Genomic DNA, 57,671 nt, shown 5'->3' on the forward strand with positions numbered 1-57,671 from the left:
CGCCGAGCGCGATAATAATACGCACCGATGATTGGGTAAGAATATTACTTAAGTTCAACAGACTTAAGAATGTTGGGTCCTGGAAAATAATAATAGCCAGCAAAACTAAAAGAACGACGTAAATACCACCTTCTTTCAGGTAAGTAAGAAAACTTTTCTTATTTAACGCACTCATGGGAAGCCCCTAATCTTAAAGGTGCAAAGACGCAAGACGCAGAATTTCGTTTTGCGTTGTTGTTTTTGTATCGACAATGCCGGAAACGAGACCATTGCTCATTACCAGAATACGGTCCGTTATCCCTAACAACTCTGGCATTTCAGAGGAGATAATAATTATCCCCTTGCCTTTTTTCGCCAGCTCGGCAATTAATTGATAAATTTCAAACTTCGCGCCAACATCAATGCCACGCGTCGGTTCGTCGAGCATTAATATTTCCGGTTGCGTTAGCAGCCAGCGCCCAATAATGACTTTTTGCTGATTACCGCCGGAGAGTGAACCAATTTGCGTACGATGACCCGGCGTTTTTACCCTCATCGAATCAATGACCCACTGGGTGTCGCTTTTCATCCGCGAATTATCCAGCAGCCCCACTTTGTTTTTGTAGTTGCGAATATTAGAAATTAACGAGTTAAAGCCAATATCCAGGTAAGCATAAATCCCCGTTGAGCGGCGCTCTTCGGTGACCAGCGCGAACCCATGGTTAATGGCTTCGTTGGCATTATGGTTATTAATCTTTTTGCCGTGCAGTGTAATGGTGCCGGAAGATTTCTCACGGATCCCAAACAAGGTTTCGACAATATCGGTACGTTTCGCACCTACCAGCCCGGCAATACCGAGGATCTCCCCTTTATGCAGATCAAACGAGACATCGCGAATTGACGGCTGACGCAGTGACGTCAGGTTACGCACTTCAAGGATCACTTCGCCAGGTTTGTTTTGCTTATCCGGGAAACGCTGATTAAGAGAACGGCCAACCATCATGGCGATGATCTTGTCCATCGTCAGCCCCGCCAGCGGCTCGGTAGCGATCCACTGTCCGTCGCGCAGTACGGTGACTTCATCACATAACTGGAATATCTCTTCCATTTTATGCGAGATATAGACAATACCGCAGCCGCGTTCTTTTAATTTACGAATAATGGTAAACAGATGATTGACTTCTTTTTCAGTTAATGAAGAAGTTGGTTCATCCATAATGACTATTTTCGCGTTATAGGAAAATGCTTTGGCGATTTCAATCATCTGCATTTGTGAAACGGACAACGTACCAACGCGCGCACGCGGATCGATATCAATATCCAGTTCGTCAAATATCGCTTTGGTTTCGCGGTACATTTTATCCTGGTCGACAAACATCCCTTTGGTGGGATATCGCCCCAACCACATGTTGTCCATGACCGAACGCTGTAATACCAGGTTTAACTCCTGGTGTACCATCGAAATACCATTTTCCAGGGCTTCTTTGGCTGAGTGAAAATCGATTTCCTTACCCTGGAATAAAATAGTGCCGGAGTCTTTTTGATAGATACCAAACAGGCATTTTAATAATGTCGATTTTCCTGCGCCATTCTCCCCCATTAACGCATGAATGGAGTGTGGTCGCACTTTTAAATTAACGTTATCAAGTGCCTTAACGCCTGGAAAAGACTTGTTGATACCGCTCATTTCCAACAAGTATTCTCCTGATGACGGAGTCGTTGAGCTGACCATATAATTTTACCTTGTTGGCCATACAATAAGGGCGCAGTGAATGACTGCGCCCAATCAGTCTTATTTCTTGCTGAATTCAGCCAGATTGTCTTTATCTACGCCAACATAAGGAACGCGGACAACTTTATTGTCGATTTTCCAGTTGGTGCCGTCAGCGGCTCCCTTGCCATCAGCCAGATTTTTCGCCAGATCAAAGGTCGCTTTCGCCTGGTTGTTAGCATCGTTCAGCACGGTGCCAGCCAGTGCACCAGATTTCACCAGTGCCAGAGCTTCTGGCAGCGCATCGACGCCAAACACCGGAATGCTGGACTTGTTGTGTGCTTTCAGAGCTTCAACCGCGCCCATTGCCATCGCATCGTTGTTTGCGATAACCACTTCGATTTTGTTGGCGTTCGGGCCAGACAGCCAGGCGTCCATCTTATCTTTCGCCTGAGCGGTATCCCACATTGCGGTATCTAACTGTAACTGTTCAGTTTTAATGCCTTTGTCGTTTAGCTCTTTGATGACATACGTAGTGCGCGCTTCTGCATCCGGATGACCCGGTTCGCCTTTCAGCAGTACGAACTGAATCTGACCGTCTTTGTTGAGATCCCAACCCTGATTCGCCGCCCAGTGTTTAGCAATCAAATCGCCCTGAATAATCCCGGATTCTTTCGAATCGGTGCCAACGTAGTAGGCTTTGTCGTAACTATCCAGCGCCTTACGGGAAGGTTCTTTATTGAAGAAAACGATTGGCACGTTTTGTCCGCGCGCTTTCTCAATCACCGTACCCGCAGCAGCCGGGTCAACCAGGTTGATTGCCAGCGCCTTCACCCCTTTCGCCAACAGCACGTCAATCTGATCGTTCTGCTTGGACTGATCATTCTGTGAATCATTCATCAGCAACTGGACGTCTGGCGCGGCTTTCGCATCTTGTTCGATAGCCTTACGCACTACAGACATAAAGTTATCGTCATATTTATAAATCGTCACACCAATACGGGTATCAGCAGCGTGTGCAGCGGCACCGAATAACATGCTGGCCATCACAGCAGACAGGGTTAACACCTTCTTATTCATGGTATCTCCGGTTTTTCTTATGCAGGGTAGTGCTTGAGATAAATGCTCGGCGGGGCAGTATGGTTAATGAAGTGTTACTGAACGCCGAAGCTCACGTTTTAAAATTCGTTCTTCCATGTCCGGTAACGCTCCAGAAAACAGCTTTAATTGTTGTTATGACGCTATACCTCGATAAAAGTGAATTTCCACTGTTACACATAGGTTACAACGTTAAAACGGTGCAATCATAACTACTGCATTGTTAACATACTGTGAAATCACTCACAGATTGAAAGCGGTTACATCGCGTGATTTGTTGAGTTAGTGATCGCCGCCGCATTCTGGCGTATAGCAACAGAATGACGACGCACTAACGTCGGCATAAAACAGTGACTGGCACGCAGATCAATGTTGCCTGCGGCCCCCTGTAATGCCAGTTCGGTGGCCATTTTCGCCATTGAAGCAATGGGATAACGTACGGTTGTTAACTGCGGGTCGGTGTAACGGGCGATGGGGATATCATCAAAACCGATGATCGAGAGATGTAACGGAATAGCAATACCATTGTCTTTTAACGCTGTCAGTGCGCCAGCGGCCATATTGTCGTTATAGGCGAACACCGCGGTGAGTTGCAGATTACGCCCCAGCAGTTCAACCATCGCAGCTTCGCCGCCGGGCATATCTGGCGTACCGGTGCCGATCCAACTCTCTGGCGGAACAATATCCTGCTCTTTCAGCGCGCTCATCCAACCGGCTTTGCGCATCGCGTCATCTTCAATACCGTGGCTGGAAGAAAGATAACCGATACGCTGATGACCGTTATTCAGTAACATGCGCGTCGCCATTCGGGCACCGCTGATATTATCCAGGCAAACGCAGCGATGGGCGTAACCCGGCACAACGCGATTGATTAACACCATGCCAGGAATGTTGTCCATAAACTGCACCAGTTCGTCGTCACTTAACGCTTTTGAGTGAACGATCAACGCATTACAACGCTGGCGGATTAACACCTCAATGGCGTGCCGCTCTTTTTCCGCTTCATGATAGCTATTGCCGATTAGCACATATTTCTGGTGTTGCTGGGCGACAAGATCAACGGCTTTCACCAGCGCACCGAAAAAGGCGTCGGAGACATCCATCACTACCACGCCAATAGTCTCGCTCACCTGAGTTGCCAGCGCCTGGGCATTGGCGTTTGGTCGGTAGTCCAACTCGCTCACTGCTTTCATAACCGCTTCACGCGTGTCCGCACTTACCAGAGCGCTGTTATTTAGCACCCGGGAAACCGTTGCCACAGAGACGCCAGCCTGACGCGCTACATCACGAATGGTGATCATATTCACTACCTGTTGTGAGATTGCAGTAAGTTACTGCTTGCTGGCGGCTATTTTGTCAGCACTGAATACAGGACTTCGTGAATCGAGTCACAGCAATGGAAACGGTTACAACCATTTTGTTAATGAATGTGATCCAGATCGTTATCTGGATGTTTTGGATAATGCAGATCCGGCAGCGCGCAAGGTTAACTGACGCCATAACCATTCTACCGGCCCCTGGCGGAAGTAACGCAACCAGATAACAGAGAAGAGAATATTCGCCAGCCATACTGGAATAACAAACACCAGCAGTTCCAGACGGTCAAACTGCATAAACAAACCGAGGTGGTAAAACAGTGTGGTACAAATCAGCGTTTGCAGCAGGTAGTTGGTCAGCGCCATCCGCCCAACGCAAGCAATCGCCAGCACCAGCTTAAAGCGGCTTAATTGCGGCCAAAAGCCGAACAGTAACGAGGCATAGCCAATCGCCTGAAATGGCGCACTCAGTTCTCGTGGCATCTGGAGTAAGAAGGCGCACCAGCGATATGCCCAGTCCAGCCGCCATTGTAGTGCGATAGCAGGAAGGTTAATCATCACCCCAATTGCCACCAGCACAAAACCGGTACGGCGATAGTGGCGCAGGCTGTACTGCCCTTTCAGCCAACCACTACGCATCAATGCCGCGCCAATCAACATCATCCCCGCCAGTTGCCAGCCATACTGCGCTCCCAGGGCCAGCAAACTGTTCCCTACCCCGTCGGCGCGGTTACTGATGGCTTCAACGCCGCCGTGAAGTTTCCAGTATTTTTCATACAAAATGGCGGATGCATCCGGTGTCCAGGCACGGCTGGTCTGGCTATCGGAAATCACCCCCAACAACAGCAAAACACCAAGCCCTATCAGATAAAGCATGACGCCGGTGTTAAACAGGCTTTTTACCGATGGCGCATCGCGCACCAGTCGCCAACTGATTAAGCCCACCAACCCGTAAGCCAGCAGGATATCGCCGTCCCAGAATAATAAACCGTGAATAAAGCCCAGCAAGACCAGCAGTGTTAGACGCGACTGGATCCAACGTCTGCCACGCGGCAGCAACATTTGCAGACCGGCACCAAACAGCAACGCAAAAAGCGTGAGGAATTTCACCTGGCCGATAAGATCGAGAAAAGCCCAGCTCCAGGCATCCTGCGGTGTAATGGTGCCGTACCAGGCGGGATTGAGATAAGCCGCCTTTGGGAGTCCAAAGGCGCTGATGTTGAGAAGCAGGATCCCCAGAATGGCGACGCCGCGAACAAAATCGAGCGTGACGTTGCGCTCCATGGTTCCTGCCTTTTAATCAGTTGTGATGACGCACAGCGCGCAAAAATTCGTGGCGCGTATTCTGACTGGATTTGAACAAACCACCGAGGGAAGTCGTTGTCGTGGCGCTGGTCGCGTCGCGAATACCACGCGCTTTTACGCAGTAATGCACCGCGTCGATAGAGACCGCCACGTTATTGGTGCCCAGCAGCGTTTGTAGCGCAATGAGAATTTGCTGGGTCAGACGTTCCTGTACCTGCGGACGCTGGGCAAAGAACTGCACAATGCGGTTAATTTTAGACAGGCCGATGACCGAATCTTTCGGGATGTAGGCCACCGTCGCTTTGCCATCAATAGTGACAAAATGGTGTTCACAAGTGCTGGTCAGGGTGATATCGCGCACGGTGACCATTTCATCGACCTTCATTTTATTTTCAATGAGGGTGATTTTCGGGAAGTTGACGTAATCCAGACCGGAGAAAATTTCATCGACATACATTTTGGCGATGCGATGCGGCGTTTCCATCAAACTGTCATCATCCAGGTCGAGATTCAATAACTGCATGATTTCGGTCATATGACCGGCAATAAGGCTTTTGCGCGTTTCGTTATCCATTTCATGCACGGGCGGGCGTAGCGGTGTTTCAAGTCCTCGCGCAACCAACGCTTCATGAACCAGGGCCGCTTCTTTACTGAGTGATGGCATTTATGATTTCTCCTGCAGGTGTGACGCCTCCGCCCTGCGTGGGGGCAAAGTTATTAAGCTGATTCGCAGCCTGATTATTGTGCGTGAGGTGGCGCACATAATCCAGTATTCACAGCGATAATTATTGTAATTGCCGCTGCCTTTCAGCCGTAGATGTTAAAACATCGTTATGCATATGCGGAAGTGAAAGTTACTCACAACACACTGAATAAACGGTATGATGAAAAAATTGCAAACAACATAACAAGGAGCCACGCATGGAAATGCTCGAAGAGCATCGCTGTTTTGAAGGCTGGCAGCAACGCTGGCGACATGACTCCAGTACCTTAAACTGCCCGATGACGTTCAGTATCTTTCTCCCACCGCCCCGCGATAACGCCCCGCCGCCGGTGCTGTACTGGCTTTCAGGCTTAACCTGTAATGATGAAAACTTCGCCACCAAAGCAGGTGCCCAGCGCATGGCGGCAGAACTGGGGATTGTACTGGTAATGCCAGACACCAGCCCGCGTGGCGAACATGTTGCCAATGACGACGGCTATGATTTAGGCCAGGGTGCCGGGTTTTATCTTAACGCCACGCAACCGCCGTGGGCGGCACATTACCGGATGTATGATTATCTGCGTGATGAATTACCAGCACTGATTCAGTCGCAATTTAACGTCAGCAATCGCTGCGCCATCAGCGGCCATTCGATGGGAGGTCATGGTGCTCTGATTATGGCGCTGAAAAATCCGGGCAAATATACCAGCGTTTCCGCCTTTGCGCCGATTGTGAATCCGTGCAGCGTTCCGTGGGGAATCAAAGCATTTAGCACCTATCTGGGTGAGGATAAAAATGACTGGGTGGCATGGGACAGTTGTGCGCTGATGTACGCCAGCAATGCGCAGGATGCGATCCCGACGCTGATTGATCAGGGTGATAACGATCAGTTTCTTGCCGACCAGTTACAACCCGCCGTGTTGGCAGAAGCCGCGCGCCAGAAAGCGTGGCCGATGACGCTGCGTATTCAGCCGGGTTATGATCACAGCTATTACTTCATTGCTTCTTTTATAGAGGATCATCTGCGCTTCCATGCGCAGTATTTACTGAAGTGACAGTCCGCCCGGTTCGCCGGGCATCTTCTCATCAGAAGCGATAATCCATCGCCATAAAGTAACGACGTCCGTCTTCGTTATAGCTGTAGTCATCACGGCTGAGATCTTTATCTGTCAGGTTCAGCACGCCCGCGCGCAGTTTGACGTCTTTGGTCACCTGCCATGCCGCACCGGTATTCCAGATCGTATAGCCACCCGGCGTTTTAGCCGTATCGCTATCGGCACGTTTCTGCCCGGTATAATGAGCAGAAACATAGAATGACCAGTCTTCCAGCACCAGTGGTTTCCAGTCCAGCGTACCGTTGGCGGTATGGAACGGCAGATCGGAAAGCGGTTTGTTTTCACCATTGCTGACATCACGACCATCGTTATAGGTGTAGTTGAGTGACAGTTTCCATTCGTCACTGAACGGGATTTTCAACTCGGTTTCCACGCCCTGAATGCGCGCTTTGTTAACGTTGTAGTAGCTGAATACCGGTACACGTCGACCATTAGCCCCGGTTTCAAAACCTACAAAGTTCTGGTAGCCCGGTGCAGCGTTGACGTCGGACGTGCGGCTGATACTGATGCGATCTTTCACATCGTTACGGAAAACAGTCACGCTGGATTCAACGCCTTCCAGCCAGCCTTCTTCCCCCATGTAGTAAAGCCCCAGCTCCCAACTTTCGCTGGTTTCTGGCTTCAGATCCGGGCTACCAACAATCTTACATGCGCCACGGCAGGAATTAGTCGTCCAGTCAGGGCTAAGTTGCAGTAAAGAAGGTGCTTTAAAAGCCGTCGCCCAGCCGCCTTTCACCGTTACGGTATCGGTGGCGTTATAGACCAGATAGGCACGCGGGCTCCAGTGATCGCCGTAGGTTTCGTGATCGTCCATACGCACGCCGGTCGTCAGCGCCAGCGGCTCGAAGATCCGCCATTCGTCTTCCACAAACAGTGCATACTGGCTGGCAGATGTTTTGGTGCTGGTGCCGCCGGTCAGGTTTACCGCATCGCTAAGTTTGTCGTGACGCCATTCACCGCCGACCGTGACAAACTGATTAATCGCCGTCAGCGGTAACGTGTATTTGCCATCAACAGTATTACTTTCTGAGGTAATCGGGCTGCTGTTACCAGGGTTTTTGTTTTCGACTTTCTCGCCATAGTATTTCAGCTCACTGGTGCCATAATCCCAGCGACCATTATGGCTGACAGAGTAGTTCTGGCGTTCCAGGCGGTTTTTGTCCAGCGAGTCGGAATCACGATCCTGACGGTCGAAACCGTAACCAGCGGTAAAATCGTGATTTTGATTCGGCGTCCAGGCAAATTCGACATTGCCATCGCGGCTGGAGAATCCTTCAATGCGCGGCGTTTCTCCGCTATCGGTGGTGGTTGAGTTCTGCGGGTCATCCTTTTCACGTTTCGCCAGGCTGCCGTAGGCTTTCATTCCCAGCACGCCGTCAATTAGTGGCCCACTGGTAAAAAACTGACCGTTGTAGGTGTCGCCGCGATCGCGATGCTCCTGAATGGTGGTATCGACCGTAACGGTTCCTGACCATTTCTGGCCAATTTTTTTGGTGATAATGTTGACCACCCCGCCGAGCGCATCAGAACCATATAACGAGGACATCGGGCCACGTACCACTTCAATACGTTCGATGGAATCAACCGGGATCCAATTCAGATCGAAGTCATTATGACGGAAGACAGCATTGCGGGAGTTCACGCGTTTACCATCGACAAGAATCAGGGTATAGCTGCTGTCCAGACCACGAATGCTGACGCCCTTGCGATTGTCCCCTTCGTTAGTCAGTTGTACGCCTGGCACTTCTTTGAGGACATCTTTCAGGTTCTGTACCGGTTTACGCTGCAAGTCTTCCTGGGTAATGACGCTGATACTGGCAGGTGCGTCTTTGAGGTTTTGTTCAACGGAAGAGGCGGTGACAACCATCGTTTCGCCATCATCATCAACCGCTAACACAGGCCATGCACAAGAAATCGCGGACAAACACAGCCCGACCCGTACGAAGGGGTTCAACCTAAACATTCCATATCTCCATGAGGTAACTACGAAAATAAAATGGGTTATCGCTCACATCTTCTTCACGTCCTCTTGCGCACGGCAGCATCGCAGTGGACTTTTTTTGTATGCAGGTGATCATCCCAGAGCGCCTGAACAGCCTCTGATTTGTCAGCCTTTTTCATTTCGCGTAACAATAATGCAAACGATAACAATTATCAATTCAATTGTTAAATTTTATATACTTATGATTTATATGGGAAATAGAATTGAAAAAGCCCTCTCAGGTGAGAGGGCTTAATAAGGAAGAGATAACGCTTATTTATTGTCGTTCTGTGGGAACTTCATTTCGCTGTAACGCACGAAGTGAGTTCCTTTAATCAACTTGTAACCAAACCAGATGGCCAGGAACAGCGGGATACCGATATACGTTGCCGCTACGCCGCCCCAGTCGATGGTATCTTTCAGGAACGCTTCGTAGTTCTGGCCCAGAGTGATAATCAGGCACAGCACAAAGGCGAAGATCGGTCCCAGCGGGAAGAAGCCCGAACGATACGGCAGGTCGTTAATATCGTGTCCCTGCAATACATAGCCGCGACGGAAACGATAGTGACTGATAGCAATCCCCAGCCAGGCGATAAAGCCGGTCATCCCGGAGGTATTCAGCAGCCACAGATACACCGTCTGGTTACCAAACATGGAGGTCAGGAAGCACAGACCGGCAATCACCGTCGTGGCATATAGCGCATTACGTGGTACACCGCCGCGCGACAGTTTAGAGAAAATACGCGGCGCTTTGCCATCGCACGCCAGGGTGTACAGCATACGGGTAGACGCGTACATACCGGAGTTACCCGCTGACAGTACTGCTGTCAGAATAACCGCGTTCATCACCGCCGCCGCAGAAAGCAGTCCTGCGTGCTGGAACACCAGCGTGAACGGGCTGACGCTGATGTCTTTCACATCATTGCGTAACAGACTTGGATCGGTGTACGGAATGATCAAGCTGATGATCAGGATCGCGAATACATAGAACAGCAGAATTCGCCAGAACACCTGACGTACCGCACGCGGAATATTTTTCCCCGGCTCTTCAGATTCACCCGCCGCAATACCAATCAGTTCGGTTCCCTGGAAGGAGAAGCCGACAATCATCGCCACACCGATCATCGCCGCAAAACCACCGGCAAACGGTGCCTCGCCTATCGTCCAGTTACTCCAGCCAGCAGGCTGTGCACCTTTGAAGATACCGAAAATCATCATCACGCCAACGGCGATAAAGATAATCACGGTCGTAACTTTGATCAGTGAGAACCAGTACTCCGCTTCACCAAAGCCTCTGACCGAAATGTAATTCAGCAGGAAGATAACGCCGAGGAACAGCGCACTCCAGATCCAACCAGGGACATCCGGGAACCACCAGCTCATTACCAACTGCGCGGCCACCAGATCAACAGCGATAGTTACCGCCCAGTTGTACCAGTAGTTCCAGCCCAGCGCGAAGCCAAAGCCCTCTTCTACATAGTTCTGACCGTAAGTCGCAAACGAACCAGAAACTGGCATATACGCCGCCAGTTCGCCAAGACTGGTCATCAGGAAGTAGACCATCAGGCCAATCAAAATATACGAGAGCAGCGCCCCGCCCGGACCTGCCTGAGAAATCGTTGCACCAGAGGCAACAAAAAGACCCGTACCGATGGAGCCACCAATGGCAATCATCGTCAGGTGACGCGCCTTTAATTCACGGCGTAAGCCCGGCGCTTCTGTGGTTTTAGTTTCGGAAACCATACGAAAATGCTATCCATCATTAAAAATGAGGCGCGATTGTAGCAGACGATTTGCAATCCTTCCGATAGAAATGCGCTTTTATAAGAGACCTTCATGATCGCCCAGGAATTATAAGTAAAGCAGCCAATCTCTTTTCTGGCGAATACCTGACGCTGGCGCTACGTCACGAAATCGACACAGCGCCAGCATATTCCTGTACAGCAACTTAACGCGGTAAATTGGCAGGATTGCAGTAGTCCAGAAAGCGCATTAACGCGTTGGAAAGGTGTTTTTGCCGATGATGAATACGCCACAGCGTGCGCATCAGGCGCGGCAGCGGGACAGCAACTTCACGTAAAGAGCCAGCCTGTAATTGCTCTTCAATCACCCGTCGCGACAGGCAGCTAATCCCCAGTCCGTGACGCACAGCATGTTTGATGGCCTCGGAGTTTCCCAACTCCATCGCCATCTCAAACTTCGGCAGATGCGACAGTAACAGATAGTCGACAATCTCCCGCGTACCAGAACCGCGTTCACGCAGGATCCACGGTGCGGCAGCAAGCTGTTCTAAGGTGACCGGACCATGAGCAAGCGGCGAGGTTGGCGAGGCGAAAACCACCAGTTCGTCTTCCAGCCAAGGTTCAGAAATGATTTCAGTGCTGTGGCACGGCCCTTCAATAAAGCCAATATCAACGCGGAAATCCAGCACCGCCTGCATCACGTCCTGGCTGTTACCAACGCTAAGTTCAATCGGCAACTGCGGGTAATCATGGCGATAACGGGCGATAACAGCGGGTAAAATGTAATTGCCGATGGTGCTACTGGCATAGACACGAATCGCGCCGTTGTCTTCGCGAAACAGTTGTTCAATTTCAACAGCCTGTTCCAGCAGCGCCAGCGCGCGCGGATAAAGCAGCCGTCCGTGTTCATTAACAACCAGTCTTTTCCCCACGCGATCAAACAGTTGCACGCCAAGCTGCCCTTCCAGGTCGGTCAAGGCTGCGCTCACTGCTGATTGCGACAACGCCAGCATCACCGACGCCTGGGTGGTGGATCCACTTTTCAATACTTCTGCAAAAACTTCCAACTGTCGGAGGGTGATGTGCATAGTCGCTTACCACTTATAAAGATTAATTATAAATATATAATCAATTTTATTTTTAAACCAGTTAGACGTAACCTTATGCCCGGTTAAAGGAGAGGGTTATGACGAATATCACCTTACAGAAACAACATCGTACACTGTGGCATTTTATTCCGGGGTTAGCCCTGAGTGCAGTTATCACCGGGGTCGCCCTGTGGGGTGGTTCCATTCCCGCCGTTGCGGGTGCCGGGTTTAGTGCCCTCACCCTCGCAATCTTGTTGGGGATGGTTTTAGGCAACACCATCTATCCGCACATCTGGAAAAGCTGTGACGGTGGCGTGCTGTTTGCCAAGCAATATTTATTACGTCTGGGTATCATTCTTTATGGCTTCCGTCTGACGTTCTCGCAAATTGCCGATGTCGGTATCAGTGGGATCATCATTGACGTGCTGACGCTGTCCAGTACCTTCCTGCTGGCTTGCTTCCTGGGGCAGAAAGTGTTTGGCCTGGATAAGCACACCAGTTGGTTGATTGGTGCCGGTAGCAGTATTTGTGGTGCCGCTGCGGTACTGGCAACTGAGCCGGTAGTGAAAGCGGAAGCCAGTAAAGTAACCGTGGCTGTTGCAACCGTTGTTATCTTCGGGACCGTCGCGATTTTCCTCTACCCGGCGATATATCCGCTGATGTCTCAATGGTTTAGCCCGGAAACTTTCGGTATCTACATTGGTTCTACTGTGCACGAAGTGGCGCAGGTGGTGGCGGCAGGTCATGCCATCAGCCCGGATGCAGAAAACGCAGCAGTTATTTCCAAAATGCTGCGCGTGATGATGCTGGCTCCGTTCCTTATTCTGCTGGCTGCACGTGTTAAACAGCTATCTGGGGCGAACAGCGGCGAGAAAAGCAAAATCACCATTCCGTGGTTTGCCATCTTGTTCATCGTAGTTGCCATCTTTAACTCGTTCCACCTGTTACCGCAGAGCGTGGTGAACATGCTGGTAACGCTGGATACCTTCCTGCTGGCAATGGCGATGGCGGCGCTGGGTCTGACCACTCACGTCAGCGCGCTGAAAAAAGCCGGGGCGAAACCTCTGCTGATGGCACTGGTACTGTTTGCCTGGCTGATTGTTGGTGGTGGTGCAATTAACTATGTGATTCAAAGCGTCATCGCATAAACCACTACATCTTGCTCCTGTTAACCCGCTATGATTACCGTTTTCCTCCAGCGGGTTTAACAGGAGTCCTCGCATGAAATACATTGGAGCGCACGTTAGTGCTGCTGGCGGTCTGGCAAATGCCGCAATTCGCGCCGCCGAAATCGACGCAACCGCGTTTGCCTTGTTCACCAAAAATCAACGTCAGTGGCGTGCTGCACCGCTCACGACGCAAACCATCGATGAATTCAAAGCCGCCTGCGAAAAGTATCACTACACGTCGGCGCAAATTCTTCCCCACGACAGTTATCTGATTAACCTTGGCCATCCGGTCGCAGAAGCCCTGGAAAAGTCGCGCGATGCGTTTATAGATGAAATGCAGCGTTGCGAACAACTGGGTCTCTCTTTGCTCAACTTCCACCCCGGTAGTCACCTGATGCAAATTTCAGAAGAGGATTGCCTGGCGCGCATTGCCGAATCTATCAACATTGCGCTGGATAAAACACAAGGTGTGACGGCGGTGATAGAAAATACCGCCGGTCAGGGCAGCAACTTAGGATTTAAGTTCGAACATCTCGCGGCGATTATCGACGGCGTGGAAGATAAATCCCGCGTCGGCGTTTGCATTGATACCTGCCATGCTTTTGCTGCCGGATATGATTTGCGTACCCCTGCCGAATGCGAGAAAACGTTCGCAGATTTTGCCCGTATTGTCGGCTTTAAGTATCTGCGCGGGATGCACCTCAACGATGCGAAAAGCACCTTTGGTAGCCGCGTCGACCGCCATCACAGTCTTGGTGAAGGCAATATTGGCCATGATGCTTTCCGCTGGATCATGCAGGATGATCGCTTCGACGGTATTCCGCTGATCCTCGAAACCATTAACCCGGATATCTGGGCGGAAGAAATCGCCTGGCTGAAAGCGCAACAAACTGAAAAAGCGGTAGCCTGAAAATGAATAACCGGGAGAAGGAGATCCTTGCAATTTTGCGGCGTAACCCGCTGATCCAGCAGAATGAAATTGCTGATATGCTGCAAATCAGCCGTTCGCGCGTAGCGGCGCATATTATGGATTTAATGCGCAAAGGCCTGATTAAAGGCAAAGGTTACATTCTCACCGAGCAGGAATACTGTGTGGTGGTGGGGACAATCAATATGGATATTCGCGGGATGGCGGATATCCGTTATCCGCAAGCGGCCTCTAATCCCGGTACAATTCATTGCTCGGCTGGCGGCGTCGGGCGCAATATCGCCCACAATCTGGCACTACTGGGCCGTGACGTGCATTTACTCTCGGTGATTGGCGATGACTTTTATGGCGAAATGCTCTTAGAAGAGACGCGCCGTGCCGGAGTGAATGTCTCAGGCTGCGTTCGTTTACACGGTCAAAGTACGTCAACGTATCTCGCGATTGCCAATCAAGACGATGAAACCGTGCTGGCGATAAACGATACCCATCTTCTGGATCAATTGACGCCGCAATTACTGAACGGGTCGCGTGATTTACTTCGCCATGCGGGCGTGGTACTGGCTGATTGTAACCTGACTGCTGAGGCGCTGGAGTGGGTCTTTACCCTTGCCGATGAAATTCCGGTGTTTGTCGATACCGTTTCGGAATTTAAAGCAGGAAAAATCAAACACTGGCTGGCACATATTCACACCCTGAAACCGACTTTGCAGGAACTGGAAATTTTATGGGGACAGGCGATCACCAGCGATGCTGACCGTAATGCCGCAGTGAATGCGTTGCATCAGCAAGGTGTTCAGCAACTGTTTGTTTATTTGCCCGATGAGTCAGTTTATTGCAGCGAAAAGGATGGCGAGCAATTTTTACTGACTGCACCAAAACATACGACGGTAGACAGTTTTGGCGCCGACGATGGTTTTATGGCGGGACTGGTGTATAGCTTTCTGGAAGGAAGCAGTTTTCGCGATAGCGCCCGTTTTGCGATGGCCTGCGCGGCAATTTCGCGCGCCAGCGGCAGCATAAACAACCCTACTCTGTCTGCCGATAACGCGCTTTCATTAGTGCCAATGGTGTAACAATGTTGCCGGATGCGACGCTTGACGCGTCTTATCCGGCCTACAAATCAGGCAATTTCAGCAAGTAAATGTAGGCCTGATAAGCTTGCGCATCAGGCAATGACACTCAAGCGAAACCAATAAAGAACCCGGCAATGGTCGCACTCATCAGGTTGGAGAGCGTCGCCGCCGCCAGCGCCCGTAAACCAAGTTGGGCGATTTCCGGCGCACGGTGCGGCGCAACCGCAGAAAATGCGCCAACCACCACGCCGATAGAACCAAAGTTAGCGAAACCGCACAGCGCAAAAGAAATAATCGCTACGGTTTTAGCATCCAGAGTGCCTGCGGTTTGCAAATACGGTGAGAAACTCAGGTAAGCGACAAATTCGTTAATCGCCAGTTTCTGCCCAATCAAACTTCCCGCAAGGTTGGCATCACTCCAGTCAACCCCCATCACCCACGCCAGCGGAGCCAGCAGGTAACCTAAAATGGACTCCAGCGAGGCATTTTCAAAACCAAACCAACCGCTAACACCGCCGATAATACCGTTAATCAACGCAATGATGGCGACAAATGCCATCACCACAGTCGCTACACCTGCGGCGATTTTCAGCCCGGTCATTGCCCCTGTAGCAGCGGCTTCAATAATGCTTTTTGGCGGTGTTTCGGTGAAAGAGAGGTTATTAAAGGAAACTTGCGAAGATTCCGTAGCCGGGCTTAACAAGCGAGCAAACAAGATCCCGCCGGGGATCGCCATTAACGATGCCGCCAGCAGATATTCCACTGGCACGCCCAGTGCAGCGTACCCAATCATCGTCGAACCGGCAATTGAGGCCATGCCACTACAAATCGCCGTAAATAATTCATTGCGATTCAGACGATCAATAAATGGCTTCACGATCGCCGGAATTTCGTTTTGCCCGAGGAAAATGGTGGTGACAGCAACAAATGACTCAATCTTGCTGATATGTAAAGCTTTCTGGAATATACCGCCAAGAATACGAATTAAGATCCCCATCACGCCAATGTAGTAAAGAATACTCACCAGTGCAGTAACGAAGATAATTGCCGGTAATACCCTGAAACCAAAGATAAATCCTGCGCCATCAAACAGGGTGTCCATTTTCGGCCCAACCAGAGAACCGAAGATGAAGGCACTACCCGCATCGCTGTACGCCATCACTTTATGGACACCAAAAGCGACCTTTTCTGCAACCCAACGTCCAGGCGGAAGCCAAAGCATAATACCGCCAATCACAACCTGTAATACCAGCGCCGCGCCGACGGTTCTCAGGCTGATCTTCTTCTTATTCACCGACAGCAAAAACGCAATCGTCAGCAATACCACCATTCCCAGAACACTTCTCATGACATCCATAGTTATTATCTCTTCATGTCATTTTGGGCGACGGCTTTCTGCCCATTATAAATAGCCGGGCTTGCACCTTGCGATACAGGCCCGACTTGCTATCAAACTTAATGGGTTTTGATGTAGCCGCGAACGCATTCTTCGACTAATCCCCAGAACCAGTCGGTATCAATTGTGATGCCGACTTTGGTATTAGCGGGCTTGCCGAGAACACCCAGTTCGTCGCAGACGGTACGCCCGTAACAAGGGCCGCTGTTGACGTCTACTTCGACATACATTTCCTGGGTTTTAATGCCATCAGGGTTAATCAGATAGCCAATGCAGGTGGCGTCATGCACCGGGCCACCAGCCAGACCATAATTTTCGAACTGAGTTTTGAGGGTGAAATTCATGATGTCACTGAACAGTTCACCGGCAGGGCCACCTGCCCTTTCCATCCGCGCAATCACATCCGGGGTGCAAACAGTCTGGTTAGTGAGATCGAGGCCCATCATCACCAACGGAACGCCGGAGGTGAACACTACGCGTGCGGCTTCCGGATCAGCAAAGATGTTGAACTCGGCAGACGGCGTAAAGTTACCTGTACCGTAAGCGCCGCCCATTAGCACAATTTCACGGATTTTCGACAGAATTGCAGGCTGCATCCGCATTGCCACCGCGATGTTTGAAAGTGGACCAACCGGCACCAGAGTGATATCGCCATCGCTTGCCATCAGGGTATCGATGATGTATTTCACCGCATGGGTGCTTTCAGCTTTACGGGTCAGCGGCTCGAATACCGGGCCATCCAGTCCGGTTTCACCGTGAATATTATCGGCAACGATTTGTTTGCGCATAATCGGCTGCGGCATCCCCGCATAAACCGGAACATTAATCTCCAGTTTCTGACAAACATTCAGACCATTAATTAATGTCTTATTGAGGGTTTGATTACCGGCCACAATGGTAATACCTAATAAATCAATCGCCGGATGTTTCGCTGCCATCATTATTGCAATAGCGTCATCATGACCCGGATCACAATCCAGGATAATTTTTCTTTTTTCCATTGTTTATTCCCTCTGTTTCAAGTTGCGTTATTTTTTCTACAGCAAAGAAAATTCAATCGGGCCGATAATTGAATCTTAACAACAGCGTACGTATGCTAAATATGAGAAATCTCATAGCGGGTAAACATCGTGAAAGAAATCCACAATAATGATCTTAAGCAGCAATTAATTGACGAATCCGCATTTAAGGTGTGCTTTGCAACGGATGTTTCAGTGGACACGCGGCTGTTTCATTTTTTAGCGCGTGACTACATTGTGCAGGAAGGACAACAGCCGTCATGGCTGTTTTACCTGACGCGAGGCCGCACCAGACTCTACGCCACGCTTGCTAATGGTCGGGTGTCGCTGATCGATTTCTTTGCCGCACCCTGTTTTATTGGCGAGATTGAGTTAATCGATAAAGACCATAAACCGCGCGCGGTGCAGGCTATTGAAGAGTGTTGGTGTATTGCGCTTCCCATGAAAAATTACCGTCCGCTGTTATTAAACGACACACTATTTTTACGAAAACTCTGCGTCAGCTTAAGCCATAAAAATTATCGCAATATTGTTTCTTTAACGCAGAATCAATCATTTCCGTTAGTGAATCGCCTGGCCGCATTTATATTACTCTCGCAGGAAGGTGATCTTTATCACGAAAAGCATACCCAAGCGGCAGAGTATCTGGGTGTTTCTTATCGACACCTGTTATATGTTCTCGCACAATTCATTCACGATGGTTTATTAATTAAAAATAAGAAAGGATATTTAATTAAAAACAGAAAGCAGTTGTTAGAGCTGGCGCGGGAGATGGACCCGGAGAATAAACTCTCCGGGATGATGCAGTAAAAATTATTTGAATGCTGCGCGATTGCCGGATGCGACGCTTGATGCGTATTATCCGGCCTACGAATCGAGCATTACGCCAGGCCAATAAAGAATCCGGCAATTGTCGCACTCATCAGGTTGGAGAGCGTCGCGGCTGCCAGCGCCCGTAAACCAAGCTGAGCGATTTCGGGCGCACGTTTTGGCGAAATAGCCGAGAACGCCCCAACGACAACACCGATAGAGCCGAAGTTAGCAAAACCACAAAGCGCAAAGGAGATAATCGCCACGGTCTTCACGTCCAGCGTGCCGCCCGTTTGCAGATAGGGCGAGAAACTCAGGTAAGCGACAAATTCATTAATCGCCAGTTTCTGCCCAATCAAACTCCCCGCAAGGTTGGCATCACTCCAGTCAACCCCCATGATCCACGCCAGCGGTGCCAGCACATAGCCAAAAATACTTTCCAGAGAGGCATTGGCAAAACCAAACCAGCCGCCAATACCGCCGATAATGCCATTGATCAGCGCAATAATTGCGACAAATGCCATTACTACCGTCGCCACACCTGCGGCGATTTTCAACCCGGTCATCGCACCGTTCGCCGCCGCTTCGATAAAGCTTTTTGGCGGCGTCTCGCTGAATGACAGGTTTTCAAATGTCACCTGCGAAGATTCCGTCGCCGGGCTAAGAATACGCGCAAACAAGATCCCGCCAGGGATAGCCATCAGCGATGCTGCTAACAGATAGTCAATCGGCACGCCCATTCCGGCATAACCAATCATCATCGAACCGGCAATAGATGCCATGCCGCTACAAATTGCGGTAAACAACTCGTTGCGATTCATGCGATCAATAAACGGTTTAACGATCGCCGGGATCTCATTTTGCCCGAGGAAAATAGTGGTAACCGCAACAAATGATTCGATTTTGCTGATGTTGAGGGCTTTCTGAAAAATACTACCAAGAATACGGATCAGCAGTCCCATCACACCAATGTAGTACAGCAAACTGATGAGTGCGGTAACGAAAATAATCGCCGGAAGTACGCGAAAGGCGAAAATAAAGCCTGCGCCATCAAACAGGACATCCATTTTCGGCCCCACCAGCGAGCCAAAAATGAAGGCGCTGCCGGCGTCACTGTAGGACATGACTTTATGTACGCCTAACGCCGCCTGCTCTACCGCCCATTTTCCCGGCGGAAAATAGAGCATAACGCCGCCAATGGCGATTTGCAGCAGCAGCGCGGCACCTACGGTGCGTAAACTGATGCTTTTTTTATTCACTGACAACAAAAACGCGATTGCCAGCAATACCACCATCCCCACAACACTTCTCATTATATCCATAATGATTTCCCTTCATGCCAGTAAACCCGGCGTCAACGCCAGGTTTCGGTATGTATGATAAGTACGGGCGACGGCTTTCTGCCCGTCAGAAATTAACCCACGAGACGTTGATATTCTTTGGCAATTTCGCTCGCCAGAATGGCATTGTTAAACACCAACTGGATGTTAGATTTCAGGCTATCGCCGCCGGTCAGTTCAGCAACTCGCGCCAGCAGGAACGGCGTACTCTCTTTACCGATTACACCTTGCTCTTCAGCTTCGGCAACGGCCTGATCAATTGCAGCGTTAATACTTTCTTCCGGCATCGCAAACTGTTCCGGGATCGGGTTCGCCACCACCAGGCCACCGTTCAGACCACTTTGCCATTTCACCGCCATCGCACGGGCAATTTCGCTGGCGCTATCGAGACGGATGCTGACCTCAAACGGACTGGTGCGGCAGAAAAATGCCGGTAATGCTTTGGTCTGATAACCAATTAACGGCACACCGAAGGTTTCTAAATATTCGGTGGTTAAACCTAAATCGAGAATAGATTTCGCTCCGGCACAAACCACGGTAACATTGGTATGCGCCAATTCCTGTAAATCGGCAGAAATATCGAATGTCTGTTCCGCGCCACGATGTACCCCACCAATACCGCCGGTGGCAAATACCTTAATTCCGGCAAGCGCCGCAATAATCATGGTTGAAGCAACAGTAGTAGCGCCATTTTTTCCGGCCGCAACAACAAAAGGTAAATCGCGACGGCTAACTTTGGTTACGTTATGTCCTTCACGCCCCAGTAATTCAATTTCTTCTTTGCTTAAGCCTACTTTCATCACACCGCCAATAATAGCGATAGTGGCTGGTACGGCTCCCTGTTGACGAATAGTTTCTTCTACTTCAATTGCAGTCTGGGCATTTTGTGGAAACGGCATACCGTGAGAAATAATGGTCGACTCCAGCGCCACAACCGGTTTTTTGTTTTTTAAAGCATCCTGCACTTCCGGGGAAATCTGTAATAACTCCGGGGAAATTTTTAATTCAGACATTCTGCGTTCTCCACTAACGATATAACGTTGGCAACCGATAAATCAGGGTTATTGGTGTATTCACAGGAGAGCGCCATTGACGAACATCCCTGTGCAAAACGAACGGATTCGGCAAACGGCATCCCGTCTACCCAGCACGAAGCAAGTCCCGCCATCATGGCATCGCCCGCTCCGGTAACATTGACGACATTGGTTTTAATCGGCGCAGACCAGCCGCTTTCACCGCGGATATCGCTGTAATAAACACCGTCACCGCCCATGCTCAGAACCAGTCGGTTCAGGCCATTTTGATGGAACCAGGCGGCAACTTTCGCCACATCTTCACGCCCCGAAAGGGCAATACCGCTCAGGGTTTCCGCTTCCAGACGGTTTGGCTTCAGTGTATGGATCTGCTTTAACCGTTCGCGTACTTTGACGCATTTCCATGCTGAAACAGGATCGACAAATACAGGTGCGTCGGCGGCGTTATCCAGGAGCCAGATCAGCGCCTCTTCACTGATATTACAGTCTGCGACAATGACCTTTGCCCCTTGAATAAAATCACGGTGCTGTGAGAGGAACTCCGCTGAAATACAGTTGCTAATATTCATATCATTTATAGCAACCAGCATTTCGCCGGTATTATCGAGTAGAGATAAATAACTTGAGGTATTTTCCCCTGGCACAATAAGGCATTTATCGACATAAACACCGGACTGATTAGTTTGTGTCAGGAGCGATTGACCATAAAAATCACTTCCTACGGCGCTCAGTAGCCAGGATTTTTTCCCCAGCAACACCAGGTTTTGTGAAATATTGCGCCCTACGCCACCGGGGGTAAATTTTATTTTCCCAGGATTTGAATCCGCATAATTTAATGATCCATGTGAATATCCGGCGACATCAATATTAGCCGAACCTATAATTACGACATATTCCTTTTCGCGCATAGCACGTCCTCTGGTAAAAAATTACCAACCCTGTCAATCCACAAGAATATAGGTACTGCAAAGACCGTTTAAACATATGTTCATATTTAAACATGTGCTCATAGTATGCTTGTTTTACTTAAAGTAAATTACTGCCAGAGGGGCAAAATGAGCAGATTTGAGCAGGCTCACAAAACTCTATTATTGGCGGTTTTAGAAAAAGCGAAGAAATTGTGAAGTAATGCACAGAACTGAAACAATAAAAAAGGGCAGAAATTAATCTGCCCTTGAGAAAATGACGTTGCTGTTTGATGAGAGGTTCAGGTTTCTATTTGAAGTAAAAACCATTTAAATTCATAGAATTAATTTCAAACACTTTTCACTTATCTTGCGGTCATCAACGGATACAGGGCAGAAAATTCCTGCCCTGCAGTTCACGTTTTATTATGCTGTTTTCGCTACAGCGTCCACTTCCGGACGTTTCAGGAAAGCATAGGCCAAACCTGCCACCAGCGTACCGGCAATGATTGCCACCAGGTATCCCAGAACCGGCGTAATTGCGCCAGGGATCAGCAGAACAAACAGACCACCGTGCGGCGCCATCAGTTTCGCACCAATCGCCATAGAGATTGCACCAGTCAGCGCCCCACCAACGATACAGCACGGCAGTACTCGCATCGGATCGCGGGCGGCAAACGGAATTGCACCTTCAGAAATAAAGCACAGTCCCAGAACCAGAGCCGCTTTACCGCCTTCCTGCTGCGCTTTGTCGAATTTGCGACGTGCCACCATCGTAGCCAGCCCCATTGCCAGCGGTGGCACCATACCTGCCGCCATAATCGCCGCCATCGGGCCATAGGTTTGAGTACTCAGCAGACCCACACCGAACGCGTACGCCGCTTTGTTTACCGGACCGCCCATGTCAGTACACATCATTCCACCGAGGATCGCCCCCAGCAGAACCGCATTCGCAGTCCCCATAGTTTGCAGCCAGTGGGTCAGGCCTTCGAGGATGCCAGCAACCGGTTTACCGATCAGGTAGATCATCGCCAGACCCACCACCAGACTGGAAACTAGCGGAATGATCAGAATCGGTTTTAGCGCCTCCATACTCTGTGGCAGTTTCAGTTGCGTACTGATTAACTTCGCAATGTAACCGGCCAGGAAACCCGCAATAATACCGCCAATGAAGCCAGAACCGGTGCTGACCGCCAGCATACCGCCAATCAGACCCGGAGTAAGCCCCGGACGATCGGCAATAGAGAAGGCAATATAACCCGCCAGTACCGGAACCATCAGCGCAAAAGCTGAACCGCCGCCAATCTGCATCAGCGCCGCAGCAAGCGTCCCTTGCTCTTTAAATGCTTCAATACCAAAAGCAAAAGAAAGCGCGATACACAGACCGCCAGCAACCACCATCGGTAACATGTAAGAAACGCCCGTCAACAGGTGACGATACGCGCCTGCACTCTCTTTCTTAGCTTCAGAGCTTGCCGTTTGGGCTTTACCTGCTGGCTCGTAAGGCGTCGCTTCAGCAACCGCTTTATCCAGCTCCTGCGCCGTTTTCTTCAGCGCCAGACCGGTAGAAGTGCGGTACATGGGTTTACCGGCAAATTTTGCCAGATCGACTTCAATGTCTGCCGCCACAATCACCAAATCCGCTGCCGCCACTTCTTCAGGCGTGATGGCATTCCCCGCACCAACAGAGCCACGGGTTTCAACTTTCACCCACCAACCGCGTTTTTTCGCTTCAGTTTCAATAGCTTCAGCCGCCATAAAGGTGTGTGCCACGCCGGTTGGGCAAGCAGTAACCGCAACCACGCGTTTCGGGCCGCTGGCTGCAACCGGTGCTGTAGCAGCTACCGGCGCAGTGTAAGGTTTCGCATGGCCTTTGGCTTCGCTCAGGAACAGCTCCGGATGCGCGACGGCCCGGGAAATATCGCCCAGCCAGACATTTTTACCGTTCAGCGCGCTATCGTTCGGGATGGAATCACCAAGAACAATCGCCATTTCAGCGTCGTTAGGATTATCGATGATTTCCAGTTTTGCTTTTCGCGCCGCCGCGCCCAGCAGGGTCTTCGCCATATAGGCGCGTGCCTGACCGAGATTAGCGTCAATAATCAGCAGCGTTTTCATTATGCCTCTCCTGCTGTCAGTTAAAAGGTTGTAAGTCGACGCGCGCCATCATTGCGGCCAACTGCGGACGATCGGTAATACCTACATTACTTTGACTTACCGCCAGGGCTGCAACAGCCGTCGCCAGACGCAGTGTGTGTTCACTGGATTCACGCATTAGCAAGCCATAAATCAGGCCACCAACCATAGAATCCCCTGCGCCAACGGTGCTTACGACATCGACTGACGGTGGTTTGGCGATCCATTCGCCGGAGGCATTAACCCAAAGCGCGCCTTCGGCACCCAGTGAAATTACAACATGCGCGATACCTTGTTCACGTAGCGCATGTGCAGCTTCAATGACATCTTTCATTTCAGGCAGTTTACGACCCGCCCAGATTTCCAACTCACGGCGGTTAGGTTTCACCAGCCATGGTGCCGCTTTCAAACCAGCCACTAACGCTTCACGGCTACTATCAAAGATAATGCAAGGACACTGACTACGCAGGCGAGTCATCCAGTCGGTGAATGCTTCCGGGCTGACACCTGACGGTAAACTACCGCTGACACAGACCATATCGAACTGACCAAGCCAGCTTAAAGAATCCGTCACAAAGCGTTCCCAGTCGGCTGGAGTAACTTCGAAACCAGAGAAGTTGAGATCGGTGACTTCACCGTCTTTTTCTGTCAGCTTGACGTTAATGCGGGTACGCCCCTGGACAACCTGGAAACGGTTGGCAATGCCCAGCTCGCTGAACAGTTGCTGAAAACCGTCCTGATTGTCTTTGCCGAGGAAACCGCCAACGGTGACATCAATCCCCAGGTCTTTTAAAACTTTGGCCACGTTGATGCCTTTACCCGCTGCATGCAGACCGGTGGTTTTCACCAGGTTCACTTCGCCGCGTTCAATTTCCGGGCAGAAACCGACAAGGTCATAGGCCGGATTGAGGGTGATCGTAGCAACACGTCTGCTCATTACGCGCCCTCCCCAAGACCGGCGGCGATGGCGTCGCCAATGGCTTTCAGCGCCTGTTCAGCATCTGCTCCCTGGGCGGTAAAGCGTAGGCGATGACCTTTCTTAACGCCAAGTGCTACAACTTTCATTAGACTACGTCCATTTGCCGGTTTGCCGGTGCCATCAAGGTTTGTCACGGTAATATCACTGTTAAATTGTTTAATGGTATTGACCAGCATGGTGCCTGGGCGGGCATGCAGGCCGTGTTCATTGCGCACCACAAACTCCGCGCTTAACACGTCGTCGGTCGGCACATCATCGCTGGTCAGCAGCGCCAGCAACGTTGCTGCATCAGCTTTCAACAGACGTTCAGCCTTATTGTCGATCAGCAGGTCGCTCAGACGCTTAAGTACCGCGACTGGCTGATCGTCATTCATCGCCACACTCACCAGCATGGCTGCCGTTTCGCCTTCAACATCAAAAGCATTTGCCGCACGGCTTACCGCAATGGCGCTGCGCAGGTTGCCTTCGGCACTATCGTTCAGCCAGATCCCCTGCCCGAGGTTCAACGGCTGTTCATTGATGGCTTTGGTAACAAAAGCGGTATCAACCGCGCCCGCTTCTTTCAGACGAGCAGCATTCAGCGCCTGAAGAGTCAGCAAATCGCTGGCGACGATATCCAGCGTCAGCATTTCGTTATCAAGCTTCAACTGTTCACTCTGCTTTTCGCCCATCAGCAGTGCGCGCAGTTCTTCTGCAGTGGTGGCTGATTTCAGTTGTTCAGCAACGGAATCATCGCTCAGGACGTGCGTCAGTTGACGCAACAGCCCCAGATGTTCATCCGAGCTGGCGGCAATACCGATAGCAACATATGCCACCTGACCTTCACCCCATGTCACGCCTTCCGGGAACTGAAACACCTGAACGCCGGTTTTCAGTACCTGATCGCGGGTGTCGGTGGTGCCGTGTGGAATAGCAATACCATTGCCGAGGAACGTTGAGGTTTGCTGTTCGCGCGCCAGCATGCCATTGACGTAACCTTCAGCGACATTACCGGCCTGCACCAGCGCCGCAGCGACCTGGCGAATCGCCTCTTCTTTGTCTCCGGCCTTTTCGCCCGGATGGATGTCCTGTACGGATAACTGGAACATAGTTCTCCTCTCTTGCTGAATTGAAACGATTCAGCTTCTATGAGAAAAAAAGCGCTAACCTGGCTTAGGGTTAAAGACAAGATCGCGCTGAAACGTTTCAAGAAAGCATAATACTTCTGTTTCAGCACGCAAGGGATGGCGCTAAATTATGTACAAAAGTTTGATGTGCTGCACATTTTTTTGCCGATAATCTGAATCGCTGATGGCGAAATTTGTTATCAACATGATCATTTCAGCAGCGTCAGCAAAGGTTCAACAAGAGTGAAATAGCATTTTGATTATTCATGGCGAGTTTGATTTCACTGACTGTTTATTTTCTGACAAGCGGCGTAAACTCCGCGTCTTCATCTTTCAGTGATCGACCAGCATGCATAATTCCCCCGCAGTCTCCAGCGCGAAATCGTTTGACCTGACATCAACGGCATTCTTAATTGTTGCCTTTCTCACCGGCATTGCAGGCGCTCTGCAAACCCCAACGCTCAGTATTTTTCTTACCGATGAGGTACACGCCCGCCCGGCAATGGTGGGATTCTTCTTTACCGGCAGCGCCGTCATCGGGATTCTGGTCAGCCAGTTTCTCGCCGGGCGCTCCGATAAGCGCGGCGATCGTAAATCACTGATTGTCTTTTGCTGCCTGTTAGGCGTGCTGGCCTGCACCCTTTTCGCCTGGAATCGCAACTACTTCATCCTGTTGTTTGTCGGCGTTTTTCTTAGCAGCTTTGGCTCTACCGCCAACCCGCAGATGTTTGCTCTTGCCCGTGAACATGCCGATAAAACCGGGCGTGAAGCAGTGATGTTCAGCTCTTTTTTGCGCGCCCAGGTTTCACTGGCATGGATCATCGGCCCGCCGCTGGCTTATGCCTTAGCGATGGGTTTCAGCTTTACGGTGATGTATCTCAGCGCGGCGGTAGCGTTTATTGTTTGCGGCGTGATGGTGTGGCTGTTTTTACCGTCGATGCAAAAAGAGGTTCCGCTGGCGACCGGCACGGTTGAAGCACCGCGGCGTAACCGTCGCGATACGCTATTGCTGTTTGTCATTTGTACGTTGATGTGGGGTTCAAATAGCCTGTACATCATCAACATGCCGCTATTTATTATTAACGAACTACATCTTCCAGAAAAACTGGCGGGTGTGATGATGGGGACCGCCGCCGGGCTGGAAATCCCGACGATGTTAATTGCCGGTTATTTTGCCAAACGTCTGGGTAAGCGGTTCTTGATGCGCGTAGCAGCCGTGGGTGGCATCTGTTTTTACGCAGGTATGCTGATGGCACATTCACCTGTTATTCTGTTGGGCTTACAGATGCTGAATGCTATTTTTATCGGTATTCTTGGCGGTATTGGGATGCTCTATTTTCAGGATCTGATGCCCGGCCAGGCGGGTTCAGCAACCACGCTCTATACCAATACATCACGTGTGGGCTGGATTATCGCCGGTTCAGTAGCCGGAATAGTCGCAGAGATCTGGAATTATCATGCAGTGTTCTGGTTTGCGATGGTGATGATTATCGCCACCCTGTTCTGCTTACTGCGGATTAAAGATGTTTAAGGCGCGGTCAGTATTTCCAGATCGATAAGCCAGGTCATTGCCTGCTGACGCGTGTTGCCGCACATTTCTGCACTGGCTTGTAAGCCTGCGCAGACTCTCGGGCGCAGTGGCGAGGTAAAAATTTTACAGCGTTGCTGTTCATCGAGCTGAATGCAGGGTGTATTAGCGGGCTTGCCATCTGGCATACCCGGAATAGGGCTGGAGATTGAGGGGGCGGTACAACACGCCCCGCAATCCGGACGGCATTCCATACATTGTTCTCTTCAGGTTAACCACCGGATTGATGAGCGCGCACAGTACCACCTTTTTTGCACCAGCAAAAGTGCGAATACCTCTTGCCTGAAATGGCCGTCGCGAGTAGTTTGTCGCGATATTTTTGACATTTTCGACTACAGGAATTTTTCGATGCCAAGAGCGAACGAAATTAAAAAAGGTATGGTTCTGAATTACAACGGCAAATTGCTGCTGGTTAAGGATATTGATATTCAGTCCCCCACTGCCCGCGGTGCCGCTACGCTGTACAAAATGCGCTTTTCTGATGTCCGTACCGGGCTGAAAGTAGAAGAGCGTTTCAAAGGTGATGATATCGTTGACACCGTGACGCTGACCCGCCGCTATGTTGACTTCTCCTACGTTGATGGCAACGAATATGTCTTTATGGATAAAGAGGACTATACCCCGTATACCTTCACGAAAGATCAGATTGAAGAAGAACTGCTGTTTATGCCGGAAGGCGGTATGCCTGACATGCAGGTTTTGACCTGGGACGGCCAACTGCTGGCACTTGAACTGCCGCAGACCGTTGATCTGGAAATCGTTGAAACCGCACCAGGCATTAAAGGTGCTTCTGCCAGCGCACGTAACAAACCGGCAACATTAAGCACCGGTCTGGTGATTCAGGTGCCAGAATACTTAAGCCCGGGCGAAAAAATCCGTATCCATATCGAAGAACGCCGTTACATGGGGCGTGCTGACTAACTTCAGCCACATTCAAAAAGGGACTGCTCAGGCTGTCCCTTTTTTAATTTATTATACCAATCTGCTATTTTGTGCTTACTGAACGCCTTCCGCCCGTAAAATTTACTCGTTGATTGATCGCCCTCACACTTCATTGCATTAACAATCCAGACCAATTTCAATTGCTGTCATATAACTTTACACTGCCATTGTTAATTAATCGTTACTGAGACGTGACCTCTATGAATACTATTGCCTCCGTTACGCTCCCCCATCACGTACACACTCCATGCTACGATCGCCAGCAATTGAAATCCCGTATCGTTCATTTTGGCTTTGGAGCCTTTCACCGCGCACATCAGGCATTATTAACCGATCGTGTGCTGAATGAGCAGGGTGGCGACTGGGGAATTTGTGAAATCAGCCTGTTCAGCGGTGAGCAATTGATGAGCCAGCTTCGCGCACAAGACCATTTATACACTGTGTTAGAGAAAGGTGCAGACGGCAATCAGGCGATTATTGTCGGTGCCGTTCACGAATGCCTGAATGCAAAACTGGATTCATTAGCAGCGATTATTGAGAAATTTTGCGAACCGCAGGTGGCGATAGTTTCCCTGACGATTACCGAAAAGGGGTATTGCATCGACCCGGCCACCGGCACGCTCGACACCAGCAATTCGCGCATTATTCACGATCTACAAACGCCGGAAGAACCTCATTCCGCACCAGGCATTCTTGTCGAAGCACTGAAACGCCGCCGTGAACGCGGCCTTGCGCCATTTACCGTGCTCTCCTGCGACAATATTCCCGACAATGGCCATGTGGTGAAAAATGCGGTTTTGGGAATGGCAGAAAAACGCTCACCAGAACTCACCGAATGGATAAAAGAACACGTCAGCTTTCCGGGAACGATGGTTGATCGCATTGTTCCGGCAGCAACCGACGAATCGCTGGCAGAAATTAGCCAGCATCTGGCCGTGAATGATCCCTGTGCGATTAGCTGCGAACCGTTTATCCAGTGGGTAGTGGAAGATCACTTCGTTGCAGGACGTCCAGCCTGGGAAGTCGCAGGTGTACAACTGGTGGATGATGTTTTGCCCTGGGAGGAGATGAAACTGCGCATGCTTAATGGCAGCCACTCTTTTCTCGCTTATCTGGGTTATCTCGCAGGGTTTGCCCATATCAGTGATTGCATGCATGACCGAGCATTTCGCCATGCCGCCAGAACGTTAATGCTGGATGAGCAAGCGCCGACGCTACGGATTAAAAATGTCGATTTGACGCAATATGCGGATAAGTTAATTGAACGTTTTGCCAATCCCGCACTGAAACATAAAACCTGGCAAATCGCGATGGATGGCAGTCAGAAATTACCGCAACGCATGCTGGCGAGCATTCGCATTCATCTGGCGCGCGAAACAAACTGGCCGTTACTGGCGTTAGGAGTCGCAGGCTGGATGCGCTATGTGAGCGGCGTTGATGATGCCGGAAATGCCATTGATGTTCGCGATCCGCTCAGCGATAAAATTCGCGATCTGGTTGCGGAAAGTAGCAATGAACAACGCGTTAGCGCCCTGCTTTCTCTGCGTGAAGTTTTCGGTGATGACCTGCCCAATAACCCGCATTTTGTGCAGACAATCAAAAATGCCTGGCAACAAATAGCGCAGTTTGGAGCGCATCAGGCACTGTTAAATACCCTCAAAATTTAACGATTTCTGCGGTTAAGGTGGACGGAGGCATGCTTCGTCCGCTCCTTCTCTTCTCTTTTCCAGCTTTTTTAGCCAGGATTAACGCACAGTTAACTAATCTGATTATTGCGGAGCCGTTGTGACCAGGACCAACCTCATCACCGGTTTTCTCGGCAGCGGGAAAACGACGTCAATTCTTCATCTATTAGCCCACAAAGATCCGCAAGAAAAATGGGCGGTGCTGGTTAATGAATTTGGTGAAGTCGGGATAGATGGTGCTTTGCTCGCTGACAGCGGTGCATTACTAAAAGAGATCCCCGGCGGCTGCATGTGCTGCGTTAATGGCTTACCGATGCAGGTGGGGCTGAATACCTTACTGCGCCAGGGAAAACCAGACCGCTTGCTGATAGAGCCTACAGGGCTGGGCCATCCAAAACAGATCCTCGATCTGTTAACCGCTCCGGTTTATGAACCGTGGATCGATCTGCGCGCCACGTTATGTATTCTCGATCCTCGCCTGCTGCTGGATGAAAAAAGCGTCAATAATGAAAATTTCCGTGACCAGTTGGCTGCCGCAGACATTATTGTCGCCAATAAATCCGACCGAGCGACGTCCGAAAGCGAGCAAGCGTTGCAACGCTGGTGGCAACAAAATGGTGGCGATCGGCAATTAATTCACAGCGAACATGGGCAAATTGATGGTCATCTTCTGGATTTACCCCGTCGCAATTTAATCAAATTACCCGCCAGCGCCGCCCATTCACATCAGCATACCGTGAAAAAAGGGTTAGCCGCGTTAAGCCTGCCAGAGCATCAACGCTGGCGTCGCAGTCTCAACAGCGGACAAGGGCATCAGGCCTGCGGTTGGATATTCGATGCTGATACGGTGTTCGACACCGTTGGCATTCTGGAATGGGCGCGGCTTGCACCAGTGGAACGCGTGAAAGGCGTGATGCGTATTCCTGAAGGACTGGTGCGAATCAACCGTCAGGGCGATGACTTGCACATTGAAACGCAAAACGTGGCACCACCGGACAGTCGCGTTGAGCTGATTTCCAGCAGCGAAACTGACTGGAATGCCTTACAGAGCGCGCTGTTGAAGCTTCGTTTAGTGACCAACGCGTAAGGTTGCTTGCGTTTTTCAGTAAGATGATTAGAGAAAATATGATTAAAAATTTGCCGCAAATAGCGTTGTTAAACGTTGTCGGCCTCGCGCTGTTTCTTTCCTGGTACATTCCCGTCAATCATGGATTCTGGTTGCCGATTGACGCGGATATTTTCTATTTTTTTAATCAGAAACTGGTCGAAAGCAAGGCTTTTTTATGGCTGGTCGCATTGACCAATAATCGCGCTTTTGACGGCTGTTCACTGCTGGCAATGGGACTGCTGATGCTGAGTTTCTGGCTGAAAGAAAACGCCTCCGGCAGACGCCATATCATGATTATCGGTCTCGTCATGCTGTTAACCGCAGTGGTATTAAACCAGTTGGGCCAGGCATTAATTCCGGTAAAGCGAGCCAGCCCGACATTAACATTTGCGAATATTAACCGCGTCAGCGAACTGTTATCTGTGCCAACAAAAGATGCCTCGCGAGATAGTTTTCCTGGCGATCATGGCATGATGTTGCTTGTTTTTTCTGCATTCATGTGGCGTTATTTCGGAAAAGTCGCAGGCGTCATCGCCCTTATTATTTTTGTGGTATTTGCATTTCCCAGAGTGATGATTGGCGCACACTGGTTTACCGATATCATTGTCGGTTCCCTGACTGTGATATTGATTGGTTTGCCCTGGTGGTTGATGACGCCATTAAGTGATCGATTAATCACCTTCTTTGACAAATCATTGCCAGGAAAAAGAAAACATTCCTAAAACAAATAACTCACAGTAATTAACATCATCAGGTTTATTTTCATAGACCGGATAATCCTGATGATGCACTGCGTTGCTTTCGTTCATCGAGTAAAATAGTCATTCTCTAACTAAATGAATGGATTGCATGCTTTTTGCTCAATCGTTCTTTAATTGACCAATCCCGGTTATTAACTTTCTGTATCACTTTTTCTTATAAAAAATCATGTAAAACCCCTCGCCAAGACCGCGCCAATCGGGTAATCTCGAACTCGTTTTGCCTCGGCGGTAAATTATCCTCACAGCATATAATTTTGTGCGTTAGTCCACAGATTTTGCCTTAGGGAATTGTTTCAACATGCCCAGGTAATTAGTCTCGTCTCGCTTGGCATTTTTTTATAACGATATTTGTCGTTAAGGACTTCAAGGGAAAACAAACAACATGGTCAAATCTCAACCGATTTTGAGATATATCTTGCGCGGCATTCCCGCGATTGCAGTAGCGGTTCTGCTTTCTGCATGTAGTGCAAACAACACCGCAAAGAATATGCATCCTGAGACACGTGCAGTGGGTAGTGAAACATCATCACTGCAAGCTTCTCAGGATGAATTTGAAAACCTGGTTCGTAATGTCGACGTAAAATCGCGAATTATGGATCAGTATGCTGACTGGAAAGGCGTGCGTTATCGTCTGGGCGGCAGCACCAAAAAAGGTATCGATTGTTCTGGTTTCGTACAGCGTACATTCCGCGAACAATTTGGCTTAGAACTCCCTCGTTCAACTTATGAACAACAGGAAATGGGCAAGTCAGTTTCCCGCAGTAATTTGCGTACAGGTGACTTAGTTCTGTTCCGTGCCGGTTCAACGGGACGCCATGTCGGTATTTATATCGGCAATAATCAGTTCGTTCATGCTTCCACCAGCAGTGGTGTTATTATTTCCAGCATGAATGAGCCGTACTGGAAAAAGCGTTACAACGAAGCACGTCGGGTTCTTAGTCGCAGCTAATAAACCGTTTGGATGCAATCCCTTGGCTATCCTGACGAGTTAACTGAAGGCACTGCTTAAGCAGTGCTTTTTTATTTTCATCCATTATAGAAAATGATGTTTCCATGCCTTGATCCAGGCTATAGTCCCGTCATTCTCTTCTACTTCAGCGTTATCGTAATCTCAGGAATATTAACGGAACTATGTTCATACGCGCTCCCTCTTCCGGACGTAAGATCCTGCTTACCTGCATTATTGCGGGCGTGATGATCGCGATACTTGTCAGTTGCCTTCAGTTTTTAGTGGCCTGGCATAAACATGAAGTCAAATACGACACCTTGATTACCGACGTACAAAAATATCTCGACACCTATTTCACCGAGCTGAAGTCCACTACTGATCACCTCCAGCCACTCACCTTAGATACCTGTCAGCAAGCCAACCCTGAACTGACTGCACGTGCGGCATTCAGTATGAATGTACGAACGTTTGTGCTGGTAAAGGATAAAAAGAGTTTCTGTTCTTCTGCGACTGGTGAGATGGACATTCCGCTCAATGAACTGATTCCGGCGCTCGACATTAGTAAAAATATTGATATGGCAATGTTGCCTGGCACACCGATGGTGCCCAACAAACCCACGATCGTCATCTGGTATCGCAATCCTTTATTAAAAAATAGCGGCGTTTTTGCAGCATTGAACCTGAACCTGACGCCGTATCTTCTCTATAGCTCTCACCAGCAAGATTTCGATGGTATAGCACTCATTATTGGTAATACTGCGATATCGACCTTTACGCCGCATTTGATGAACGTCCGCGAGTTAACCGGCACGCCGGTACGTGAAACCAAAATCGCAGGCATTCCGCTGACTGTTCGACTTTATGCTAACGACTGGACATGGAGTGATGTGTGGTACGCGTTTTTACTGGGTGGAATGAGTGGAACTGTCGTTGGCCTGCTCTGCTATTACCTGATGAGCGTGCGTATGCGCCCTGGCAGAGAGATTATGATGGCCATCAAGCGTGAGCAGTTTTACGTGGTGTATCAACCGGTGGTTGATACACAAACGCTGCGGGTAACGGGTCTGGAAGTGTTACTGCGCTGGCGTCATCCGGTAGTGGGTGAAATCCCCCCGGATGCCTTCATTCATTATGCCGAATCGCAAAAGATGATTGTGCCACTGACCCAGCACCTGTTTGAGCTGATTGCTCGTGACGCGGCAGAATTACACAACGTACTGCCGGTGGGCGTAAAGTTTGGTATTAACATTGCGCCGGACCATTTGCACAACGAGAGCTTTAAAGCCGATATACATCGACTGCTTGCCTCCCTGCCCGCTCACCATTTCCAGATTGTGCTGGAAATTACCGAGCGCGATATGCTGAAAGAACATGAAGCGTCACAACTCTTCGCATGGCTGCATTCTGTCGGCGTGGAAATTGCCATTGATGACTTCGGCACCGGACACAGCGCGCTTATCTATTTGGAACGTTTCACGCTCGATTACCTGAAAATTGACCGCGGTTTCATCAATGCCATAGGTACGGAAACGGTCACCTCACCAGTGCTTGACGCGGTGCTGACGCTGGCGAAGCGTCTCAATATGCTGACAGTTGCTGAAGGGGTTGAAACGCCGGAACAGGCACGCTGGTTACGCGAACGTGGTGTTAATTTCCTGCAAGGTTACTGGATTAGTCGCCCTCTGCCGTTGGATGATTTTATCCGCTGGTTGGAGAAACCGCATACGCCGCAGTGGTAAGGAGTGCTTGTGTCCCTTATTATTCATAGGGAAAGCATGCCGGATTGCGGCTAATGATGAGTAAAAGGAAATCCATTGCAGATGATTGTGCGCATACTGCTGGTGTTTATCACCCTGTTCACCTTCGGTGTGCAGGCGCAGGCTATTAAGGAAAGCTATGCCTTTGCAGTACTGGGAGAACCCAGATATGCCTTTAATTTCAACAATTTTGATTATGTTAATCCTGCCGCGCCAAAAGGCGGGCAGATAACGTTATCCTCCATTGGCACCTTCGATAATTTCAACCGCTATGCACTACGCGGAAACCCCGGTGCACGTACCGAGCAGTTGTACGACACACTATTTACCACCTCCGATGACGAGCCGGGCAGTTATTACCCGCTAATTGCCGAAAGCGCGCGCTATGCCGACGATTATTCCTGGGTTGAAGTTGCTATTAATCCGCGCGCCCGTTTTCATGATGGTTCGCCCATTACTGCCCGCGATGTTGAGTTCACTTTTCAAAAGTTTATGACTGAAGGCGTGCCGCAATTTCGCCTGGTATACAAAGGCACCACAGTTAAAGCCATTGCGCCGTTAACCGTGCGCATCGAATTAGCTAAACCCGGCAAAGAAGATATGCTTAGCCTGTTTTCACTGCCGGTATTTCCAGAAAAATACTGGAAGGGTCACAAACTGAGCGACCCGCTCGCTACGCCTCCACTTGCCAGTGGTCCGTATCGCATTACGGCCTGGAAAATGGGGCAAAATATTGTCTATTCCCGCGTGAAAGATTACTGGGCGGCAAACTTACCGGTAAACCGTGGACGCTGGAATTTCGACACCATTCGCTACGATTATTACCTTGACGATAACGTCGCTTTTGAAGCATTTAAAGCTGGTGCCTTTGATTTGCGCATGGAAAACGACGCCAAAAACTGGGCCACGCGCTATACCGGTAAAAATTTCGACAAAAAATACATTATCAAAGATGAGCAAAAGAACGAATCAGCCCAGGATACACGCTGGCTGGCGTTTAATATTCAGCGCCCGGTATTCAACGATCGCCGGGTTAGGGAAGCCATCACCCTCGCCTTCGACTTTGAATGGATGAACAAGGCCTTGTTTTACAATGCCTGGAGTCGCACTAACAGCTATTTTCAGAATACCGAATACGCTGCCAGAAATTACCCCGACGCTGCGGAACTGGTGCTGTTGGCACCAATGAAAAAAGATCTACCGCCAGAGGTGTTCACACAAATCTACCAGCCGCCAGAATCCAAAGGCGATGGCTACGACCGTGGTAATCTGTTAAAAGCCGACAAACTTCTCAACGAAGCAGGCTGGGTACTGAAGGGTCAGCAACGCGTTAACGCTACGACGGGTCAGCTTCTCAGCTTTGAATTATTGCTTCCAGCCAGCAGTAATAGCCAGTGGGTATTGCCGTTCCAGCACAGCCTGCAACGGCTTGGTATCAACATGGACATTCGCAAGGTGGATAACTCACAAATCACCAACCGAATGCGCAGCCGCGACTATGACATGATGCCACGCGTGTGGCGGGCGATGCCGTGGCCCAGCTCCGATTTACAGATTTCCTGGTCATCGGAATATATCAACTCTACTTATAATGCTCCCGGCGTACAAAGTCCGGTCATCGACTCGCTGATCAACCAAATTATTGCCGCCCAGGGAAATAAAGAAAAATTACTGCCGTTGGGGCGCGCCCTGGATCGCGTATTAACGTGGAATTATTACATGTTGCCGATGTGGTACATGGCGGAAGACCGTCTCGCCTGGTGGGATAAATTCTCCCGCCCGGCAGTGCGTCCCGTTTATAGTCTCGGTATTGATACCTGGTGGTATGACGTCAATAAAGCGGCCAAACTGCCGTCAGCCAGACAACAGGGAGAGTAGATGGGCGCTTACCTGATTCGCCGTCTGTTGCTGGTGATCCCAACGTTATGGGCGATTATCACCATCAACTTTTTTATCGTGCAAATTGCGCCTGGCGGTCCGGTCGACCAGGCCATCGCCGCCATTGAGTTTGGTAATGCCGGAGTATTACCAGGTGCAGGCGGCGAAGGCGTGCGTGCCGGCCATGCACAAACGGGCGTCGGCAACATCAGCGACAGCAACTACCGCGGTGGACGCGGATTGGATCCAGAAGTGATCGCAGAGATCACCCATCGCTACGGTTTCGATAAACCGATCCACGAACGTTACTTCAAAATGCTCCGGGACTACATTTGTTTTGATTTTGGCGACAGCCTGTTTCGTAGCGCCTCAGTGCTGACATTGATTAAAGACAGTCTGCCGGTTTCCATCACCCTCGGATTGTGGAGCACGTTGATTATCTATCTGGTGTCAATTCCGCTGGGTATTCGCAAAGCCGTTTATAACGGTAGTCGCTTTGATGTCTGGAGTAGCGCATTTATTATCATCGGCTACGCTATTCCGGCCTTTTTGTTTGCAATCCTGCTGATTGTCTTCTTCGCGGGCGGCAGTTATTTCGACCTGTTCCCTCTGCGCGGCCTGGTTTCCGCTAATTTTGATTCACTACCGTGGTATCAGAAAATCACCGATTATCTGTGGCACATCACGCTACCCGTGCTGGCGACGGTGATTGGCGGCTTTGCGGCGCTCACCATGCTGACAAAAAACGCCTTTCTTGATGAAGTGCGCAAGCAATATGTGGTTACCGCGCGCGCGAAAGGAGTGAGTGAGAAAAACATTCTCTGGAAACATGTGTTCCGCAACGCCATGCTGCTGGTGATTGCCGGTTTTCCAGCGACTTTCATCAGCATGTTTTTCACCGGTTCGCTGTTGATTGAGGTGATGTTTTCACTCAATGGCCTCGGTTTGCTGGGCTATGAAGCGACCGTCTCGCGCGATTATCCGGTGATGTTTGGCACCTTGTATATTTTCACCCTGATTGGCCTGCTCCTGAATATCGTCAGTGATATCAGCTATACACTGGTCGATCCTCGTATTGATTTTGAGGGACGCTAATGCCGCAACTCAGCCCCGTCAATCAGGCCCGTTGGGCGCGTTTTCGTCATAATCGTCGCGGCTACTGGTCGTTATGGATTTTCCTCTTCTTATTCAGTTTGAGTTTGTGTTCTGAACTGATCGCCAACGATAAACCGTTGCTGGTACGTTATGACGGTAGCTGGTATTTCCCGTTGCTGAAAAACTACAGTGAAAGTGATTTTGGCGGCCCGCTGGCAAGCCAGGCGGATTATCAGGATCCGTGGCTAAAACAACGGCTGGAGGATAAAGGCTGGGTACTGTGGGCACCGATTCGCTTTGGTGCTACCAGTATCAATTTTGCGACCGATAAGCCCTTCCCCTCCCCACCCTCACCGCAAAACTGGCTGGGGACGGATGCCAACGGCGGCGATGTGCTGGCGCGTATTCTGTATGGCACACGGATCTCGGTTCTGTTTGGTCTGATGCTGACACTCTGTTCCAGTGTGATGGGCGTGCTGGCGGGGGCGCTGCAAGGTTATTACGGCGGAAAAGTGGATCTCTGGGGGCAGCGCTTCATTGAAGTGTGGTCGGGGATGCCGACGCTGTTTCTGATAATTCTGCTTTCCAGTGTCGTTCAACCTAACTTCTGGTGGCTGCTGGCGATTACCGTCTTGTTTGGCTGGATGGGTCTGGTGGGCGTAGTGCGTGCGGAATTTTTGCGTACCCGTAATTTCGACTACATCCGCGCGGCGCAGGCGCTTGGCGTCAGCGATCGCAGTATTATCCTGCGTCATATGTTGCCAAATGCAATGGTCGCTACCCTCACCTTTTTACCGTTTATTTTATGTAGCTCGATCACCACCCTGACCTCGCTCGATTTCCTCGGCTTCGGCTTGCCACTCGGTTCACCATCGCTCGGAGAACTGCTGTTACAAGGGAAAAATAACCTTCAGGCACCGTGGCTTGGGATCACCGCCTTCTTGTCGGTGGCGATATTATTGTCATTGCTGATCTTTATTGGTGAAGCAGTCCGCGACGCATTTGATCCTAATAAGGCGGTGTAGCATGACGCAAACTCTGTTAGCGATTGAAAATTTGTCGGTGGGTTTTCGCCATCAGCAAACCGTTCGCACCGTAGTGAATGATGTTTCGCTACGCATTGAAGCTGGCGAAACGCTGGCGCTGGTGGGTGAGTCTGGCTCCGGCAAGAGCGTTACTGCGCTGTCGATTTTACGTCTTCTCCCTTCCCCGCCTGTTGAATATCTCTCTGGCGATATTCGTTTTCATGGCGAATCGCTGCTTCATGCCAGCGAGCAAACGTTGCGTGGTGTGCGGGGAAATAAGATTGCCATGATTTTCCAGGAGCCGATGGTATCGTTAAACCCATTGCATACTCTGGAAAAACAGCTTTATGAAGTGCTTTCACTGCATCGCGGGATGCGTCGGGAAGCGGCGCGTGGTGAAATCCTTAATTGCCTCGATCGCGTCGGTATCCGCCAGGCAGCAAAACGGCTGACAGACTACCCGCATCAGCTCTCCGGCGGCGAACGTCAGCGGGTGATGATTGCAATGGCGCTACTCACTCGACCGGAATTATTGATTGCTGATGAACCGACTACCGCGCTGGACGTCTCTGTCCAGGCGCAGATTTTGCAATTATTACGCGAACTGCAACATGAACTGAATATGGGCATGTTATTTATTACTCATAACCTCAGCATTGTCAGAAAACTGGCCCACCGCGTGGCAGTGATGCAAAACGGTCGCTGTGTGGAGGAAAATCGCGCCACTGCGCTCTTTGCCTCCCCCGTTCATCCTTACACGCAAAAACTACTCAACAGCGAACCGTCAGGCGATCCAGTGCCGTTGCCAGAGCCAGCCTCAACGTTGCTTGATGTTGAACAGCTTCAGGTCGCTTTCCCCATTCGTAAGGGACTCCTGAAACGCGTCGTCGATCATAACGTGGTGGTGAAAAGCGTCAGTTTTACGCTTCGGGCGGGTGAAACGCTGGGTTTAGTGGGCGAGTCCGGCTCCGGCAAAAGCACCACAGGACTGGCGTTGCTACGATTAATTGACTCTCAGGGCAGCATCGTTTTTGACGGTCAGCCATTGCAAAATCTAACTCGTCGCCAGCTATTGCCCATTCGCCATCGCATTCAGGTGGTATTTCAGGATCCAAACTCCTCACTCAACCCACGACTCAACGTGTTGCAGATTATTGAGGAGGGGTTACGTGTGCATCAACCCACCCTTTCAGCCACGCAACGCGAAGAGCAAGTGAAAGCCGTAATGCAGGAAGTGGGGTTAGATCCTGAAACGCGCCACCGTTATCCGGCGGAGTTCTCGGGAGGTCAACGACAACGTATTGCGATTGCCCGAGCATTGATTCTGAAACCTTCGCTGATCATTCTTGATGAACCAACATCATCGCTCGACAAAACGGTACAGGCGCAAATATTGGCGCTATTAAAATCATTGCAACAAAAGCACCAACTAGCCTATTTGTTTATCAGCCATGATTTGCATGTTGTTCGCGCATTATGTCATCAGGTTATCGTGCTGCGACAGGGAGAAGTAGTGGAACAAGGACCGTGCGCGCGCGTGTTTGCCGCACCACAACAGGAGTATACGCGTCAGCTACTGGCGTTGAGCTGATGCTTAAAAAGGATTGTAGTTTGAGAAAGGTTCGGCAATTGCCACACCAAAATTTTTCAGTCGACAGGTGGCGGCGAACTCATCCTGCCGATTAACAAACAGACATGGCTCACCTTCACACTCCAGTACCGAGCACGGAACTTCAATATCGCTTAATGCCTGGCTGAGTTTGTACATCACCGACCATGCGTTATCGCCATCCGGGCTAAGCAATTTAAGCGCCACCAGGCTGTTGTCACCGCACGGTCCATTTTGCGGAATCGGTTCAACTTTTGAACCTGCGAAACCAGCAGACCAACGATAGTTCTGCGGCAGTCGATGGACGATTGAGAGTTGTAATGAAGTCACTTATTTTCCCCGGAAGCACATTTAATTCACAATTTATTTACATTAATTTTAACACATCATCAACAACCCGTCTTTAAACAGATCGTAAAGATTGATGCCTCGCCTGCGTGGCCTCTATGGCTCTGATTTAAATAATATCTGCGGGCGTGGTCACGTTTGCGGGGCTATATGTACCCGTTTCTGAGATCTAACTCAACCTTTTTAACTACAATGATGTGACTTTTTACATAAATTGATTTTACATAAAACAAACAAATGACGGGGGATTGATAGATTTGTGGTTGATATGCATCAACAAAGGAAGCCTTTTAGCTTCCCTGTTGAACAATAGTTCACCGTTTTTTGGGTCTGCTGGCGTACAAACAGAAGAGAATTGAACTGGTTGCACAGAATGCGATTGACCAAATCATCGGCCATGCGGAATTAAAGGTCGCCAGCGAAAGCAGCGCGCCAACAATTGCGCCAATGCCAAAACGAAAAGTTCCTGCAAGCGACGACGCGGTTCCCGCCATATGAGGGAACTCATCCAGAATTACCGCCATCGCGTTAGAAGACACCATCGATACGCAGCCAACAAACGCCGCCACACCCACTACCAGCGACCAGAATCCTAGCCCCAGTAATGCGCTGATGACCATCCACGCCGCCATAATAAATTGAATCCACAGCCCCGAGCGGAACATATTCAGCGCGCCAATGCGGCGAACAAAGCGACTGTTAAAAATGGTCATCACAAACAGGAAAACAATGTTTAACGCAAAGTAATAACCGAAGTTTTCCGGTGCGACATGGTTAATTTCAATGTAGACAAACGGTCCGGCGCTTAAGAACGAGAACATCCCGGCAAAGCTAAAACCGCTGGCCAACATATAACTCAGGACACGCTTATGGCGGAACAACGCGGCAAAGTTACCAATGGTGGTACGGATGTGAAACGGCTGGCGACGCTCCGGCGGCAAGGTTTCTTTGATCAGGAAGAAGATCATTGCCGAAGCCAGAATCGCCGCTACAGCGAGGATCCAGAAAATATAATGCCAGCTCAACCACACCAGCACCCAGCCGCCAACAATCGGTGCCATCAGCGGCGCGATGGTGGTCACCAGCATAACGAACGACATCATCCGCGAGAACTCTTCTTTCGGGTAAATATCGCGCATCAGGGCATTGATAACCACGCTGGCCGCTGCCGCCGCCAGACCGTGAAAGAAACGCATCACAATCAACTGATCGATGGTTTGCGCCAGCGCGCACGCCACCGCCGCCGCGGCAAACACCAATGTACCACCGAGGACAACCGGCTTGCGCCCGAAGCTATCCGCCATCGGCCCGTAGATTAACTGCCCCAACGCAAACCCCAGAATATAAGTACTCAGAGTCATCTGCGTACTGCCCGCAGGCACACCAAACTGGGCAGAAATCACCGGCAGCGCAGGCAGATACATATCAATCGACAGCGGCATCAACATGGCCAGCAGGCCAAGGATAAAGACAATAGCAAACGACGAATGCTGTCGGGTGGTCACAACTGGCTCCTGAAAGTCATTAAAGTGTTAAACGACGCTGGCAATTTCTTCTTCAGTTAACGGACGATATTCACCGGGTGCTAAATCTGCATCCAGCGTAATGCCGCCAATACGTTCACGGTGCAGTTCAACCACGTGGTTACCCACAGCGGCAAACATACGTTTCACCTGATGATAACGCCCTTCACTAATGGTCAAACGAACCTGCGTTGGGGTAATCACTTCCAGCACCGCAGGCTTAGTGAGATCTTTTTCGTTATGCAGTTGTACACCTTTAGCAAATTGCTCTGCCGTGTCGTCCGCTACGGGTGATTCCAGCGTCACCAGGTACGTTTTCTCGCAATGATGACGTGGAGAAGTAATGCGGTGCGACCACTGACCATCGTCGGTCATCAGCACCAGACCGGTAGTATCGATATCCAGCCGCCCTGCCGCATGCAGTTTCCATGCTACAGGTTCATCAAGAAAATAGAGCACCGTTGGGTGATCCGGGTCATCCGTGGAACAAACATAGCCCTGAGGCTTATTGAGCATGAAGTAACGTGGGCCATGTTGCTGTACCAACGGGTTACCATCGTAAGCCACACTGTGTTCAGGAAGCAGTTTAAACGCTGCATTGCGGACGATTTCGCCATCGACGGTGACACGAGTGCCGCGGATTTCACGCCCGGCAATAGCACGGCTAACGCCGAGTTGCTGTGCGATAAATTTATCAAGTCGCATGTGTGTGATTTTGCCTGTAAAAACGGAGGTCGGGCATTGACCCGAAAATCTGAACTGTTGTCTGCCCAGTATAGCGGTCTAATAACTTCCCTCAAGGGAAAAAGATCCGTGGCATACTATTAGCAGAATAATCTACCTACGCGAGACCATGATTTTTACACTCCGTCCATATCAGCAAGAAGCCGTGGATGCCACGCTCAACCATTTTCGTCGTCATAAAACTCCTGCCGTTATCGTACTCCCTACCGGTGCGGGTAAAAGTCTGGTGATAGCGGAACTGGCACGGCTGGCGCGTGGTCGCGTGCTGGTGCTGGCACACGTCAAAGAACTGGTAGCGCAAAACCATGCAAAATATCAGGCGCTGGGGCTGGAAGCGGATATTTTTGCTGCCGGACTAAAGCGCAAAGAGAGCCTCGGTAAAGTAGTATTTGGCAGCGTACAGTCGGTCGCCCGCAATCTCGACGCCTTTCAGAGTGAATTTTCACTGTTGATTGTCGATGAATGCCATCGTATTGGCGACGACGAAGAGAGCCAGTATCAGCAAATCCTTACTCACCTGACAAAAGTGAATCCCCACTTACGCCTGCTGGGGCTGACTGCCACGCCCTTTCGGCTGGGGAAAGGCTGGATCTATCAGTTTCATTATCACGGCATGGTGCGCGGCGACGAGAAAGCCCTTTTCCGGGACTGCATTTATGAGTTACCGCTGCGCTATATGATTAAACACGGTTATCTGACACCACCGGAACGGCTGGATATGCCGGTAGTGCAATATGATTTCAGCCGCTTACAGGCACAGAGCAACGGGCTGTTCAGCGAAGCTGATCTCAACCGCGAGCTGAAAAAACAGCAACGCATTACGCCACACATTATTAGCCAGATTATGGAGTTCGCCGCAACGCGCAAAGGGGTGATGATTTTCGCCGCGACGGTCGAACACGCAAAAGAGATCGTTGGTCTACTGCCCGCCGAAGATGCCGCGCTTATTACCGGCGACACGCCCGGCGCTGAACGTGATGTATTAATTGAAGATTTTAAAGCCCAGCGTTTTCGCTACCTGGTCAACATTGCGGTACTGACCACCGGATTTGACGCGCCACATGTCGATCTTATCGCCATTCTGCGCCCTACCGAATCGGTAAGTCTTTACCAACAAATTGTCGGGCGTGGTCTGCGTCTGGCTCCGGGTAAGACAGATTGCTTAATTCTTGATTATGCAGGTAACCCTCACGATCTCTACGCCCCGGAAGTAGGTACGCCGAAAGGCAAAAGTGACAACGTCCCGGTGCAGGTTTTCTGCCCTGCCTGCGGCTTTGCCAACACGTTTTGGGGCAAAACAACCGCCGACGGCACATTGATTGAACACTTTGGTCGCCGTTGTCAGGGATGGTTCGAAGATGACGACGGGCATCGCGAACAGTGTGATTTTCGCTTCCGCTTTAAAAACTGCCCCCAGTGCAATGCAGAAAATGACATTGCCGCGCGCCGCTGCCGCGAGTGCGACACCATTCTGGTTGATCCGGATGATATGTTAAAAGCGGCGCTACGGTTGAAAGATGCTCTGGTGCTACGCTGTAGCGGCATGTCTTTACAGCATGGGCACGATGAAAAAGGCGAATGGCTGAAAATCACCTATTACGATGAAGATGGTGCTGATGTGAGTGAGCGCTTCCGTCTGCAAACACCCGCCCAGCGAACCGCCTTCGAGCAGCTTTTTATCCGCCCGCATACGCGCACACCGGGCATCCCTCTGCGCTGGATAACCGCCGCCGATATCCTCGCCCAGCAAGCGTTGCTGCGCCACCCGGATTTTGTCGTTGCACGAATGAAAGGCCAGTACTGGCAGGTTCGTGAAAAAGTGTTCGATTACGAAGGCCGTTTTCGTCGGGCGCACGAATTACGCGGTTAATGGTAGTTTTGATTGATGTGAAAGGCGTTTGAGTATAGAATCTCGCCCGCTTTTGCATACGCAAAGCAGATCACTTACCTGTTGCTGGGTCGCCTGTAGCAGGAATCAATTAAGAGAGAAAGAAATGTTTACTATCAACGCAGAAGTACGTAAAGAGCAGGGTAAGGGTGCGAGCCGCCGCCTGCGTGCCGCTAACAAATTCCCGGCAATCATCTACGGTGGCAACGAAGCGCCGCTGGCAATTGAGCTGGATCACGACAAAGTCATGAACATGCAAGTTAAAGCTGAATTTTACAGCGAAGTTCTGACCATCGTTGTTGACGGTAAAGAAATCAAAGTTAAAGCTCAGGATGTACAGCGTCACCCGTACAAACCGAAGCTGCAGCACATCGACTTCGTTCGCGCTTAATTGCTGAATAAGTTGTAAGAAACCCCGCTCCGGCGGGGTTTTTTGTATCTGCAGATTATGCCTGATGCGACGCTGCTCGTCTTATAAGGCCTACGGTATGGTTGTTTTTTGTCGGCCAGATAAAGCGTTCACACCGTATCTGGCATTCATAACACCAAACCGATTAATTGCTGCCAGAAGTCCGGCGCTGCAATTGATCGCGCAGATTCGGCGGTGTGCCCTTAATGGTCAGTGTATCGGTCGCCGGATCCCAAAAAATCCGTTCACCTAACAGCATCGCATCAAAGTTAATGGTCAAGCCACCGCCGCTACCGGCAAACTTCGTCAACTGACGCAGTGTGCTGCGGTCTGCCGGGAAGCTCTCTTCCAGTTCATACCCTTTTTCAGCCGCAAATTCCGTGAAGCTCACTTCGCTGACGCCCGCCAGCTCTTTTGACAGCGATTCCAGCTCGATTTCTTCGCCCGCCTGCAATTGCTCATTACAGTAGCTATAAACCTGCTGGCGAACATTTTGCCGTTCTGCTTTATCCAGTTGCGCTTCGGCAGTGAAATCATCAACCGCCTGCAACAAACCGCGGTTTTGCGCTTTCGCATTCAACCCTTCGCTGGCACCGAGGAAGTCCATAAAGAAATCAGCCACTTTGCGCCCTACTCGTCCTTTCAGGAAAGTCAGATAACGGGTCGATTCTGGGTTAGTTTCCCACTCGGTCAAATCGATACGCGCCACAATATCCGCATGATTGATATCAAGATAATGGGTCGGGTTGATGTCGAGGTTTTCGTTAACGCGCATACTGCTTAAATTGTTCAGCACGCAAATCAGCAGATACTCCACAGCCAGATAACGGTAGTGGCAAAACAGCACAAAACCGCCGTCAGCAAAGGGGTATTTCGCCAGCTCGTCACGCAGGCGACCTGTTGCCGCGCGGCTAAATGCCAGAAAATCTTCTTCGCCCTGGCGCTGCAAACGTAACGCCTGCGCCAGTTCACTCTCTTCGTTGAACAAGCCGTAGGCTTTATTTTTAGCGCTATAGACCCGATGCAGTTCTGCCACCATCTCAACGACGGTTTCCGTCGGCTCCAGCAATGAATCGCGCAACACCAGCTCAAGGTTCTGCTCATCACGCTTGATAAGCTGGTGCAGAGCAATCTGGTTGATATCCAGACTCATGATAAACTCTCCTTTAAGACCGGGCGGTATTCAATCACCGCCGGTAAAGCGACGCAATAAAAGATGGCAGCCATTTTACAGAAGGCAGCGTAACGCGAATGATTTAAAGTATAAAAAAGCAGAAAAAAAACCGTTGCTACGGTAATATGTTGCCCTTTCATCAACTAACTGATTTCGATTTATGCCACAAATTTCCCGCTACAGTGATGAACAGGTTGAACAATTGCTCGCAGAGCTGCTCAACGTACTGGAAAAACATAAGGCTCCGACCGACCTTTCCCTGATGGTGTTAGGCAACATGGTCACTAACCTTATCAATACCAGCATTGCCCCGGCTCAACGCCAGGCGATTGCCAACTCTTTTGCCCGCGCCTTGCAGTCCTCGATCAACGAAGACAAAGCGCACTAAGGGAAACAGATAACAGGTTATGGTAACTCATCATCAGCGCTACCGTGAAAAAGTCTCCCAAATGGTCAGTTGGGGGCACTGGTTTGCACTGTTCAATATTCTGCTTTCACTCGTCATAGGCAGCCGTTACCTGTTTATCGCTGACTGGCCGACAACACTTGCTGGTCGTATTTATTCCTACGTAAGCATTATCGGCCATTTCAGCTTCCTGGTGTTCGCCACCTACTTGCTGATCCTCTTCCCGCTGACCTTTATCATCGGCTCCCAGAGGCTGATGAGGTTTTTATCCGTCATTCTGGCAACGGCGGGAATGACGCTGTTACTGATCGACAGCGAAGTCTTTACTCGTTTCCATCTCCATCTTAATCCCATCGTCTGGCAGTTGGTTATCAACCCGGACGAGAATGAGATGGCGCGCGACTGGCAACTGATGTTCATCAGCGTGCCGGTTATTTTATTGCTTGAACTGGTGTTCGCGACGTGGAGTTGGCAAAAGCTGCGCAGCCTGACACGTCGTCGGCGCTTCGCCCGTCCGCTGGCCGCATTCTTATTTATCGCCTTTATCGCCTCGCACGTGGTGTATATCTGGGCCGATGCCAATTTCTATCGCCCAATCACCATGCAGCGCGCCAATCTGCCGCTTTCGTATCCGATGACGGCGCGACGTTTTCTTGAGAAGCATGGCCTGCTTGATGCACAGGAGTATCAACGCCGTCTTATTGAGCAAGGCAATCCGGACGCCGTTTCCGTACAGTATCCGTTAAGCGAACTGCGCTACCGCGATATGGGCACCGGACAGAACGTCTTGCTGATTACTGTCGATGGCCTGAACTATTCACGCTATGAGAAACAAATGCCTGCACTGGCGGGTTTTGCCGAGCAAAATATTTCATTCACACGCCATATGAGTTCGGGCAACACCACCGACAACGGCATCTTTGGCCTGTTCTATGGCATCTCGCCAAGTTATATGGATGGCATTCTGTCGACCCGCACGCCTGCGGCGTTAATTACCGCGCTTAACCAGCAAGGCTATCAGCTTGGGTTATTCTCATCCGATGGCTTTACCAGCCCGTTGTATCGCCAGGCATTGTTGTCAGACTTCTCAATGCCAAGCGTTCGCACGCAATCCGATGCTCAGACCGCCACGCAGTGGATCAACTGGCTGAGCCGCTACGCGCAAGAAGATAATCGCTGGTTCTCATGGGTATCTTTCAATGGCACCAACATTGACGATAGCAACCAGCAAGCATTTACCCATAAATATAGCCGGGCAGCAGGCAATGTTGATGAGCAGATCAACCGCGTGTTAAATGCGCTGCGTGATTCTGGCAAGCTGGACAATACGGTGGTGATTATTACTGCCGGTCGGGGTATTCCACTGAGCGAAGAGGAAGAAACCTTTGACTGGTCCCACGGTCATCTTCAGGTGCCGTTAGTGATCCACTGGCCGGGCACACCGGCGCAGCGTATTAATACCCTGACCGATCATACCGATCTAATGACCACGTTGATGCAACGCCTGCTGCACGTCAGTACGCCTGCCAGCGAATATTCGCAAGGTCAGGATTTGTTCAATCCTGAACGCCGTCATTATTGGGTTACCGCAGCGGATAACGATACGCTGGCAATCACCACGCCAAAAATGACGCTGGTGCTGAACAATAATGGTAAATACCGCACTTACAACTTACATGGTGAAAGAGTGAAAGACGAAAAACCACAGTTAAGTTTGTTATTGCAGGTGCTGACAGACGAGAAGCGTTTCATCGCTAACTGATTAATTATAAATCAGTTAGCAAAATATCTTACTTGCAATCGGTGTGGAAAACGGTAGTATTAGTAGCCACGAGTCGGCACGTAGCGCAGCCTGGTAGCGCACCGTCATGGGGTGTCGGGGGTCGGAGGTTCAAATCCTCTCGTGCCGACCAAAAATCCCTTAAGAACCAGCCTGTTATGGCTGGTTTTTTTATATCTACACGTTGTCCCGCAACCCACACTTGCAGTTTTACTACATGCCCATACATAAAATGGGGTAACATTCACGCGCCTGGTAGCGTTTCCAACGCTACGCTCAAACATAATGATTCTAATAAAACCTCAGGAGACTACTATGCCTGAAGCAACGCCTTTTCAGGTGCTGATTGTGGATGATCATCCACTTATGCGACGCGGTGTTCGTCAGTTACTGGAACTTGATCCTGGCTTTGAAGTGGTCGCTGAAGCGGGCGACGGCGCAAGTGCTATCGATCTGGCGAATCGACTGGATATCGACGTGATCTTGTTGGATCTGAATATGAAAGGCATGAGTGGCCTGGATACCCTCAATGCCTTGCGCAGGGATGGCGTTACCGCGCAAATTATTATTCTGACCGTTTCAGATGCCTCCAGTGATGTGTTTGCGTTGATAGACGCAGGCGCTGACGGTTATCTGTTGAAAGATAGCGACCCGGAAGTACTGCTGGAAGCGATTCGCGCCGGGGCAAAAGGCAGCAAAGTCTTTAGCGAACGCGTCAATCAGTACTTACGCGAACGTGAAATGTTTGGCGCAGAGGAAGATCCCTTCAGTGTGTTGACGGAGCGTGAACTGGATGTTCTGCACGAACTGGCGCAGGGGCTGTCCAATAAGCAGATTGCCTCAGTGTTGAATATTTCCGAGCAAACAGTGAAAGTACACATTCGCAATCTGCTGCGTAAACTCAATGTCCGCTCACGCGTGGCAGCAACTATTTTGTTCCTGCAACAACGCGGGGCACAATAAAAAAAGCCCGATGGCGTCACCATCGGGCCTCTTCTTATTTACTTTGTTGCGGCGACAAATGCTGCATCGCCTGCGCGATACTGCGTTCAATCACCGCTCGACGGGTATCGTTGGCGGGTAAGAGCTTCAACATCATCTCCCACGCAGCAACGGCTTCGCCAAATCGCTGCTGTTCAAAGGCGTTAAACGCATACATGCTTAACACACGAATATTGCTGTGGTCGCTTCTCACCAGTTGGCGTAACAACTCTCCACCCAGGCGGTTGTCGTTGGGATCAGAAGAACGCGTCAGTGCTTCAGCATAACCCAGCGCCGCATCACTATTTTTCGGGTCGAGGCGATACGCGTTAGCATACGCATCGGTCGCAATACTGGCATTACCCAGCGCCATCCCAATGCGACCCAGCATAATCCAGCCTTCAATATCTCCCGGATTTTTTTGCAGTTGAGTACGCATCCCCAGCGCGAGGCGCGACATCTCTTCTTCATTCAACGGTTCAGCTTTCGGATCCAGCGCCCTGTCCAGCAGTGCCGGAGCCTGCACCATGGCCTGCTGCCAGGCTTTTACCTGCTGATAATTGCCGGTCTGGTAGTAACTGACGCCAGCCACAACTAACGCCACCACAATACCCGGCAGATAAACAACATATCCGGCACGCTTACCTTCCGGCATGCTTTGTTCGGGAAACTCCTCCTGCGCCACATGCACCCGACGCCGCGAACGGGAGTAAATCACCCAACCGCCAATGCCAATAGCCACCACCGGTAGCACCCACAGCAGCACGGTCAGCGGCGTTAACGGCGGATCGTAAGTAACGAAGTTGCCGTAACGCGCCACCATATAATCAACAATCTCTTTCTTACTCTTGCCTTCCTGCATCAGTTCGTACACTTTCTGTCGCAGGTCGGTGGCAATCATCGAGTTGGAATCGGCAATGCTGTTGTTCTGGCATTTCGGGCAGCGCAGTTCTTCAGTGAGCTGACGGAACTGTTGTTCCTGAGCTTCATCCTTAAACTGCAACACGTCGATGGTCGCCAGTGCCGAGCTGGAGATCATCAGCATCAGCACGCCCAATAAAAACCTCATTGTGCGGCCTCCTTACTGTATTTCTCCCATAGCGGCTTGATCTCTTCTTGCCAGACGCGGGGATTGAGATCGCCCGCATGGCGATAGCGAATGATGCCGTTGCCGTCGATGAGGAACGTTTCTGGCGCGCCATAGACGCCCAGATCCAGCCCTAACATGCCGTCGCCGTCAAACAGACTTAACGCGTAAGGATTGCCCAGCTCTTTCAGCCAGCTAATCGCTTTCTGCCTGTCGTCTTTATAGTTCATACCGACCACGCGGATACCCTGCGCAGAAAGCTGATTCAGGTATTGATGTTCCGCACGGCAGGTCGGGCACCAGGTCGCCCAGACGTTCAGCAGCACCGGCTTGCCCTGAGTCAGCACGTCCGCCTGATAAAACTGACCTGGATTATCCAGTGATTCAAGGCGAAACTTCGGCACTGGCTTGCCAATAAGCGCCGATTCCAGATTGGTCGGATCATCTCCTTCAGCATTACGTGCCAATTGCCACAGCAACGCTGCAGCAATCGCCAGGAAGATAATCAAAGGAATTAACAATACTTTGCGCTTCATACAGCCTCCGGCGCAGTTTTTTGCGGGTTCACGCGCTTGCGATAACGAGGATCAAACAGGCACAGTAGCCCCCCCAACGCCATCATCAGTCCGCCCGCCCAGATCCAGCGAACAAACGGTTTGTAGTAAAGACGTACAGCCCACGCACCGTTTTCCAGCTCTTCACCGAGCGCCGCGTACAGGTCACGGGTGATGCCGCCGTCAATTGCCGCTTCGGTCATCATCGAACCAGCGGTGTTGTAATAACGTTTTTCTGCATACAACACCGTTTCCGGTTTGCCGTCACGCGTCACGCCGATTGTCGCCACGCCGCCACGCCAGTTCGGACCGCTAACGTCTTTTACGTCGCGGAATGTGAAACGATACTCATGAATATCGACGCTATCGCCAGACTTCATGCGTACGTCACGCTCAACGCTATAGTTCTGACTGAAGGCGATACCAACAATTGTCACTGCAAGCCCCAGGTGAGCCGCCACCATTCCCCAGTAGCTGAAGGTTGTTTTGGTGCCACGCGAAATACGCTGCGCCGCTTCGGCAATCGCCAGCACACCAATCCAGCAGGCCATTGCCAGACCGAGTACCGTCATCGCCACGACTTTGCTTTCGAACAGCCACGGTAACAGCAACGACAACGCCAGCGTGCTAATAAAGGCGATAATCAACAAATTGCGGATTTTACGCGGACGATCGCGCCCCCAGCGCACCAGCGGGCCAACGCCAAGCAACAACGCAAACGGCACCATCAGCCAGGTAAACATGGTGTTGAAGAACGGTTCGCCAATCGAAATGCTGCCCAGCCCGAGTTGCTTATGCACCAGCGGCAGCAGCGTCCCCAGCAGTACCACCAGCATCGCGGCGATCAGCAAAACGTTGTTCGCTAACAACAGAGATTCCCGCGACCACAGCGCATTGTTTACGCGTGAGCGAACTTTGTGTCCACGCGCGGCAAACAGCAGCAGCGAACCGCCAATCACCAGCACCATAAAGGCGAGGATAAACATGCCGCGCGCCGGGTCAGACGCAAATGCATGTACCGATACCAGCACGCCGGAGCGCACAAGGAAAGTTCCCAGCAGACACAACGAGAAGGCACTGATTGCCAGCAATAATGTCCACGCTTTGAAGCTGGCACGTTGTTCAGTCACCGCCAGCGAGTGCATCAGCGCAGTACCCACCAGCCACGGCATAAACGAGGCGTTTTCTACTGGATCCCAGAACCACCAGCCGCCCCAACCAAGTTCGTAATAAGCCCACGCAGAACCAAGTACGATGCCAAGCGTCAGGAAGATCCACGCCGCCAGCGTCCAGGGACGGGTAAAACGTGCGTAGGTGCTGTCCAGACGTCCGCTCAATAAAGATGCAATGGCAAAAGCAAACGCCACCGAGAAACCGACGTAACCCATATAGAGCAGAGGCGGATGGAAGATCAGCCCTGGATCCTGCAACAGCGGGTTAAGATCACGCCCTTCAATCGGGAAGTTCGGCAGCGTGCGGGAGAACGGGTTAGAGGTAAAGAGAATGAACAGCAAAAAGCCGACGCTGACCATTCCCATTATCGCCAGTACGCGGGCAACGATATCCAGCGGAATACGCTGGCTAAAAATCGCTACCGCAAAGGTCCAGCCGCTCATCAGCAGCACCCACAGCAGCAGCGAGCCTTCATGCGCGCCCCAGGTGGCCGCCACGCGATACCACACCGGAAGCTGGGTATTAGAGTTGCTGGCCACGTAGGTGACGGTGAAGTCGTTCACCACGAACGCATTGACCAGCACCAGAAATGCGCCAGCCACAGACATAAACAGCAACCAGGCAAACAAGCGAGAAGAGGCCATCATGCGCGCATCTCCACGCGCCACGCCCCACAAAGGATAGACGGACAGCAGCAGCGCAATCCCTAATGCCAGGCACAGCAGTCCGTTACCAATTTCCGGCATCATGATGCTGGATCCTTATAAACACTGGCCGGGCGACGGTGATTAGCTTCCATCGCTTTCTCGACTTCTGGCGGTGTGTAGTTTTCATCGTGTTTCGCCAGTACTTCTTTCGCGAGGATATGATTGCCTTTTTCCAGTTCGCCCTGCACCACAACGCCCTGCCCTTCACGGAACAAGTCCGGCAGAATGCCTTCGTAAGAGACATCCACTGAGCCTTCAGCATCGTAAATGGTGAAGGTCACTTTCAGCGAGTCAGGATCGCGCTGCACGCTACCCGGCATCACCATCCCGCCGACGCGCAGACGCTGACCGACTTCCGGCATCTGCTGGGTTTCACGCTTGCCGTAGAGAATTTCCCCCGGCGTATAGAAAAGATCGATATTCGAGCGCAGCGCATACAGCACCAGACCGATAGTCAGCGCCAGCCCCGCCAGCACGGCACAGGCAATCCACAAGCGGTTTTTACGGCGAATATTCATGCAGCCTCCTGCTGTTGCGCAGCACGTAAACGCGCCTCACGCGCCCGTTGTTGCGCCACGCCACGCAGAATTGCGCGATGCTGCATCACCGAGTGCACGACCAACACCACCAGCGGAATAACAGTCATCACTACCGCCAGCCAGACAAAAAAGGCGTAACCGCCCATTGCGAAAAATTCATTCCAGGAAGCAAATGCAGGGGTCATTTACGGCCTCTTTTCAGTATCAGTTCACTCACCCACGGACGGCGTTTTTCCATCAGCAAAATCAAATTACGCATCCGCATTAGCGTCAGCGTGGCAGACAGCAGCAGGAAACCAAAAATCGACCAGCGCAGCGGCGAACGCATCGCCGGATCGATACTTTGCTGCATCCGCGTTGATCCCTGATGCAGGGTGTTCCACCACTCCACGGAGTAATGAATAATCGGCAGGTTTACTACACCAATCAGCACCAGGATCCCCGCCGCACGCCCCGCCAGACGGCGGTCGTCGAAAGCGTGCCACAGCGCAATCACACCAACATACAGAAACAGCAACACCAGTTCAGAGGTCAGACGTGCGTCCCATACCCACCAGGTCCCCCACATCGGTTTTCCCCATGCGGAACCGGTAACCAGGGCAATAAAGGTAAACACGGCACCAATGGGAGCCATCGCCGCCACCGCCAGATTGGCCATTTTCATCTGCCAGACAAGGCCGATAAACGCCGCCACCGCCATTGAGGCATAAATGCCCATCGACCAGATCGCCGCAGGCACATGTAGATAGATAATGCGGTAGCTATTTCCCTGCTGATAATCAGCCGGAGCGAAGCCGAATCCCCAGATCCAGCCAACGATAAGCACGACCACACTGGCGATTGCCAGCCACGGTATAAACCAGCCACAGATTTGGTACAGCCGTGGTGGGATCGCCAGTTGATGCAGTGTTTTCCACATAGTTTCGATACCAGACTCGAACAAAAATCAGTAATCCAGCGTTATTGAATGCTGATTCGTAACGCTGCCGCCGTCGCAAAAGGACTTAATGTCGCGGTGCCTGCCAGCAACGCGCCTAAAATTGCCAGATACCCGTCAACGGGCAAATGCATCGAAGCCGCGTCCATCGCGGCGGTAGCAAAGATGAGTAATGGGATGGTCAGCGGTAACACCAGTATGCTGAGCAGCACGCCACCGCGTTTAAGTCCCACTGTCAGCGCCACGCCCGGAGCACCGAGAAATCCCAGCGTTGGAGTTCCCAACAGCAGCGTCAGCGCCATCACTTGCCAGCCATAAACGTCCATTCCCAGTAGCAATGCCACCAGTGGCGAGAGGATAAGTAACGGTAAACCGGTTACCATCCAGTGCGCCATCACCTTCGCCAGCACAACGGCGGGCAAGGGTAACGGCAACAACATCAGTTGTTCAAGACTGCCGTCCTGTAAATCGTCACGGAACAGTCGCTCCAGCGCCAGTAAGGAAGAAAGCAGCGCTGCCACCCAAATAATGCCCGGTGCAATACGTGCCAGCAGTTGCGGCTCCGGACCGATACTGAGCGGAAAAAGGGTAATAACAATCAGGAAAAACCACAGCGGGTTGGCGATTTCGGCGCTATGGCGAAACGCTACGCGCAGCTCAAGACGGAAAATGCGCCAGAACATCATACGCCCCTCGTTTTCGTCAGAGATATGCGGCGGATTTTACTTTCGGCAACGTTGAGCGGTTGGTGAGTAGTAAGAATCACAATCCCCCCCTGCTCCGTATGCTGTGCCATACGCTGGGTCAGACGATCGACGCCGTTAACGTCAATCGCGGTAAACGGTTCGTCGAGGATCCACAAGGTGGCACGAGTCAGCCACAGACGCGCCAGCGCAACGCGGCGTTGTTGCCCGGCAGAGAGTTGATTCACGGGAATATCTTCGAATCCGGCAAGCCCGGCCTGCGCCAGAGCGTCCAGACAGTGTGCGGTATCACCATCGCGATGATAAAAGTGCAGATTTTCTAACGCCGTCAGCCGGGTTTTGATCCCCGGCTGATGGCCTATCCATAACAGGTTTTGATGGTAGCTATCGCGTACCTGATGCAAGGGCTGCCCTTGCCAGAGAACTTCACCCGCATCAGGGCGAGACAACCCCGTCAGCAAACGGAGAAGCGTTGTCTTCCCCGCGCCGTTGCTGCCGGTGATTTGTACCCACTCTCCTGCATTCAGCGTAAATGACAAACCACTAAATAAAGTGCGTTCATCCCGCTCGCAGAGTAATTCTCTGGCTTCAAGCATACCCACGCAATAACCCTGTTAAAAACCTGGTTCGACTTCACGCATATCAGGCAGCTTGTGCGCTATCCCTTTATGGCAGTCAATACAGGTTTGCCCGTCTTTCACCGCCTGAGCGTGCATCTTCGCGGCAACACCTTTCTGGGCGGTTGTATCCATATACTCGAAGTTGTGACAGTTACGACACTCCTGCGAGTTATTGTCCTTCATCCGCCGCCACTCATTCTGTGCCATAGTCAGGCGATGAGCTTCAAACTTTTGCGGCGTGTCAATAACGCCAAAAATTTTACCATACAGCTCTTTACTTGCTTTGAGCTTGCGTATCATTTTCGGCACAAACTCGTGCGGAACGTGACAATCCGGACAGGTCGCACGCACGCCACTACGGTTGTTGTAATGCACGGAATCCATGTATTCCTGATACACCGTATTGCGCATTTCGTGGCAGCTAATGCAGAACTCTTCGGTATTGGCTTTTTCCATTCCGGTGTTAAAGCCGCCCCAGAAGACAATACCGCCAACAAAACCGATCAACAGCAGCGTACCCAGCGCCAGACGACTGGGAGTACGCCACCATTTCCACAGGCGCTTAATCAGGCCAGGCTTACGGTCAGAATTTCCCATAATAACCTCTTATTTCCCGTAACCTTTTGATGGGGTGAAGGTATTCCCCACGATTGGCGCGGTATCGGCCTGCGGCACGTGACATTGCAGACAGAAGTAACGACGCGGAGCCACTTCCGCACCTACCTTGCCATCGCTGTCCATAAAGTGAGTTGGACTGATGCGCGGCGCGCCAGTGGTGCGATAGCTCTCGACACCGTGGCACTGTAAGCAGCGGTTGGTATTGGTCGTTACCTGATAACCTTCAACGCTATGCGGGATCATCGGCGGCTGATTCACATAGTTCAGCGGCATCCGATCCTGCTCTTTTGGCATCCGAATGGCCCCTTCCTGCGTCCCGGATACTTCCGGCGACTGGCTAAAATCGACGCCATTAGCCGCCCAAACCGCGCCGCTCACCACCAGGGCCAGCATCGCCGTCCATTGACACAGCGCTTTCTTCAGGTCATGGCTTTTCATGATTTCGCTCCCGAACTCCATCGTGTAGTTATTGTAAATACATCCTCAGAACAGACATCCACGCAGCGACCGCACGTCATGCAATCGCGGCTGGTGACCTGCACCGGACTTTGTTCATCCAGCACCGGGGCACGTAGTACATGCGGTTCCGGGCAAACATGAAAACAATCCATACAGCGGTTACATTTCTGCCGATCGGTAGCCGCAACGGTAACAATACCTTTGCTACCCAACACGCCATACAGCGCACCGACCGGGCAAATGTGACCGCACCAGCCGTGTTCAACGACCAGTAGATCAAATAAAAACAGCGCGAGAATAAGCAGCGCGCCGCTGCCGAATCCCATTACCAGGCTGCGCCCCATCAGGGAAACAGGGTTAATCCATTCCCAGATGAGTGTGCCGGTTAAGGCCGATCCCACCAGTATGACGACCAGCAGCACGTAGCGAATGTGCCGCGGGATCGTCGCAGACTGATTGAGGTCAAATCGCCTGCGTAACCTGTTTGCTAAATCGGTAATCGGGTTCAGCGGACAGACCCAACTGCAAAATAATCGCTTTCCTGCCAGGGCGTAGAGCACAGTGATAATCACTGCGCCGGTCAACGCCACTGTGGCAGGTAGATGACCGCTGGCAAGGCTTTGCAGCGTCATCAGCGGATCGGTCAGCGGAATGGTGTCGAGTAACAAGCTACTGCTATAGTTGCCGTGC

General features: G+C 50.9%; 54 protein-coding genes and 1 tRNA gene (2 of these 55 cut by a window edge). 22 read left to right on the forward strand and 33 right to left on the reverse strand.

Annotation, left to right across the window (positions count from 1 at the left end):
• The 6 genes from mglC to folE form a co-directional block, all read right to left on the reverse strand.
• A protein-coding gene (mglC, locus tag C7B16_RS05775; protein ID WP_001275110.1) for a galactose/methyl galactoside ABC transporter permease MglC crosses the window boundary here: on the reverse strand, positions 1 to 175 show its start. The gene continues 836 nt to the left of window position 1, outside the view; the window shows 175 of its 1,011 coding nt (coding positions 1–175); its start codon is at positions 173 to 175; the stop codon falls past the left edge of the window.
• 15 nt (positions 176 to 190) lie between these two features.
• The gene (mglA, locus tag C7B16_RS05780; protein ID WP_000255047.1) at positions 191 to 1,711 is read right to left on the reverse strand and encodes a galactose/methyl galactoside ABC transporter ATP-binding protein MglA; all 1,521 of its coding nucleotides are present in this window, start codon (positions 1,709 to 1,711) and stop codon (positions 191 to 193) included.
• A 60-nt stretch (positions 1,712 to 1,771) separates the two neighbouring features.
• The gene (mglB, locus tag C7B16_RS05785; RefSeq protein ID WP_001036961.1) at positions 1,772 to 2,770 is read right to left on the reverse strand and encodes a galactose/glucose ABC transporter substrate-binding protein MglB; all 999 of its coding nucleotides are present in this window, start codon (positions 2,768 to 2,770) and stop codon (positions 1,772 to 1,774) included.
• Between the two features lie 278 nt (positions 2,771 to 3,048).
• Positions 3,049 to 4,089, reverse strand: a complete 1,041-nt coding sequence (gene galS, locus C7B16_RS05790) for an HTH-type transcriptional regulator GalS (protein ID WP_000628623.1) — start codon at positions 4,087 to 4,089, stop codon at positions 3,049 to 3,051.
• Between the two features lie 141 nt (positions 4,090 to 4,230).
• Entirely contained in the window at positions 4,231 to 5,388 is a 1,158-nt protein-coding gene (yeiB, locus tag C7B16_RS05800) for a DUF418 domain-containing protein YeiB (protein WP_105263642.1), read from the reverse strand.
• Positions 5,389 to 5,404: 16 nt separating this feature from the next.
• Positions 5,405 to 6,073: a GTP cyclohydrolase I FolE gene (folE, locus tag C7B16_RS05805; protein WP_107179474.1), complete on the reverse strand. Its 669-nt coding sequence runs from the start codon at positions 6,071 to 6,073 to the stop codon at positions 5,405 to 5,407.
• Between the two features lie 257 nt (positions 6,074 to 6,330).
• Here folE and yeiG point away from each other — a divergent pair, with 257 nt between their 5' ends.
• The gene (gene yeiG, locus C7B16_RS05820; protein ID WP_001516709.1) at positions 6,331 to 7,167 is read left to right on the forward strand and encodes an S-formylglutathione hydrolase; all 837 of its coding nucleotides are present in this window, start codon (positions 6,331 to 6,333) and stop codon (positions 7,165 to 7,167) included.
• A 31-nt stretch (positions 7,168 to 7,198) separates the two neighbouring features.
• Here yeiG and cirA read toward each other — a convergent pair whose 3' ends face one another.
• From cirA to yieE, 3 genes are all read right to left on the reverse strand, one after another.
• Complete coding sequence (gene cirA, locus C7B16_RS05825) at positions 7,199 to 9,190, reverse strand: catecholate siderophore receptor CirA (protein WP_107179475.1); 1,992 nt, start codon at positions 9,188 to 9,190, stop codon at positions 7,199 to 7,201.
• 291 nt (positions 9,191 to 9,481) lie between these two features.
• Positions 9,482 to 10,951 carry a lysine-specific permease gene (lysP, locus tag C7B16_RS05835; RefSeq protein ID WP_000253267.1) on the reverse strand — a complete coding sequence of 490 codons (1,470 nt, stop codon included), beginning with the start codon at positions 10,949 to 10,951 and terminating at the stop codon, positions 9,482 to 9,484.
• A 205-nt stretch (positions 10,952 to 11,156) separates the two neighbouring features.
• The gene (gene yieE, locus C7B16_RS05845; protein ID WP_000548304.1) at positions 11,157 to 12,038 is read right to left on the reverse strand and encodes a DNA-binding transcriptional regulator YeiE; all 882 of its coding nucleotides are present in this window, start codon (positions 12,036 to 12,038) and stop codon (positions 11,157 to 11,159) included.
• 98 nt (positions 12,039 to 12,136) lie between these two features.
• Here yieE and C7B16_RS05850 point away from each other — a divergent pair, with 98 nt between their 5' ends.
• From C7B16_RS05850 to C7B16_RS05860, 3 genes are all read left to right on the forward strand, one after another.
• Entirely contained in the window at positions 12,137 to 13,186 is a 1,050-nt protein-coding gene (locus tag C7B16_RS05850) for a YeiH family protein (protein ID WP_000182053.1), read from the forward strand.
• Between the two features lie 73 nt (positions 13,187 to 13,259).
• Complete coding sequence (nfo, locus tag C7B16_RS05855) at positions 13,260 to 14,117, forward strand: deoxyribonuclease IV (RefSeq protein ID WP_000873880.1); 858 nt, start codon at positions 13,260 to 13,262, stop codon at positions 14,115 to 14,117.
• Between the two features lie 2 nt (positions 14,118 to 14,119).
• Positions 14,120 to 15,208, forward strand: a complete 1,089-nt coding sequence (locus C7B16_RS05860) for a sugar kinase (RefSeq protein WP_107179476.1) — start codon at positions 14,120 to 14,122, stop codon at positions 15,206 to 15,208.
• Between the two features lie 106 nt (positions 15,209 to 15,314).
• Here the strand turns inward: C7B16_RS05860 and C7B16_RS05865 are convergent, their stop codons facing one another.
• Together C7B16_RS05865 and rihB are read right to left on the reverse strand one after the other, a co-directional pair.
• Positions 15,315 to 16,565, reverse strand: a complete 1,251-nt coding sequence (locus C7B16_RS05865; RefSeq protein ID WP_000382959.1) for a NupC/NupG family nucleoside CNT transporter — start codon at positions 16,563 to 16,565, stop codon at positions 15,315 to 15,317.
• Between the two features lie 98 nt (positions 16,566 to 16,663).
• Positions 16,664 to 17,605, reverse strand: a complete 942-nt coding sequence (rihB, locus tag C7B16_RS05870; RefSeq protein ID WP_001516713.1) for a ribosylpyrimidine nucleosidase — start codon at positions 17,603 to 17,605, stop codon at positions 16,664 to 16,666.
• Positions 17,606 to 17,734: 129 nt separating this feature from the next.
• Between rihB and C7B16_RS05875 the strand changes: the two genes are divergently transcribed.
• Positions 17,735 to 18,433 (forward strand): transcriptional regulator YeiL, encoded by a 699-nt coding sequence (locus C7B16_RS05875; RefSeq protein ID WP_107179477.1) that lies wholly within the window; start codon positions 17,735 to 17,737, stop codon positions 18,431 to 18,433.
• A 71-nt stretch (positions 18,434 to 18,504) separates the two neighbouring features.
• On the opposite strand, the gene C7B16_RS05880 is transcribed toward C7B16_RS05875, so the two are convergent.
• The 6 genes from C7B16_RS05880 to fruB form a co-directional block, all read right to left on the reverse strand.
• Positions 18,505 to 19,755, reverse strand: coding sequence for a NupC/NupG family nucleoside CNT transporter (locus C7B16_RS05880; protein ID WP_016248968.1), 1,251 nt, complete (start codon positions 19,753 to 19,755; stop codon positions 18,505 to 18,507).
• A gap of 92 nt (positions 19,756 to 19,847) precedes the next feature.
• Positions 19,848 to 20,786, reverse strand: a complete 939-nt coding sequence (gene psuG, locus C7B16_RS05885; protein ID WP_001516716.1) for a pseudouridine-5'-phosphate glycosidase — start codon at positions 20,784 to 20,786, stop codon at positions 19,848 to 19,850.
• Entirely contained in the window at positions 20,774 to 21,715 is a 942-nt protein-coding gene (locus tag C7B16_RS05890) for a pseudouridine kinase (protein ID WP_107179478.1), read from the reverse strand. Before C7B16_RS05890 ends, psuG begins: the two co-directional genes overlap by 13 nt.
• A 423-nt stretch (positions 21,716 to 22,138) precedes the next feature.
• A complete protein-coding gene (fruA, locus tag C7B16_RS05895) occupies positions 22,139 to 23,830 on the reverse strand; it encodes a PTS fructose transporter subunit IIBC (RefSeq protein WP_001516718.1) in 1,692 nt (563 codons plus the stop codon).
• Positions 23,831 to 23,846: 16 nt separating this feature from the next.
• On the reverse strand, positions 23,847 to 24,785 hold the full coding sequence (gene fruK / locus C7B16_RS05900; RefSeq protein ID WP_000091270.1) for a 1-phosphofructokinase: 939 nt from the start codon (positions 24,783 to 24,785) through the stop codon (positions 23,847 to 23,849).
• Entirely contained in the window at positions 24,785 to 25,915 is a 1,131-nt protein-coding gene (fruB, locus tag C7B16_RS05905) for a fused PTS fructose transporter subunit IIA/HPr protein (protein ID WP_000487268.1), read from the reverse strand. Before fruB ends, fruK begins: the two co-directional genes overlap by 1 nt.
• A gap of 367 nt (positions 25,916 to 26,282) precedes the next feature.
• Here fruB and setB point away from each other — a divergent pair, with 367 nt between their 5' ends.
• Positions 26,283 to 27,464 (forward strand): sugar efflux transporter SetB, encoded by a 1,182-nt coding sequence (gene setB / locus C7B16_RS05910; RefSeq protein WP_107179479.1) that lies wholly within the window; start codon positions 26,283 to 26,285, stop codon positions 27,462 to 27,464.
• Here setB and C7B16_RS05915 read toward each other — a convergent pair.
• Positions 27,461 to 27,715 carry a YkgJ family cysteine cluster protein gene (locus C7B16_RS05915; RefSeq protein WP_001516722.1) on the reverse strand — a complete coding sequence of 85 codons (255 nt, stop codon included), beginning with the start codon at positions 27,713 to 27,715 and terminating at the stop codon, positions 27,461 to 27,463. The two genes, setB and C7B16_RS05915, sit on opposite strands and share 4 nt — an antisense overlap.
• A gap of 154 nt (positions 27,716 to 27,869) precedes the next feature.
• Here C7B16_RS05915 and yeiP point away from each other — a divergent pair, with 154 nt between their 5' ends.
• From yeiP to yejF, 10 genes are all read left to right on the forward strand, one after another.
• Complete coding sequence (yeiP, locus tag C7B16_RS05920; protein WP_001136827.1) at positions 27,870 to 28,442, forward strand: elongation factor P-like protein YeiP; 573 nt, start codon at positions 27,870 to 27,872, stop codon at positions 28,440 to 28,442.
• A 221-nt stretch (positions 28,443 to 28,663) separates the two neighbouring features.
• The gene (locus C7B16_RS05925; RefSeq protein ID WP_107179480.1) at positions 28,664 to 30,130 is read left to right on the forward strand and encodes a mannitol dehydrogenase family protein; all 1,467 of its coding nucleotides are present in this window, start codon (positions 28,664 to 28,666) and stop codon (positions 30,128 to 30,130) included.
• A gap of 118 nt (positions 30,131 to 30,248) precedes the next feature.
• Positions 30,249 to 31,235: a zinc-binding GTPase YeiR gene (gene yeiR / locus C7B16_RS05930; RefSeq protein ID WP_000198840.1), complete on the forward strand. Its 987-nt coding sequence runs from the start codon at positions 30,249 to 30,251 to the stop codon at positions 31,233 to 31,235.
• Positions 31,236 to 31,273: 38 nt separating this feature from the next.
• Entirely contained in the window at positions 31,274 to 31,978 is a 705-nt protein-coding gene (locus C7B16_RS05935; RefSeq protein WP_107179481.1) for a phosphatase PAP2 family protein, read from the forward strand.
• Between the two features lie 421 nt (positions 31,979 to 32,399).
• A complete protein-coding gene (gene mepS / locus C7B16_RS05940) occupies positions 32,400 to 32,966 on the forward strand; it encodes a bifunctional murein DD-endopeptidase/murein LD-carboxypeptidase (protein WP_000241011.1) in 567 nt (188 codons plus the stop codon).
• A gap of 182 nt (positions 32,967 to 33,148) precedes the next feature.
• The gene (locus C7B16_RS05945) at positions 33,149 to 34,705 is read left to right on the forward strand and encodes a cyclic di-GMP phosphodiesterase (RefSeq protein WP_000470617.1); all 1,557 of its coding nucleotides are present in this window, start codon (positions 33,149 to 33,151) and stop codon (positions 34,703 to 34,705) included.
• Between the two features lie 81 nt (positions 34,706 to 34,786).
• A complete protein-coding gene (locus C7B16_RS05950; RefSeq protein ID WP_105224904.1) occupies positions 34,787 to 36,601 on the forward strand; it encodes an extracellular solute-binding protein in 1,815 nt (604 codons plus the stop codon).
• Entirely contained in the window at positions 36,602 to 37,696 is a 1,095-nt protein-coding gene (locus C7B16_RS05955; protein WP_107179482.1) for a microcin C ABC transporter permease YejB, read from the forward strand.
• Positions 37,696 to 38,721, forward strand: a complete 1,026-nt coding sequence (locus tag C7B16_RS05960; protein ID WP_001516726.1) for an ABC transporter permease — start codon at positions 37,696 to 37,698, stop codon at positions 38,719 to 38,721. Before C7B16_RS05955 ends, C7B16_RS05960 begins: the two co-directional genes overlap by 1 nt.
• Before the next feature lies 1 nt (position 38,722).
• Entirely contained in the window at positions 38,723 to 40,312 is a 1,590-nt protein-coding gene (gene yejF, locus C7B16_RS05965; protein ID WP_016262157.1) for a microcin C ABC transporter ATP-binding protein YejF, read from the forward strand.
• 3 nt (positions 40,313 to 40,315) lie between these two features.
• Here the strand turns inward: yejF and C7B16_RS05970 are convergent, their stop codons facing one another.
• The 3 genes from C7B16_RS05970 to rsuA all read right to left on the reverse strand — a co-directional run bounded on the left by C7B16_RS05970 (position 40,316) and on the right by rsuA (position 42,906).
• Complete coding sequence (locus C7B16_RS05970) at positions 40,316 to 40,660, reverse strand: YejG family protein (RefSeq protein WP_000202798.1); 345 nt, start codon at positions 40,658 to 40,660, stop codon at positions 40,316 to 40,318.
• Between the two features lie 332 nt (positions 40,661 to 40,992).
• Complete coding sequence (gene bcr / locus C7B16_RS05980; RefSeq protein ID WP_000213385.1) at positions 40,993 to 42,183, reverse strand: multidrug efflux MFS transporter Bcr; 1,191 nt, start codon at positions 42,181 to 42,183, stop codon at positions 40,993 to 40,995.
• 27 nt (positions 42,184 to 42,210) lie between these two features.
• Complete coding sequence (gene rsuA / locus C7B16_RS05985) at positions 42,211 to 42,906, reverse strand: 16S rRNA pseudouridine(516) synthase RsuA (protein ID WP_001234858.1); 696 nt, start codon at positions 42,904 to 42,906, stop codon at positions 42,211 to 42,213.
• A 148-nt stretch (positions 42,907 to 43,054) separates the two neighbouring features.
• Here rsuA and C7B16_RS05995 point away from each other — a divergent pair, with 148 nt between their 5' ends.
• Together C7B16_RS05995 and rplY are read left to right on the forward strand one after the other, a co-directional pair.
• Positions 43,055 to 44,815, forward strand: coding sequence for a DEAD/DEAH box helicase (locus tag C7B16_RS05995; protein WP_107179483.1), 1,761 nt, complete (start codon positions 43,055 to 43,057; stop codon positions 44,813 to 44,815).
• Between the two features lie 124 nt (positions 44,816 to 44,939).
• The gene (gene rplY, locus C7B16_RS06000; protein WP_000494188.1) at positions 44,940 to 45,224 is read left to right on the forward strand and encodes a 50S ribosomal protein L25; all 285 of its coding nucleotides are present in this window, start codon (positions 44,940 to 44,942) and stop codon (positions 45,222 to 45,224) included.
• Between the two features lie 163 nt (positions 45,225 to 45,387).
• On the opposite strand, the gene yejK is transcribed toward rplY, so the two are convergent.
• On the reverse strand, positions 45,388 to 46,395 hold the full coding sequence (gene yejK, locus C7B16_RS06005) for a nucleoid-associated protein YejK (RefSeq protein WP_000050774.1): 1,008 nt from the start codon (positions 46,393 to 46,395) through the stop codon (positions 45,388 to 45,390).
• Positions 46,396 to 46,576: 181 nt separating this feature from the next.
• On the opposite strand from yejK, the gene C7B16_RS06010 reads away from it, so the two are divergent.
• The 4 genes from C7B16_RS06010 (at position 46,577) to narP (ending at position 49,565) form a co-directional block, all read left to right on the forward strand.
• On the forward strand, positions 46,577 to 46,804 hold the full coding sequence (locus tag C7B16_RS06010; protein WP_001135667.1) for a YejL family protein: 228 nt from the start codon (positions 46,577 to 46,579) through the stop codon (positions 46,802 to 46,804).
• Positions 46,805 to 46,823: 19 nt separating this feature from the next.
• Positions 46,824 to 48,584 carry an LPS biosynthesis-modulating metalloenzyme YejM gene (gene yejM, locus C7B16_RS06015; RefSeq protein WP_000256124.1) on the forward strand — a complete coding sequence of 587 codons (1,761 nt, stop codon included), beginning with the start codon at positions 46,824 to 46,826 and terminating at the stop codon, positions 48,582 to 48,584.
• A gap of 74 nt (positions 48,585 to 48,658) precedes the next feature.
• Positions 48,659 to 48,735: transfer RNA gene (locus tag C7B16_RS06020), tRNA-Pro, on the forward strand.
• A gap of 182 nt (positions 48,736 to 48,917) precedes the next feature.
• Positions 48,918 to 49,565, forward strand: coding sequence for a nitrate/nitrite response regulator protein NarP (narP, locus tag C7B16_RS06025; protein WP_001516729.1), 648 nt, complete (start codon positions 48,918 to 48,920; stop codon positions 49,563 to 49,565).
• A 34-nt stretch (positions 49,566 to 49,599) separates the two neighbouring features.
• On the opposite strand, the gene ccmH is transcribed toward narP, so the two are convergent.
• The 11 genes in view from ccmH to napH are tightly spaced (at most 41 nt apart) and all read right to left on the reverse strand, a layout consistent with a single transcriptional unit that may run on beyond the window.
• Positions 49,600 to 50,652 (reverse strand): cytochrome c-type biogenesis thiol:disulfide oxidoreductase CcmH, encoded by a 1,053-nt coding sequence (gene ccmH, locus C7B16_RS06030; protein WP_001211603.1) that lies wholly within the window; start codon positions 50,650 to 50,652, stop codon positions 49,600 to 49,602.
• On the reverse strand, positions 50,649 to 51,206 hold the full coding sequence (gene dsbE, locus C7B16_RS06035; protein ID WP_000824445.1) for a thiol:disulfide interchange protein DsbE: 558 nt from the start codon (positions 51,204 to 51,206) through the stop codon (positions 50,649 to 50,651). Before dsbE ends, ccmH begins: the two co-directional genes overlap by 4 nt.
• On the reverse strand, positions 51,203 to 53,146 hold the full coding sequence (ccmF, locus tag C7B16_RS06040; protein WP_107179484.1) for a cytochrome c-type biogenesis heme lyase CcmF: 1,944 nt from the start codon (positions 53,144 to 53,146) through the stop codon (positions 51,203 to 51,205). The genes dsbE and ccmF overlap by 4 nt, the downstream gene beginning before the upstream one ends.
• A complete protein-coding gene (gene ccmE, locus C7B16_RS06045; protein ID WP_001026411.1) occupies positions 53,143 to 53,622 on the reverse strand; it encodes a cytochrome c maturation protein CcmE in 480 nt (159 codons plus the stop codon). The genes ccmF and ccmE overlap by 4 nt, the downstream gene beginning before the upstream one ends.
• On the reverse strand, positions 53,619 to 53,828 hold the full coding sequence (ccmD, locus tag C7B16_RS06050; RefSeq protein WP_000186540.1) for a heme exporter protein CcmD: 210 nt from the start codon (positions 53,826 to 53,828) through the stop codon (positions 53,619 to 53,621). The genes ccmE and ccmD overlap by 4 nt, the downstream gene beginning before the upstream one ends.
• Positions 53,825 to 54,562 carry a heme exporter protein CcmC gene (gene ccmC, locus C7B16_RS06055; protein WP_010379429.1) on the reverse strand — a complete coding sequence of 246 codons (738 nt, stop codon included), beginning with the start codon at positions 54,560 to 54,562 and terminating at the stop codon, positions 53,825 to 53,827. The genes ccmD and ccmC overlap by 4 nt, the downstream gene beginning before the upstream one ends.
• 41 nt (positions 54,563 to 54,603) lie before the next feature.
• Entirely contained in the window at positions 54,604 to 55,266 is a 663-nt protein-coding gene (gene ccmB / locus C7B16_RS06060; RefSeq protein WP_000971724.1) for a heme exporter protein CcmB, read from the reverse strand.
• On the reverse strand, positions 55,263 to 55,886 hold the full coding sequence (gene ccmA / locus C7B16_RS06065) for a cytochrome c biogenesis heme-transporting ATPase CcmA (RefSeq protein ID WP_000525579.1): 624 nt from the start codon (positions 55,884 to 55,886) through the stop codon (positions 55,263 to 55,265). The genes ccmB and ccmA overlap by 4 nt, the downstream gene beginning before the upstream one ends.
• A 12-nt stretch (positions 55,887 to 55,898) precedes the next feature.
• The gene (gene napC / locus C7B16_RS06070) at positions 55,899 to 56,501 is read right to left on the reverse strand and encodes a cytochrome c-type protein NapC (protein WP_000528371.1); all 603 of its coding nucleotides are present in this window, start codon (positions 56,499 to 56,501) and stop codon (positions 55,899 to 55,901) included.
• Positions 56,502 to 56,510: 9 nt separating this feature from the next.
• Positions 56,511 to 56,960: a nitrate reductase cytochrome c-type subunit gene (gene napB, locus C7B16_RS06075; protein WP_000835174.1), complete on the reverse strand. Its 450-nt coding sequence runs from the start codon at positions 56,958 to 56,960 to the stop codon at positions 56,511 to 56,513.
• Positions 56,957 to 57,671, reverse strand: partial view of a quinol dehydrogenase ferredoxin subunit NapH gene (gene napH / locus C7B16_RS06080; RefSeq protein WP_107179485.1) — the 3' portion only. The gene runs 149 nt beyond the window's last position; 715 of the gene's 864 nt are visible here — the last part of the coding sequence; its start codon lies off the right edge, out of view; it ends in the stop codon at positions 56,957 to 56,959. Before napH ends, napB begins: the two co-directional genes overlap by 4 nt.

It is taken from the genome of Escherichia sp. 20412-1 (assembly GCF_003027595.1).
In the GTDB taxonomy this organism is placed as follows: domain Bacteria; phylum Pseudomonadota; class Gammaproteobacteria; order Enterobacterales; family Enterobacteriaceae; genus Escherichia; species Escherichia marmotae.

Excerpts from the sequence above, each read along its gene's own strand:
- napC (WP_000528371.1), bottom strand. The coding sequence starts at position 56,501 with ATGGGAAATTCTGACCGTAAGCCTGGCCTGATTAAGCGCCTGTGGAAA.
- C7B16_RS05880 (WP_016248968.1), bottom strand. The coding sequence starts at position 19,755 with ATGGATATAATGAGAAGTGTTGTGGGGATGGTGGTATTGCTGGCAATC.
- fruA (WP_001516718.1), bottom strand. The coding sequence starts at position 23,830 with ATGAAAACGCTGCTGATTATTGACGCTAATCTCGGTCAGGCACGCGCC.
- ccmD (WP_000186540.1), bottom strand. The coding sequence starts at position 53,828 with ATGACCCCTGCATTTGCTTCCTGGAATGAATTTTTCGCAATGGGCGGT.
- rsuA (WP_001234858.1), bottom strand. The coding sequence starts at position 42,906 with ATGCGACTTGATAAATTTATCGCACAGCAACTCGGCGTTAGCCGTGCT.
- C7B16_RS05995 (WP_107179483.1), top strand. The coding sequence starts at position 43,055 with ATGATTTTTACACTCCGTCCATATCAGCAAGAAGCCGTGGATGCCACG.
- mepS (WP_000241011.1), top strand. The coding sequence starts at position 32,400 with ATGGTCAAATCTCAACCGATTTTGAGATATATCTTGCGCGGCATTCCC.
- yejF (WP_016262157.1), top strand. The coding sequence starts at position 38,723 with ATGACGCAAACTCTGTTAGCGATTGAAAATTTGTCGGTGGGTTTTCGC.
- narP (WP_001516729.1), top strand. The coding sequence starts at position 48,918 with ATGCCTGAAGCAACGCCTTTTCAGGTGCTGATTGTGGATGATCATCCA.
- C7B16_RS05890 (WP_107179478.1), bottom strand. The coding sequence starts at position 21,715 with ATGCGCGAAAAGGAATATGTCGTAATTATAGGTTCGGCTAATATTGAT.
- lysP (WP_000253267.1), bottom strand. The coding sequence starts at position 10,951 with ATGGTTTCCGAAACTAAAACCACAGAAGCGCCGGGCTTACGCCGTGAA.
- rihB (WP_001516713.1), bottom strand. The coding sequence starts at position 17,605 with ATGGAAAAAAGAAAAATTATCCTGGATTGTGATCCGGGTCATGATGAC.
- ccmE (WP_001026411.1), bottom strand. The coding sequence starts at position 53,622 with ATGAATATTCGCCGTAAAAACCGCTTGTGGATTGCCTGTGCCGTGCTG.
- mglA (WP_000255047.1), bottom strand. The coding sequence starts at position 1,711 with ATGGTCAGCTCAACGACTCCGTCATCAGGAGAATACTTGTTGGAAATG.
- ccmC (WP_010379429.1), bottom strand. The coding sequence starts at position 54,562 with ATGTGGAAAACACTGCATCAACTGGCGATCCCACCACGGCTGTACCAA.
- C7B16_RS05850 (WP_000182053.1), top strand. The coding sequence starts at position 12,137 with ATGACGAATATCACCTTACAGAAACAACATCGTACACTGTGGCATTTT.
- C7B16_RS05915 (WP_001516722.1), bottom strand. The coding sequence starts at position 27,715 with ATGGAATGCCGTCCGGATTGCGGGGCGTGTTGTACCGCCCCCTCAATC.
- yeiP (WP_001136827.1), top strand. The coding sequence starts at position 27,870 with ATGCCAAGAGCGAACGAAATTAAAAAAGGTATGGTTCTGAATTACAAC.
- C7B16_RS05950 (WP_105224904.1), top strand. The coding sequence starts at position 34,787 with ATGATTGTGCGCATACTGCTGGTGTTTATCACCCTGTTCACCTTCGGT.
- napB (WP_000835174.1), bottom strand. The coding sequence starts at position 56,960 with ATGAAAAGCCATGACCTGAAGAAAGCGCTGTGTCAATGGACGGCGATG.
- yeiG (WP_001516709.1), top strand. The coding sequence starts at position 6,331 with ATGGAAATGCTCGAAGAGCATCGCTGTTTTGAAGGCTGGCAGCAACGC.
- folE (WP_107179474.1), bottom strand. The coding sequence starts at position 6,073 with ATGCCATCACTCAGTAAAGAAGCGGCCCTGGTTCATGAAGCGTTGGTT.
- C7B16_RS05935 (WP_107179481.1), top strand. The coding sequence starts at position 31,274 with ATGATTAAAAATTTGCCGCAAATAGCGTTGTTAAACGTTGTCGGCCTC.
- dsbE (WP_000824445.1), bottom strand. The coding sequence starts at position 51,206 with ATGAAGCGCAAAGTATTGTTAATTCCTTTGATTATCTTCCTGGCGATT.
- C7B16_RS05925 (WP_107179480.1), top strand. The coding sequence starts at position 28,664 with ATGAATACTATTGCCTCCGTTACGCTCCCCCATCACGTACACACTCCA.
- C7B16_RS05865 (WP_000382959.1), bottom strand. The coding sequence starts at position 16,565 with ATGGATGTCATGAGAAGTGTTCTGGGAATGGTGGTATTGCTGACGATT.
- yeiB (WP_105263642.1), bottom strand. The coding sequence starts at position 5,388 with ATGGAGCGCAACGTCACGCTCGATTTTGTTCGCGGCGTCGCCATTCTG.
- C7B16_RS05860 (WP_107179476.1), top strand. The coding sequence starts at position 14,120 with ATGAATAACCGGGAGAAGGAGATCCTTGCAATTTTGCGGCGTAACCCG.
- C7B16_RS05945 (WP_000470617.1), top strand. The coding sequence starts at position 33,149 with ATGTTCATACGCGCTCCCTCTTCCGGACGTAAGATCCTGCTTACCTGC.
- galS (WP_000628623.1), bottom strand. The coding sequence starts at position 4,089 with ATGATCACCATTCGTGATGTAGCGCGTCAGGCTGGCGTCTCTGTGGCA.
- yieE (WP_000548304.1), bottom strand. The coding sequence starts at position 12,038 with ATGCACATCACCCTCCGACAGTTGGAAGTTTTTGCAGAAGTATTGAAA.
- ccmB (WP_000971724.1), bottom strand. The coding sequence starts at position 55,266 with ATGATGTTCTGGCGCATTTTCCGTCTTGAGCTGCGCGTAGCGTTTCGC.
- fruB (WP_000487268.1), bottom strand. The coding sequence starts at position 25,915 with ATGTTCCAGTTATCCGTACAGGACATCCATCCGGGCGAAAAGGCCGGA.
- C7B16_RS06010 (WP_001135667.1), top strand. The coding sequence starts at position 46,577 with ATGCCACAAATTTCCCGCTACAGTGATGAACAGGTTGAACAATTGCTC.
- fruK (WP_000091270.1), bottom strand. The coding sequence starts at position 24,785 with ATGAGCAGACGTGTTGCTACGATCACCCTCAATCCGGCCTATGACCTT.
- yejK (WP_000050774.1), bottom strand. The coding sequence starts at position 46,395 with ATGAGTCTGGATATCAACCAGATTGCTCTGCACCAGCTTATCAAGCGT.
- rplY (WP_000494188.1), top strand. The coding sequence starts at position 44,940 with ATGTTTACTATCAACGCAGAAGTACGTAAAGAGCAGGGTAAGGGTGCG.
- C7B16_RS05955 (WP_107179482.1), top strand. The coding sequence starts at position 36,602 with ATGGGCGCTTACCTGATTCGCCGTCTGTTGCTGGTGATCCCAACGTTA.
- ccmF (WP_107179484.1), bottom strand. The coding sequence starts at position 53,146 with ATGATGCCGGAAATTGGTAACGGACTGCTGTGCCTGGCATTAGGGATT.
- psuG (WP_001516716.1), bottom strand. The coding sequence starts at position 20,786 with ATGTCTGAATTAAAAATTTCCCCGGAGTTATTACAGATTTCCCCGGAA.
- cirA (WP_107179475.1), bottom strand. The coding sequence starts at position 9,190 with ATGTTTAGGTTGAACCCCTTCGTACGGGTCGGGCTGTGTTTGTCCGCG.
- yejM (WP_000256124.1), top strand. The coding sequence starts at position 46,824 with ATGGTAACTCATCATCAGCGCTACCGTGAAAAAGTCTCCCAAATGGTC.
- nfo (WP_000873880.1), top strand. The coding sequence starts at position 13,260 with ATGAAATACATTGGAGCGCACGTTAGTGCTGCTGGCGGTCTGGCAAAT.
- ccmH (WP_001211603.1), bottom strand. The coding sequence starts at position 50,652 with ATGAGGTTTTTATTGGGCGTGCTGATGCTGATGATCTCCAGCTCGGCA.
- mglB (WP_001036961.1), bottom strand. The coding sequence starts at position 2,770 with ATGAATAAGAAGGTGTTAACCCTGTCTGCTGTGATGGCCAGCATGTTA.
- setB (WP_107179479.1), top strand. The coding sequence starts at position 26,283 with ATGCATAATTCCCCCGCAGTCTCCAGCGCGAAATCGTTTGACCTGACA.
- C7B16_RS05960 (WP_001516726.1), top strand. The coding sequence starts at position 37,696 with ATGCCGCAACTCAGCCCCGTCAATCAGGCCCGTTGGGCGCGTTTTCGT.